This is a genomic window from Streptomyces sp. NPDC060002 (genome assembly GCF_042737245.1).
Lineage (GTDB): Bacteria > Actinomycetota > Actinomycetes > Streptomycetales > Streptomycetaceae > Streptomyces.
On the sequence record NZ_JBHWUW010000039.1, the window covers coordinates 1 to 55806 of the forward strand.

49 protein-coding genes and 8 pseudogenes (1 of these 57 only partly in view) are annotated in these 55806 nt (G+C 71.6%); 22 read left to right on the plus strand and 35 right to left on the minus strand.

All coding sequences use genetic code 11. The features are described 5' to 3' along the window. Nucleotides 1-112: 112 nt before the first annotated feature. From ACFWBD_RS28440 to ACFWBD_RS28450, 3 genes are all read right to left on the minus strand, one after another. Nucleotides 113-1315: an IS110 family transposase gene (locus ACFWBD_RS28440; protein WP_385672622.1), complete on the minus strand. Its 1203-nt coding sequence runs from the start codon at nucleotides 1313-1315 to the stop codon at nucleotides 113-115. Nucleotides 1316-1629: 314 nt separating this feature from the next. Next, complete coding sequence (locus ACFWBD_RS28445; protein ID WP_385672625.1) at nucleotides 1630-2670, minus strand: zinc-binding dehydrogenase; 1041 nt, start codon at nucleotides 2668-2670, stop codon at nucleotides 1630-1632. 125 nt (nucleotides 2671-2795) lie between these two features. Continuing rightward, the gene (locus ACFWBD_RS28450) at nucleotides 2796-3026 is read right to left on the minus strand and encodes a hypothetical protein (protein ID WP_385672628.1); all 231 of its coding nucleotides are present in this window, start codon (nucleotides 3024-3026) and stop codon (nucleotides 2796-2798) included. A 107-nt stretch (nucleotides 3027-3133) separates the two neighbouring features. On the opposite strand from ACFWBD_RS28450, the gene ACFWBD_RS28455 reads away from it, so the two are divergent. From ACFWBD_RS28455 to ACFWBD_RS28470, 4 genes are all read left to right on the plus strand, one after another. Beyond that, nucleotides 3134-3652: a MarR family winged helix-turn-helix transcriptional regulator gene (locus ACFWBD_RS28455; protein WP_385672631.1), complete on the plus strand. Its 519-nt coding sequence runs from the start codon at nucleotides 3134-3136 to the stop codon at nucleotides 3650-3652. Nucleotides 3653-3987: 335 nt separating this feature from the next. Then, nucleotides 3988-4386: a hypothetical protein gene (locus ACFWBD_RS28460; RefSeq protein WP_385672634.1), complete on the plus strand. Its 399-nt coding sequence runs from the start codon at nucleotides 3988-3990 to the stop codon at nucleotides 4384-4386. After that, nucleotides 4383-4850, plus strand: a complete 468-nt coding sequence (locus ACFWBD_RS28465; protein ID WP_385672637.1) for a peroxiredoxin — start codon at nucleotides 4383-4385, stop codon at nucleotides 4848-4850. Before ACFWBD_RS28460 ends, ACFWBD_RS28465 begins: the two co-directional genes overlap by 4 nt. 123 nt (nucleotides 4851-4973) lie before the next feature. Beyond that, nucleotides 4974-7319, plus strand: coding sequence for a SpoIIE family protein phosphatase (locus ACFWBD_RS28470; protein ID WP_385672640.1), 2346 nt, complete (start codon nucleotides 4974-4976; stop codon nucleotides 7317-7319). A gap of 62 nt (nucleotides 7320-7381) precedes the next feature. Here ACFWBD_RS28470 and ACFWBD_RS28475 read toward each other — a convergent pair whose 3' ends face one another. Further along, nucleotides 7382-8212 carry an aldo/keto reductase gene (locus ACFWBD_RS28475; RefSeq protein WP_385672642.1) on the minus strand — a complete coding sequence of 277 codons (831 nt, stop codon included), beginning with the start codon at nucleotides 8210-8212 and terminating at the stop codon, nucleotides 7382-7384. A gap of 202 nt (nucleotides 8213-8414) precedes the next feature. Between ACFWBD_RS28475 and ACFWBD_RS28480 the strand changes: the two genes are divergently transcribed. After that, on the plus strand, nucleotides 8415-9410 hold the full coding sequence (locus ACFWBD_RS28480) for a TauD/TfdA dioxygenase family protein (RefSeq protein ID WP_385672645.1): 996 nt from the start codon (nucleotides 8415-8417) through the stop codon (nucleotides 9408-9410). Between the two features lie 6 nt (nucleotides 9411-9416). On the opposite strand, the gene ACFWBD_RS28485 is transcribed toward ACFWBD_RS28480, so the two are convergent. Both ACFWBD_RS28485 and ACFWBD_RS28490 read right to left on the minus strand, forming a co-directional pair. Continuing rightward, nucleotides 9417-10478 (minus strand): LLM class flavin-dependent oxidoreductase, encoded by a 1062-nt coding sequence (locus tag ACFWBD_RS28485; RefSeq protein ID WP_385672648.1) that lies wholly within the window; start codon nucleotides 10476-10478, stop codon nucleotides 9417-9419. 70 nt (nucleotides 10479-10548) lie between these two features. After that, on the minus strand, nucleotides 10549-12054 hold the full coding sequence (locus tag ACFWBD_RS28490; RefSeq protein ID WP_385672651.1) for a metallophosphoesterase family protein: 1506 nt from the start codon (nucleotides 12052-12054) through the stop codon (nucleotides 10549-10551). Nucleotides 12055-12365: 311 nt separating this feature from the next. Here ACFWBD_RS28490 and ACFWBD_RS28495 point away from each other — a divergent pair, with 311 nt between their 5' ends. Both ACFWBD_RS28495 and ACFWBD_RS28500 read left to right on the plus strand, forming a co-directional pair. Further along, the gene (locus ACFWBD_RS28495) at nucleotides 12366-13475 is read left to right on the plus strand and encodes an LLM class flavin-dependent oxidoreductase (RefSeq protein WP_385672654.1); all 1110 of its coding nucleotides are present in this window, start codon (nucleotides 12366-12368) and stop codon (nucleotides 13473-13475) included. Then, nucleotides 13472-14872: an NtaA/DmoA family FMN-dependent monooxygenase gene (locus tag ACFWBD_RS28500; protein ID WP_385672657.1), complete on the plus strand. Its 1401-nt coding sequence runs from the start codon at nucleotides 13472-13474 to the stop codon at nucleotides 14870-14872. Before ACFWBD_RS28495 ends, ACFWBD_RS28500 begins: the two co-directional genes overlap by 4 nt. Here the strand turns inward: ACFWBD_RS28500 and ACFWBD_RS28505 are convergent. From ACFWBD_RS28505 to ACFWBD_RS28515, 3 genes and pseudogenes are all read right to left on the minus strand, one after another. Next, complete coding sequence (locus ACFWBD_RS28505) at nucleotides 14832-15659, minus strand: MHYT domain-containing protein (protein ID WP_385672661.1); 828 nt, start codon at nucleotides 15657-15659, stop codon at nucleotides 14832-14834. The two genes, ACFWBD_RS28500 and ACFWBD_RS28505, sit on opposite strands and share 41 nt — an antisense overlap. Nucleotides 15660-15801: 142 nt before the next feature. Continuing rightward, complete coding sequence (locus ACFWBD_RS28510; protein WP_385672664.1) at nucleotides 15802-17610, minus strand: protein kinase; 1809 nt, start codon at nucleotides 17608-17610, stop codon at nucleotides 15802-15804. 237 nt (nucleotides 17611-17847) lie between these two features. Beyond that, nucleotides 17848-17982: pseudogene (locus ACFWBD_RS28515) on the minus strand (SAM-dependent methyltransferase); the annotation flags it as partial. Nucleotides 17983-18349: 367 nt separating this feature from the next. Here ACFWBD_RS28515 and ACFWBD_RS28520 point away from each other — a divergent pair. Beyond that, on the plus strand, nucleotides 18350-20755 hold the full coding sequence (locus tag ACFWBD_RS28520; RefSeq protein ID WP_385672667.1) for a M4 family metallopeptidase: 2406 nt from the start codon (nucleotides 18350-18352) through the stop codon (nucleotides 20753-20755). A 98-nt stretch (nucleotides 20756-20853) separates the two neighbouring features. Here ACFWBD_RS28520 and ACFWBD_RS28525 read toward each other — a convergent pair whose 3' ends face one another. From ACFWBD_RS28525 to ACFWBD_RS28535, 3 genes are all read right to left on the minus strand, one after another. After that, nucleotides 20854-22089, minus strand: coding sequence for a glycoside hydrolase family 64 protein (locus ACFWBD_RS28525; RefSeq protein ID WP_385672670.1), 1236 nt, complete (start codon nucleotides 22087-22089; stop codon nucleotides 20854-20856). A 223-nt stretch (nucleotides 22090-22312) separates the two neighbouring features. Continuing rightward, nucleotides 22313-23068: a dienelactone hydrolase family protein gene (locus tag ACFWBD_RS28530; RefSeq protein ID WP_385672673.1), complete on the minus strand. Its 756-nt coding sequence runs from the start codon at nucleotides 23066-23068 to the stop codon at nucleotides 22313-22315. 147 nt (nucleotides 23069-23215) lie between these two features. Further along, entirely contained in the window at nucleotides 23216-23836 is a 621-nt protein-coding gene (locus ACFWBD_RS28535) for an L-threonylcarbamoyladenylate synthase (RefSeq protein WP_385672676.1), read from the minus strand. 318 nt (nucleotides 23837-24154) lie between these two features. On the opposite strand from ACFWBD_RS28535, the pseudogene ACFWBD_RS28540 reads away from it, so the two are divergent. Further along, nucleotides 24155-24472: pseudogene (locus tag ACFWBD_RS28540) on the plus strand (MFS transporter); the annotation flags it as partial. 112 nt (nucleotides 24473-24584) lie between these two features. After that, a pseudogene (locus tag ACFWBD_RS28545) lies at nucleotides 24585-26121 on the plus strand (helix-turn-helix domain-containing protein). Between the two features lie 115 nt (nucleotides 26122-26236). Here ACFWBD_RS28545 and ACFWBD_RS28550 read toward each other — a convergent pair. From ACFWBD_RS28550 to ACFWBD_RS28600, 11 genes and pseudogenes are all read right to left on the minus strand, one after another. After that, entirely contained in the window at nucleotides 26237-27460 is a 1224-nt protein-coding gene (locus tag ACFWBD_RS28550) for a cytochrome P450 (RefSeq protein WP_385672679.1), read from the minus strand. Next, entirely contained in the window at nucleotides 27457-28701 is a 1245-nt protein-coding gene (locus tag ACFWBD_RS28555; protein ID WP_385672682.1) for a cytochrome P450, read from the minus strand. The genes ACFWBD_RS28550 and ACFWBD_RS28555 overlap by 4 nt, the downstream gene beginning before the upstream one ends. Beyond that, on the minus strand, nucleotides 28698-29324 hold the full coding sequence (locus ACFWBD_RS28560; protein WP_385672685.1) for an ATP/GTP-binding protein: 627 nt from the start codon (nucleotides 29322-29324) through the stop codon (nucleotides 28698-28700). The genes ACFWBD_RS28555 and ACFWBD_RS28560 overlap by 4 nt, the downstream gene beginning before the upstream one ends. Continuing rightward, nucleotides 29293-29658 carry a DUF742 domain-containing protein gene (locus tag ACFWBD_RS28565; protein ID WP_385672688.1) on the minus strand — a complete coding sequence of 122 codons (366 nt, stop codon included), beginning with the start codon at nucleotides 29656-29658 and terminating at the stop codon, nucleotides 29293-29295. Before ACFWBD_RS28565 ends, ACFWBD_RS28560 begins: the two co-directional genes overlap by 32 nt. Then, nucleotides 29655-30077: a roadblock/LC7 domain-containing protein gene (locus tag ACFWBD_RS28570; protein WP_028806383.1), complete on the minus strand. Its 423-nt coding sequence runs from the start codon at nucleotides 30075-30077 to the stop codon at nucleotides 29655-29657. The genes ACFWBD_RS28565 and ACFWBD_RS28570 overlap by 4 nt, the downstream gene beginning before the upstream one ends. Beyond that, nucleotides 30074-31522, minus strand: a complete 1449-nt coding sequence (locus ACFWBD_RS28575) for a sensor histidine kinase (RefSeq protein ID WP_385672692.1) — start codon at nucleotides 31520-31522, stop codon at nucleotides 30074-30076. Before ACFWBD_RS28575 ends, ACFWBD_RS28570 begins: the two co-directional genes overlap by 4 nt. Before the next feature lie 202 nt (nucleotides 31523-31724). Further along, nucleotides 31725-31844: pseudogene (locus ACFWBD_RS28580) on the minus strand (SDR family oxidoreductase); the annotation flags it as partial. 18 nt (nucleotides 31845-31862) lie between these two features. After that, the gene (locus tag ACFWBD_RS28585) at nucleotides 31863-32330 is read right to left on the minus strand and encodes a hypothetical protein (RefSeq protein WP_385672695.1); all 468 of its coding nucleotides are present in this window, start codon (nucleotides 32328-32330) and stop codon (nucleotides 31863-31865) included. Nucleotides 32331-32488: 158 nt separating this feature from the next. Then, entirely contained in the window at nucleotides 32489-33748 is a 1260-nt protein-coding gene (locus tag ACFWBD_RS28590) for a DUF3500 domain-containing protein (protein ID WP_385672698.1), read from the minus strand. Nucleotides 33749-33983: 235 nt separating this feature from the next. Beyond that, on the minus strand, nucleotides 33984-34352 hold the full coding sequence (locus ACFWBD_RS28595) for an ArsR/SmtB family transcription factor (RefSeq protein ID WP_385672807.1): 369 nt from the start codon (nucleotides 34350-34352) through the stop codon (nucleotides 33984-33986). A 213-nt stretch (nucleotides 34353-34565) separates the two neighbouring features. After that, nucleotides 34566-34940, minus strand: coding sequence for a hypothetical protein (locus ACFWBD_RS28600; protein ID WP_385672703.1), 375 nt, complete (start codon nucleotides 34938-34940; stop codon nucleotides 34566-34568). Nucleotides 34941-35288: 348 nt separating this feature from the next. Here ACFWBD_RS28600 and ACFWBD_RS28605 point away from each other — a divergent pair, with 348 nt between their 5' ends. After that, nucleotides 35289-36182: an alpha/beta hydrolase gene (locus tag ACFWBD_RS28605; RefSeq protein WP_385672706.1), complete on the plus strand. Its 894-nt coding sequence runs from the start codon at nucleotides 35289-35291 to the stop codon at nucleotides 36180-36182. Nucleotides 36183-36206: 24 nt separating this feature from the next. On the opposite strand, the pseudogene ACFWBD_RS28610 reads toward ACFWBD_RS28605, so the two are convergent. The 4 genes and pseudogenes from ACFWBD_RS28610 to ACFWBD_RS28625 all read right to left on the minus strand — a co-directional run. Continuing rightward, nucleotides 36207-36842, minus strand: a pseudogene (locus ACFWBD_RS28610) (ABC transporter substrate-binding protein); the annotation flags it as partial. Between the two features lie 296 nt (nucleotides 36843-37138). Further along, nucleotides 37139-38299: a LacI family DNA-binding transcriptional regulator gene (locus ACFWBD_RS28615; RefSeq protein WP_385672709.1), complete on the minus strand. Its 1161-nt coding sequence runs from the start codon at nucleotides 38297-38299 to the stop codon at nucleotides 37139-37141. A 159-nt stretch (nucleotides 38300-38458) separates the two neighbouring features. Continuing rightward, complete coding sequence (locus tag ACFWBD_RS28620) at nucleotides 38459-39079, minus strand: hypothetical protein (protein ID WP_385672711.1); 621 nt, start codon at nucleotides 39077-39079, stop codon at nucleotides 38459-38461. Nucleotides 39080-39250: 171 nt separating this feature from the next. After that, complete coding sequence (locus ACFWBD_RS28625) at nucleotides 39251-40093, minus strand: phosphotransferase (protein WP_385672713.1); 843 nt, start codon at nucleotides 40091-40093, stop codon at nucleotides 39251-39253. Between the two features lie 191 nt (nucleotides 40094-40284). On the opposite strand from ACFWBD_RS28625, the pseudogene ACFWBD_RS28630 reads away from it, so the two are divergent. From ACFWBD_RS28630 to ACFWBD_RS28650, 5 genes and pseudogenes are all read left to right on the plus strand, one after another. After that, nucleotides 40285-40551: pseudogene (locus ACFWBD_RS28630) on the plus strand (transposase); the annotation flags it as partial. Nucleotides 40552-40635: 84 nt separating this feature from the next. Then, nucleotides 40636-40833, plus strand: a complete 198-nt coding sequence (locus ACFWBD_RS28635) for a helix-turn-helix domain-containing protein (protein WP_385672810.1) — start codon at nucleotides 40636-40638, stop codon at nucleotides 40831-40833. Between the two features lies 1 nt (nucleotide 40834). Continuing rightward, on the plus strand, nucleotides 40835-42340 hold the full coding sequence (locus ACFWBD_RS28640; protein ID WP_385672716.1) for a S1 RNA-binding domain-containing protein: 1506 nt from the start codon (nucleotides 40835-40837) through the stop codon (nucleotides 42338-42340). Then, nucleotides 42333-42752 (plus strand): hypothetical protein, encoded by a 420-nt coding sequence (locus tag ACFWBD_RS28645; RefSeq protein WP_385672719.1) that lies wholly within the window; start codon nucleotides 42333-42335, stop codon nucleotides 42750-42752. The genes ACFWBD_RS28640 and ACFWBD_RS28645 overlap by 8 nt, the downstream gene beginning before the upstream one ends. Nucleotides 42753-42940: 188 nt before the next feature. Continuing rightward, complete coding sequence (locus ACFWBD_RS28650) at nucleotides 42941-43393, plus strand: flavodoxin family protein (protein ID WP_385672723.1); 453 nt, start codon at nucleotides 42941-42943, stop codon at nucleotides 43391-43393. 21 nt (nucleotides 43394-43414) lie between these two features. On the opposite strand, the gene ACFWBD_RS28655 is transcribed toward ACFWBD_RS28650, so the two are convergent. Then, nucleotides 43415-43978, minus strand: a complete 564-nt coding sequence (locus ACFWBD_RS28655) for a precorrin-3B C(17)-methyltransferase (protein ID WP_385672726.1) — start codon at nucleotides 43976-43978, stop codon at nucleotides 43415-43417. A 75-nt stretch (nucleotides 43979-44053) separates the two neighbouring features. Next, nucleotides 44054-44521: a hypothetical protein gene (locus ACFWBD_RS28660; protein ID WP_385672729.1), complete on the minus strand. Its 468-nt coding sequence runs from the start codon at nucleotides 44519-44521 to the stop codon at nucleotides 44054-44056. A gap of 594 nt (nucleotides 44522-45115) precedes the next feature. Here ACFWBD_RS28660 and ACFWBD_RS28665 point away from each other — a divergent pair. Further along, the gene (locus ACFWBD_RS28665; protein ID WP_385672732.1) at nucleotides 45116-47386 is read left to right on the plus strand and encodes a M4 family metallopeptidase; all 2271 of its coding nucleotides are present in this window, start codon (nucleotides 45116-45118) and stop codon (nucleotides 47384-47386) included. A gap of 333 nt (nucleotides 47387-47719) precedes the next feature. Next, nucleotides 47720-47860 (plus strand): annotated as a pseudogene (locus ACFWBD_RS28670) (cation/H(+) antiporter); the annotation flags it as partial. A 175-nt stretch (nucleotides 47861-48035) separates the two neighbouring features. Here the strand turns inward: ACFWBD_RS28670 and ACFWBD_RS28675 are convergent. Further along, a complete protein-coding gene (locus ACFWBD_RS28675) occupies nucleotides 48036-48740 on the minus strand; it encodes a hypothetical protein (RefSeq protein ID WP_385672735.1) in 705 nt (234 codons plus the stop codon). Between the two features lie 153 nt (nucleotides 48741-48893). On the opposite strand from ACFWBD_RS28675, the gene ACFWBD_RS28680 reads away from it, so the two are divergent. Continuing rightward, nucleotides 48894-49166, plus strand: a complete 273-nt coding sequence (locus tag ACFWBD_RS28680; RefSeq protein ID WP_351767588.1) for a hypothetical protein — start codon at nucleotides 48894-48896, stop codon at nucleotides 49164-49166. A 27-nt stretch (nucleotides 49167-49193) separates the two neighbouring features. Here ACFWBD_RS28680 and ACFWBD_RS28685 read toward each other — a convergent pair. Next, nucleotides 49194-49400: pseudogene (locus ACFWBD_RS28685) on the minus strand (hypothetical protein); the annotation flags it as partial. 119 nt (nucleotides 49401-49519) lie between these two features. Between ACFWBD_RS28685 and ACFWBD_RS28690 the strand changes: the two are divergent. Then, a complete protein-coding gene (locus ACFWBD_RS28690; protein WP_385672738.1) occupies nucleotides 49520-49819 on the plus strand; it encodes a hypothetical protein in 300 nt (99 codons plus the stop codon). Between the two features lie 41 nt (nucleotides 49820-49860). On the opposite strand, the gene ACFWBD_RS28695 is transcribed toward ACFWBD_RS28690, so the two are convergent. Together ACFWBD_RS28695 and ACFWBD_RS28700 are read right to left on the minus strand one after the other, a co-directional pair. Then, nucleotides 49861-50457: an HDIG domain-containing metalloprotein gene (locus ACFWBD_RS28695; RefSeq protein ID WP_385672741.1), complete on the minus strand. Its 597-nt coding sequence runs from the start codon at nucleotides 50455-50457 to the stop codon at nucleotides 49861-49863. A gap of 42 nt (nucleotides 50458-50499) precedes the next feature. Further along, complete coding sequence (locus ACFWBD_RS28700; protein WP_385672744.1) at nucleotides 50500-51600, minus strand: LUD domain-containing protein; 1101 nt, start codon at nucleotides 51598-51600, stop codon at nucleotides 50500-50502. Between the two features lie 150 nt (nucleotides 51601-51750). Between ACFWBD_RS28700 and sigJ the strand changes: the two genes are divergently transcribed. Beyond that, entirely contained in the window at nucleotides 51751-52689 is a 939-nt protein-coding gene (gene sigJ / locus ACFWBD_RS28705; RefSeq protein ID WP_385672747.1) for an RNA polymerase sigma factor SigJ, read from the plus strand. A gap of 97 nt (nucleotides 52690-52786) precedes the next feature. Here sigJ and ACFWBD_RS28710 read toward each other — a convergent pair whose 3' ends face one another. Continuing rightward, nucleotides 52787-53824, minus strand: a complete 1038-nt coding sequence (locus ACFWBD_RS28710; RefSeq protein WP_385672813.1) for a PP2C family protein-serine/threonine phosphatase — start codon at nucleotides 53822-53824, stop codon at nucleotides 52787-52789. 307 nt (nucleotides 53825-54131) lie between these two features. Here ACFWBD_RS28710 and ACFWBD_RS28715 point away from each other — a divergent pair, with 307 nt between their 5' ends. Beyond that, nucleotides 54132-54968 carry a chitosanase gene (locus ACFWBD_RS28715; protein ID WP_385672750.1) on the plus strand — a complete coding sequence of 279 codons (837 nt, stop codon included), beginning with the start codon at nucleotides 54132-54134 and terminating at the stop codon, nucleotides 54966-54968. Here ACFWBD_RS28715 and ACFWBD_RS28720 read toward each other — a convergent pair. Continuing rightward, a protein-coding gene (locus ACFWBD_RS28720; RefSeq protein WP_385672816.1) for an acyltransferase family protein crosses the window boundary here: on the minus strand, nucleotides 54953-55806 show its 3' portion. The gene runs 367 nt beyond the window's last position; the window shows 854 of its 1221 coding nt (coding positions 368-1221); its start codon lies off the right edge, out of view; its stop codon occupies nucleotides 54953-54955. The genes ACFWBD_RS28715 and ACFWBD_RS28720 overlap by 16 nt on opposite strands.

Below are 55806 nucleotides of genomic sequence, written 5' to 3' on the forward strand. Positions count from 1 at the left end.
CCACCCCCCAGGTCATCCGTTCGACAGGGGGACACAGTCATGCCGGGCCCGGAGGCCAGCGGTCCCGTTGCAGGACCGCGGAAAACATAACGGGGTGCCCCTATGGGTTTCGTCAAACTGATGGGGTGGGCTGGGGTTCGTAGAAGGTGCCGTCGCGGAGCATCGCGAAGAGCACGTCGGCTCGGCGTCTCGCGAGGCAGAGGAGGGCCTGGGTGTGGTGCTTTCCCTGGCTGATCTTCTTGTCGTAGTAGGTCCGGGAGACCGGGTCGGCCAGAGCTGCGAACGCGGACAGGAAGAACGCCCGTTTGAGCTGCTTGTTTCCGCGGCGGGACGGTTGTTCGCCGCGGATCGAGGAGCCGGAACTGCGGGTCGTGGGTGCGAGGCCGGCGTAGGCGGCGAGGTGGGCGGCGGTCGGGAACGAACTGCCGTCACCCACGTCGATGAGGATGCGGGCTCCGGTCCTGACGCCGATCCCCGGCATGGACGTCAGGACCTTCGAAAGAGGGTGGTTCTCCAGCAGTTCCTCGATCCGGGTGGCCAGAAGTTTCCGCTGGTCGAGCACTGCTCGGAGCGAGTTGGCGAGGCTGGGGACGATCAGAGCTGCCGCGTCGGTGCCCGGGACGACGACGGTCTGTTCGTCCAGGGCGGTGAAGATGTCGTCGACGAGTCGCTCGGCCATTCGCGGCGCCTTCGGACGTATCAACGTGATGAGCCGTCGGCGTCCGGCTTTGCGGATCTGGGCCGGGGAGCCGAACTGGTCGAGGAGCGTGAGCACGGCCGGGTGCTGGACGCGTGGGCCCAGGACGCGTTCCAGCGACGGGTGGATCTGCGTGAGCAGGCCCCGCAGGCGGTTGCTGATGCGGGTTGCTTCGCCGGCCAGGTCGTCGTCGAAGCCGACGATCATCTCCAGCTCGGCGATGGTCTCGTCCTGGAGGTCGACCGAGCGGAGCGTGTGCGGCATGACGCGGGCCGCGTCGGCGATGACGAACGCGTCGCGGGCATCGGTCTTGGCCTCGCCGGGATAGAGGTCGGCGATCCGCCGCATCGTCAGGCCGGGCAGATAGGCGACCTGGCAGCCCATGTCCCGGGCCACCGCCAGCGGCAGGGCGCCGATGGAGGCCGGCTGGTCGACCACCACGAGCACGGTCCCGTGCTTGGCCTGCAGTTTGCCGAACACTTCGCGGAGTTTCGGCTCGCTGTTGGGCAGCCGCTTGTCGAAGGCCTTCTTCCCGGCCGGGGTGACGGCGGTGGCGTGGTGTTCGCCCTTGCCGACGTCCAGGCCGAGGAAGGCGCCGATGTCACTGACGTCGATCACGTGTGTCCTTCGGTCGTCCTCGCCCGGCCGTCCCACGGCACCGATCGCCACATCCACATTACGAAGAGCCTCCCGGCCTGCGAAGAAGCCGGTGGTCATGCCCCTAATCAGCGGTCTGTCGATGCCTCCGGAGCCGGTGACACCACCCCCCAAGACATGCGATCGACAGGGGGAGAAAGTCATGCCAACTCCGAAGGCCGGGCGCCCCATTGCGGGGCTACCAAAAAGGTAATGGGGGAGGGGGCCGTGGGGAGAAGGACGCGGGCCGCCGGCCGGTGGACGTTCCCGGACGGGCGGTCCCGCGTGCGGAGTTCCTAGTCGTCCAGCGTGACGACGACCTTCTCCGCCGCGCCCGGGGTCAGGGCCAGTTCGAAGGCGCGGCCGGCCTCGGAGAACGGGACGCGGTGGCTGATCAGCTTGGCGAACCGCTCCTGGTGCTCGACCAGTTCCGGGGTCACCTCGAAGATCTCGGTCGGGTAGCCCTGGGAGGCGATGAGGGTGAGCTCGCTGCGGAGCATGCCGCCGAGGTCGATCTCGCCCTTCTTCTGCACGGCCACCATGACCAGTTTCGCGTGCCACTTCGCCGACTGGACCACGGTGTCGAAGACCACCGGGGCGCCGGCCGCGTCGATGAAGATGTCGGTGCCCGGCCGGGGCTGGCCGAGGGCGTTGGCGCTCTGCCCGTGGAGTTCGGTCAGCCGCGCGGCCACGTCCTCCTCGGCCGAGTCGATGACCGCGTCCGCCCCGACGGCCAGTGCCTTCTCCAGCCGGGAGGGGATGACGTCGGCGACCACCACGTGCTCCACACCGCGCAGCTTCAGCCAGATCGCCGCGCCCAGACCGATCGGCCCGGCGCCGAACACGACGACCTTGTCGCCCGGTCCCGCCCCGGAGCGGTTGACGGCGTGCCGGGACACGGCCATCGGCTCGTTGAGCGAGGCCACGTCGAACGGCACGGTGTCGGGGAAGACGGCGACGCTCTTTCCGACCTCGGCGTTCTCGATCAGCAGGTACTCGCTCATTCCGCCGAACTTCCCGCCGCAGCCGATGATGCCGGTGGGCGCGGCCTGCGGGTTGACCACCACGCGGTCGCCCGCCTTCAGGCCGTCCACCTCGGCGCCGACCTCCACGACCTCACCGGCCGGCTCGTGGCCGAGCGCCACCGGGATCAGCTCGCCGCCCAGGTGGGCCCGGGCGGGCATACCGCCCATGTGCAGGAAGGTGACGTCGGTGCCGCAGATGCCGCAGGCGCGGATCCGTACGAGCGCGTCCTGGGGACCGGGCACCGGACGATCGACGTCCACGACGTCGATCGTGCCGACTCCGCCGGTCCGGACGGACTTCATCGTGCTCATGAGGGAGCCTTTCTCGCTGGGGGAACTCGGTTGCTGGAGACAGGTGTTGCCGGGCTCGGGGAACCCTGACGCCGTCCGGGGGGCCGCGTCCGGCCCGGACGACCGGTGTCGGGAGGCCGCCCACGTCAGACGCCGCGGGTCTGGAGCACGGTGTCCGCCACGCCCCGCCGGCCGCGCTCGTTGGGGTGGACGGAGGCGGCCGGGGGAGAAGCGGCCGGGGCGGCCGCGCGTGCGTGGAGGGCGGGATGCGTCCCGGGGCCCGGCGCCGGGCGGGGTGGGTGCCGGCTGCCGGGCCCGGGGACCGCGCCGATCCCCGTCCCCACGGGTTCGGCGGCCGGGAGGCCGCCTCCGCTCAAGGCGGCCTCCCGGATTGCTTGAGTTAGGCAAACACATCTGGATTACTTGAGTCAAGCAAGCGAGGTAATTTACTTGAGTTAGGCAACAAGATGGTAAAGTGGGTCGCATGTCCACCGAACCGCTCCCGTTGCCCTCCGTCGCGACTCCGGAAGTGATCGAGATCGAGCGCGCGCTCACTCGCATCACCTACCTGAGCACCCGCGCCCGCCAGCACGACCGGCTGATGACGCTGGCCGGTGTCCCCCTGGACCGCGCCGCCGTGGCGCTGCTGCGGCAGGTCGCCGACTCCGAGCCGCTGCGGCCGGGGGAGCTGGCGCAGCGGCTGGGCGTGGAGGCCTCCCATGTGACCCGCACGGTGCAGCAGCTCCAGAAGTCCGGGTACGTCACCCGGGTCCCCGACCCCGACGACGGCCGGGCCCAGCGGATCCAGCTCACCGAGGCCGGCCGCGCGGCCGTCGGCCGGGTCCGGGACGCGGGCGCCCGGGGGATGCAGCTGGCGCTGGCCGACTGGGCCCCGGAGGAACTGGGGCAGCTCGCCACGCTCTTCCACCGGATGGTCGACGACTTCCTCTCGTACGCCGTGGACGAGGAGACCGAGCAGCCGGCCGCCGCTCCCCGCGTCTGACCCTCAGCCACGCGGGCCGTCCACGGCCGACGCGGCGGTGGCGGGGGCCGGCTCGCGCAGCCCGCGCAGCAGGAACCAGGCCGCCACCGGCGGTATCAGCGGGGGGGCAGACCCGTCCGCAGGGAGGTGGCGTCCGCGAGCGCGCCCAGGGCCGGCTCTACAGCAGATAGACGGTCATCCCGGCAGGCTGTCTTCGGCCGCCGGCAACCGCGGTGCGCCCCGGCCCAGTTGGGCGGAGCACCGCCCCCGTCCCCGGCTCCCGCCCCGCGACCCCGCCGCCGGACCCCCGCTTACCCTCCAGTAATGTCGGGCGCCAGGTCATCAGAGGAGGAACCGTGTCCCGGTCCGAACGCTCACCCCTGCTCCTGGCGGGCCTGCTGGCAGGCATGGGCGTGGCCCACCTCGCCGTCCCGCGCCCGTTCGACGCGATGGTCCCCCGCACGCTGCCGGGTTCGCCCAGGGCCTGGACGCATGCCAGTGGCGTCGCCGAACTGGTGCTGGCGGCGGGAGTGGCCCTGCCGCGCACCCGGAAGGCGGCCGCGCTGGCCACGGCCGCACTCTTCGTCGGCGTCTTCCCCGCCAACGTCAAGATGGCGTGGGACTGGCGGCACCGCCGCACCCCGCTCAAGGCCGCCGCCGTGGCCCGGCTGCCGTTCCAGGTGCCCCTCGTGCTGTGGGCCCGCAACGTCGCCGACAACGCCGGCCAGGCGAAGATCACGGAGGGACGGTCATGACCAAGGCTCTGGAGACCGGCGACCTCGTCGAGGACTTCGCGCTGCCGGACGAGACCGGCACGGTGCGCAGCCTGACCGACCTGCTCGCCGAAGGGCCGGTGGTCCTCTTCTTCTACCCCGCCGCCCTGACCGCGGGCTGCACCGCCGAGGCCTGCCACTTCCGCGACCTGGCGGCCGAGTTCGCCGCCGTCGGCGCCCGGCCCGTCGGGATCAGCGGGGACTCCGTCGACCGCCAGCAGGAGTTCGCGGGACGGCACTCGCTCGGCATGCCGCTGCTGTCCGACGCCGACGGGTCGGTACGGGAACGGTTCGGCGTGAAGCGCGGCTTCTCCCTCGCCCCCACCAAGCGGGTCACCTTCGTCATAGGGAAGGACCGCACCGTCCTGGAGGTCGTCCGCAGCGAGCTGCGGATGAACACCCACGCCGACCGCGCCCTCGACGCGCTGCGCGCCCACGGCGGCTGAGCGCCGGAGCGGGACGGCCGGGCAGGCCAGGCAGGCCGGGACCGGGGAGCCCGGGGAGCGCCGTGCGCCCCGGTCGGCCCGTCGCGGTTGATGCGTCGGAACAAAGGGACCATTCTGGACGACATGGAGCATGTCGTCGCTGCGGCGGTCATCGATGCTCATGGCATCGTGACGGGCTGGAGCGAGGGTGCCCGTCTGCTGACGGGCCACGCGGCCGAGGAGGCCGTGGGCCGGGCCGCGGCCGACCTGCTCGCCGGGGAACCGCCCCGACGTGCGGCCGGCGAGTGGACCGGCCCCGTCGTCGTGCGCCACCGCGACGGCCGGCCCGTCACCCTCGTCGTGACGGCCTGCCCGGTGCTCGGCGCCGACGCCCGTCCCACCGGGTTCACCCTCACCGCGCAGCTGCCCGCGGCCCCGGAACCGACGCTGGCGGGGCGAGCCTTCCAGCAGGCCTCCATGTCGATGTCCGTCTTCGACCCCGGGCAGCGCTATGTGCGCCTGAACGAGACCGCGTGCAAGGTCATGGGTGTACCGGAGGAGGCCCTGCTCGGCCGGCACTTTCCCGAGACCGTCGAGGACGCCGAGCACAGCCGGGGCTTCGACTGGCATCTGCGCCACGTCGCCGAGACCGGCCGCCCGGTGCGCTACGAGAGCTTCACCGGAGCCCCCTCCCTCAACCGGGAACACGCCTGGAGCATCGAGATGTGGCCCGTCCGCGAGGACTCCGGAGCCGTCACCGGGGTCGCCCTGGCGGCTTTCGACAGCAGCGATCAGTACTGGGCCCGGCAGCGGCTCGCCCTGCTGAACGAGGCGGCGGCCTCCATCGGCACCACCCTGGACGTGGTGGGCACCGCCGAGGAGGTGATCGAGCTCCTCGTGCCGCAGTTCGCCGACTTCGCCAGCGTGGACCTGCTCGAGTGGGTCCTGGGCGCGGACGAACCGCCTCCGGTGCCCGACGGCGAGATCGTGCTGCGCCGCGTCGCCCACGGCTCCGGGCACGTGGGCACCCCCGAGGCCGCGGTCCGCCTCGGGGAGAACGACGCCCATCCGCCCTTCAGTCCGCCCGCCCGCGCCCTGCGGGAGGGGCGTGCCGTCCGCCTCCAGGCGGGCGAGCCCGATTTCATGAGCTGGCTCGCCGAACGCAACGCGCGCGCTCCCGAGGGCCGTCGTTTCCGCAGCGGGGTCCACTCGGTGATCGCGGTGCCCCTGCGGGCCCGCGGCACCACCCTGGGCGTCCTGGTCGGCGTGCGTATCGCCCATCCCGACGACTACGAGGCCGACGACGCCGTCTTCGCCGAGGAACTCGCCAGCCGGGCCGCCGTCTGCATCGACAACGCCCGCCGTTTCGCCCGCGAACGCACCACCGCTCTCGCCCTCCAGCACAGCCTGCTGCCCCGCGGCCTGCCCGGACAGGCCGCCGTCGAGGTCGCCCACCGCTATCTGCCCAGCGGCTCCACGGCCGGCATCGGCGGTGACTGGTTCGACGTCATCCCGCTCTCCGGCAGCCGGGTCGCCCTCGTCGTCGGCGACGTCGTCGGACACGGCATCCCGTCCACGGCGACCATGGGCCGGCTCTGCATGGCCGTACGCACCCTCGCCGACGTGGATCTGCCGCCCGACGAACTGCTCACCCACCTCGACGACCTCGTCACCCACCTCGCGGGCTACCAGGAGAGTGGCGACGACGAGGTCGCGGAACTGGGTGCCACCTGCCTGTACGCCGTCTACGACCCGGTCAGCCGCCGTCTCGCCCTCGCCGCCGCCGGCCATCCCGCGCCGGCCCTCCTGCTGCCCGACGGCCGCGCGGAGCTGGTCCGGATGACGACGGGCCCCCCGCTCGGGGTCGGCGGACTGCCCTTCGAGGCGGTCGAACTCGAGCTGCCCGAAGGCGCGGTCGTCGCCCTCTACACCGACGGCCTGATCGAGGACCGCGACCGCGACGTCGACCGCGTCACCGGCGAGCTGTGCAGTGCCCTGACCGCACCCGCCGCGACCCTCGACGCCCTCTGCGACACCGTGCTCAAGGCGGTCCTGCCGGCAGAGCCCAGCGACGACGTCGCCCTGCTGCTCGCCCGGACCCGGGCGCTCGGCGTGAACCAGGTCGCCACCTGGGACGTCGAGCCGGACCCCGCCCAGGTCGCCGCCACCCGCCAGGCGGCGGCCGAGCAGCTGACCGCGTGGGGCCTGGAGGAGGCCGCCTTCGTCACCGAACTCGTCGTCAGCGAACTCGTCACCAACGCCATCCGCTACGGCGCACCCCCCATCCGGCTCCGCCTGATCCGCGACCGCAGCCTCATCTGCGAGGTTTCCGACGGCAGTTCGACCTCCCCCCACCTGCGCCGCGCCCACGCCTTCGACGAGGGCGGGCGCGGTCTGCTGCTGGTCGCGCAGCTCACCCAGCGCTGGGGCAGCCGGCAGACGGACCGGGGCAAGACGATCTGGGCGGAGCAGTCGCTGGAGCCCGGGTGATCACTCCTGGACCGTGCCGCCCCGGAGAGCGGCGCCGACGGGCCGGACCCTGCCGTCAGCGCTCAGAACTCCTCGTGCACCTCGGGGTCGCCGCCCAGCCGCCGGTGCGGCCGCTCCGCGATCGCCGCCAGCTGCGCCGCACCGAGTTCGAAGCCGAAGACGTCGAGGTTGGCGCGCTGCCGCTCGGGGCTGGACGACTTCGGGATGGGGACCGCGCCGAGCTGGAGATGCCAGCGCAGGACGACCTGGCCGGGCGTCACGCCCAGCGACTCGGCGACGGAGACGACGGCCGGGTCCTCCAGGAGCGCCGAACCGCGGCCCAGCGGACTCCAGCTCTCCGTGCGGACCCCCTTGGCCTCGTGGAAGGCGCGCAGCTCGTCCTGCGGGAAGAGCGGGTGCAGCTCGATCTGGTTGACGGACGGCAGTACGCCCGTCTCCTTCTCCAGCCGCTCGATGTGCGCGGCGGTGAAGTTGGAGACACCGATGGACCGGACCAGGCCGTCCTCGCGGAGCTTGATCATGGCCCGCCAGGAGTCGACGAACCTGTCGACCCGGGGAAGCGGCCAGTGGATCAGGTAGAGGTCCACGTACTCGAGGCCGAGCCGCTGCCGGGACTCCTCGAAGGAGGCGAGGGTCTCCTCGTATCCGTGGTGACGGCCGGGCAGTTTCGTGGCCACCACGAGCTCCTCGCGCGGCACCCCGCCCCGGGCCACGCCCCGCCCGACCCCGCTCTCGTTGCGATAGTTCGTCGCCGTGTCGACGAGCCGGTAGCCCAGCCCGAGCGCCTCGGCGACCGACCGCTCCGCCTCCGCGTCGTCCATCGGCCAGGTGCCCAGCCCCAGGGCCGGGAGCTTCGTACCGTCGTTGAGCGTGTACTCCGGGATGGTGCTCACCAGGGGACCTTTCCTCGACTGTGTCGTCCGTGTCGTCCCACCAGCCTCACCGATGAGGCGGGGATCGATCAACCGGAGGCCGCGGGGCGGGGCGTCCGTAGTCGGCGCAGGGTGTCCGACGCCCTGTCGCCAGGCCGTCGGTTCGCTGTCACGATCTTCCCGGAGCCGTGACGGACGACGAGTGAAGACGAGCGGAGCACGCATGACGACGGACAGCCGGGCCACCCCCTTCGACGACCCGAGGGCCGAGGAGGCCGCGCGGGCGGCCGGGGTGCAGGTGAAGCCGGTCGCCGGACACATCGGCGCCGAGATCGAGGGCGTCGACCTGGCCGCGGGACTCGACGACGCCCAGGTCGCCGTGGTCAGGTCGGCGGTGCTGCGCTGGAAGGTGGTGTTCTTCCGCGGGCAGCGCCTCGACCACGCGGGACATGTGGCGTTCGCGCGACGGTTCGGCGAACCCGTCGTCCTGCGCAGGCGCGGCAGCGCCTCGCCGGCGGACTTCCCGGAGATCGAGACGACCGCCGACCGCCTCGAACTGGGCGGGAAGTTCGACATGGAGCACGAGGAGTGGCTCCGGCGCCGCCGGCACACCCTCCTGCGCGGCTGGCACTGCGACCACGGCGCCCGCGTCGACCCGCCGGCCGCGACGATCCTGCGCGCCGAGACCGTACCGCCCTACGGCGGTGACACCACCTGGTCCAACCTGGCGGCCGCGTACGCCGGACTCTCCGCGCCCCTGCGGGAGTTCCTGGCCGGGCTGCGCGCCGAGCACCGGCTCGGCGTCGGCTACCAGCCCCGCCCCGGCGACGACGCGTACGTCCGCCATCTCCTCGACCACCAGGTCGCCTCGGTCCACCCCCTGGTACGCGTCCACCCCGAGACGGGGGAGCGCGTGCTGTACGTCAACGGCTACTACGTCGAGCAGATCACCGACCTCTCCCGCGCGGAGAGCCGGGCCGTCCTGGACATGCTGCTGCAGGAGGCGACACGTCCCGAGTACACGGTCCGCTTCCGCTGGGAACCGGGCAGCGTGGCCTTCTGGGACAACCGTGCCACCATCCACCTCGCGCCGAGCGACAACGCGCATCTGCGCTTCCCCCGCACGATGCACCGGGTGATGCTCACCGGCGAGGTCCCCGTCGGTGTGGACGGCAGGCCGTCCGAGCCGGTGACGGGAACCGAGCCGGGCCGTTGGTGAGCGCCCTCAGACGCCGGCGCCGGGCCGCCACCCCAGTGCCGGGCCCAGCTTCGTCGCCATGTCGGTGAGGATCTGTACGTAGTCCTCGTGCCCGAAGGTGAACGGCAGGGCGAAGGCGACCTCGTCGACCTCGCGGAACGCGGCGTGGGTGTGCAGGCGTTCGGCGATCTCGTCCGAGGTGCCGACCAGGTCCGGTGCGAACAGCAGCCGGGCCGGGCCCTGCGGCGAGGTCGTACGGGGGAGCCGCTTCGCCGCGAACTCCTCGTACTTCGCGCGCTGTTCGGGTGAGGCGGAGTCGGTGGGGACGACCACGAGCCCCTGGGAGACACGGGCTGCCTCGCCGTCGGGGTGGGCGGCGCGGAAGGCGTGGACGTGGGAGACCTGGATCTCGGCGAAGTCCCTCATGTCGTCCGGGCCTTCGGCTTTGACGACACTGCTGGTGAGGAAGTTCATGCCGTGTTCACCGGCCCACCGTGCCGAACCCAGGCTGCCCCCGCCGTACCACAGACGGCGGCCGAGACCGGGGGAGTGCGGCTGCACCCGGTCGGAGCTGTATTCCGTATGCGCCTGCCGCCGCGTGGCCTCGAAGCCCTCGACCCCGCTGAAGTCGGTGGCGGACTTGCCCCGCACCAGGTCCAGCAGCCGCCGCGCCCGCTCGTAACCGAAGTCCTCAGCCTCAAAGGTGTCCGGGTACAGAGCCTCCTTGACCTGCTCGTAGTGCATCGGCGGGCCGACGCTCACCCCCGGGTTGAGCCGGCCCCCGGAGAGGATGTCGACGGTGGCCAGGTCCTCCGCCAGGCGCAGCGGGTTCTCCCAGCCCAGCGGGATGACCGCCGTGCCGAGTTCGATGCGCCGGGTGCGCTGCGAGGCGGCCGCCAGGACGGCGACAGGGGAGGAGATGCCGTACTGGAGGTGCCGGTGGCGCACCCACGCGCTGTCGAAGCCGAGCCGCTCACCCAGCTCGATGATCTCCAGCGTGGTCTCGTGCCCCCGGCCCGGATCGTCCGCGTCGAACAGCCCGATGGTGAGGAAGCCCAGCTTGCGCAAGGGGCGTGAGGTCGACGGCACGGGGGCTCCTCCATGGTTCGACGGCGGGTACGGCCGTACAGGTGTTCTGCGCCGATCGTCGCAGGCGGCCTCAGACCAGCGGGATCGTGACCTCGTCCTCGACCGGCGGGTTCAGTTCCTGCGCGCGGTTCCCGGTGGCCGCGAAGCAGCGCAGCCGGACCGACTCCGGTGTGACGTCCAGCCGCAGGAAGCACTTGAAGAACGGCGGGCTGTACGTCACCGAGCTCGGCGAGAAGAGCTGGGTGTAGATCTTGCGCACCGGCAGCCGGAACCGCTTACGGCGCTCCGGACGGCTCCCGGTGCCCAGCAGGCCGGCCAGCAGGCGGATCCGCCGCGTCACCCTGACCTCCGGGCCCGGTGTGCGGGTCGGCGGGATGCCCAGCCGCTCGGCGACCACCGCCTGGGCCTCGGTCTCGGTGAGGGCGAAGAAGCGGCGCAGCCGCAGCCGGCGCCCGTAGAGCCGGCTGTAGAAGGCGAGGGAGTCACCGCGCAGCGGATAGCAGCGGAAGTCCTCTTCGGCCACGCCGGCGACGGACACCCGGGGGATGGTGTGCGTGGCGTGCATGAAGGCGCCCCCGCCGCCCGAGACCACGTACTGCAGCGTCCGCCCGTCCGCCAGCCGCACCGGGTAGCGCTGGTAGTTGTGGATGTCGCCGCCTATCGCCGCCACGTAGTGGTGCTCGGACGCGCTGACGATGTCGTCGACGGTGCCACCGCCTTCGATGGGGCACGGATGGTACTCGCCGTCGACGTAGAGGGGCGAGCCGGTGACGAGGATCTTGGGGCGCGGGCCCTGCGACACCGCGCGCAGCCACGCGCCCTGTTCGGCGTCGAGCCTGCCCAGCAGCCCGGTGTCGATGCCGATGACGCGCACCGGACCGGCGTCGATAGCCCAGTACGGCCCGGGCTGCACCGCCCGCTGGCCCGTCGCGGACCTCAACGCGCGTGCCTGGGCGAGGCGTTGACCGTCGTGCGCGCGCGGCCGGTGCCACAGCAGGGAGCGCAGCCGGGCGCGGCTGAGGGGGCGGGGCGCGGGCTCGGCGGGCAGGGGCGGGGCGTCGCCGCAGAAGACCCGCATGAACGCGCCCAGATCCTCGTACCAGTCGTGGTTGCCCGGTATCGCGTATATGGGCGCCGGGTAGTCACGGTACGGGCGGAAGAACTTGGTGCCGTAGTCGTCGGCGCTGCCGACCGGATAGATGACGTCACTGGCGAGCACGGCGAAGGACGTGCCCTGACTTGCCCTCAGAAACCCGGGTACGACGGCGTACTGGGGATCGTCGCCCTCACCTGTGTCGCCGATGACCATGAAGGAGAAGCTGTCCGGGTCCGTGCGCCGGATCACCTTGTCCTCGGGTGCGCCGGCCGCCGCCCGCTGCGCCACCAGGCGGCTGCGGGTACGGCCCGTGGGGTCCCCCAACCACGACGCCAGCACGCCGTTGCGGGCGGCCCACAGCATCCTGGGATCGAGCCACGAGATCTTCTCGGTCCGGTCCGGCATGAGCTGCCGGTAGGCGCCTCGGTCGGCCCCGACCCAGCCGGCGCCTTCGGCGGTATCGCGTGAGGAGTCAGACACCGGTGCACCGTAGCAATGATCCACAGCGCGGCAGGAGTCCACCCGTGCCGACTTCATGCACCGGCATCTAATGCCCTTGACACTTTCCGGGGCCGACCACGTAGGTTGAAGCGATCTGTCACGAAGGGCGGAGGCCCCCGATGCGCGCACCTGGCACGACACCGCACGGTGTCGGCACGGGCGCGCGGCTGATCACCCGACGGCATGTCGACTACTGCCGTACCGCCTCCGCCGTCTGTCCTTCCGCACGCCGCTGACCCCCGCCGGCCCGTCGGGCCGGTCGACTCGTCGTGCCCCGGAAGGAACTCCCTTTGTCCGGTCCCGCCCTGCGGCTCGCCGTCGAACTCGACGGCGACGGCGCACACCCCGTGGCCTGGCGCCGCGCCGCCCACTCGCCCGACCATCTGCTCACCCCACGCCGGGTGGCCCGCGTCGCCGCCGCCGCGGAGAACTCCGGGTTCACCCTGATCACCCTGGAGGACGGCGCGCTGCCGCCCGGCGGCACCCCCGACGTCGTCGGCCGCATCGGGTCGGTGGAGCGGGCCGCGTTCCTCGCCGCGTCGACCAGCGTTGTCGGCATCGCGCCCGTCGTGCCGCTCACGTACGCCGAACCCTTCCACGTCTCCAGCCAGTTGGCGTCCCTCGACCACATCTCGGCCGGGCGCGGCGGCTGGGTGGTGGGCGAGGAGGAACACCCCGAGGCGGCCCGGGTCTGGGGCCGCCCGCTCGTCGACGGCGAGGCCGCCCGTGCCCGGGAGTCCCGCGACGGAGTCGAGGTCGTCCGCGCCCTGTGGGACTCCTGGGAGGACGACGCGGTCGTCCGCTCCGTCGCCACCAGCCGCTACCTCGACCGCGACCGGCTGCACTACGTCGACTTCACCGGCGACACCTACGCGGTGAAGGGCCCGGCCATCGTGCCGCGCCCGCCCCAGGGGCAGCTCGTCGTCCTCGGCCGGACCGACCGCGTGCCCGCCGAGCGGCTCGACGTCGCCCTCGTCGGGGGCCGCGACCTCACCGCGGTCGCCGCGGCCGCCGCCGGCGCCGGAACGCCCCGCACCTTCGCCGAGATCGAGGTCGCCCTCGACACGGCCCACGCCACCGCCGAGGAACGCGTCGCCGACCTCGAACAGCACGCTCCCTGGACCGACCGGGGACGGCTGCGCCACATCGGCTCTGCCTCCGGACTCGCCGTCCTGCTCGGGCGGTTGCGGGGCGTCGTGGACGGAGTGCGCCTGCACCCGCTCGTGCTCGACGAGGATCTGCCGGAGCTGTCCCGGCTCGTCCTGCCCCACCTCTTCGAGCGGCGCCTCGCCGTGCGCCCGCTGCCCGGCGCGTCCCTGCGCACCCACCTGGGCCTGGAACGCCCCGCCAACCACTACGCCGCCGGCCCGGACCACGAGGCCCTTCAGGAGACCCGATGACCCGCACCGACCCCCTCGACGTCCCCCGGCCGGACGCCCAGCTGCACTTCGGCGTCTTCTTCCAGGGTGTCAACCACTGGACCATCTGGTCCGACCCGGCCAGCGGCTCCCAGATCGACCCCGCGAACTTCCGGCGGGTCGCCCAGACCGCCGAGCGGGGCCTGTTCGACGCGTTCTTCCTGGGGGAGGGGCTGCGGCTGCGCGAGGTCGACGGACTGATCCACGAACTCGACGTCGCCGGACGGCCCGACGCCATCACCCAGCTCGCCGCGCTGGCCGCCGTCACCGACCGGATCGGCCTGGTCAGCACCTCCAACACCACCTTCAACGAACCCGCCGACCTCGCCCGCCGGCTCTCCGGCCTCGACCTGCTGTCCGAGGGCCGTGCCGGCTGGAACGTGGTGACCACCGACAACGCCTGGACCGGGGCCAACTTCCGGCGCGGCGGCTATCTCGACCACGCCGACCGCTACCGGCGCGCCGAGGAGTTCCTCACCGTGGCCCGCGCCCTGTGGGACGGCTGGACGGACGGCGCCGTCTCCGGCGCCGCGGGCGCCCCCGCCTGGGCGGCGCCGGGAGCCGTGGGCCGGGTCCGGCACCGGGGAGCGCAGTTCGACGTCGACCTCGTGCCCACCCTGCCCCGCAGCGGCCAGGGCCACCCGGTGATCTTCCAGGCCGGGGACTCCGGCGAGGGGCGCGACTTCGCCGCCCGCAACGCCGACGTCGTCTTCTCCGCGCACGGCAACGACTTCGACGACGCGCTCGCGTTCGCCGAGGACCTCCGGCGGCGGCTGCTCGCCGCCGGCCGGCCCGAGGACGATCTGCGCATCCTCCCCGGCACGGAGATCATCATCGGGGCGACGGAGGCGGAGGCACTGGAGAAGAAGCACTGGATACGCCTCCAACAGGTCACACCGGCAACCGCGTTGGGGGTCGCCGGCCTGCTGTGGGGCCTCGACCTCTCGGACCGGGACGCCGACGGGCCGCTGCCCAAGGAGGACCCGGTCCTCGCCGAGAACGACGGCTCCTTCGGCGCCCGGCGCGTCGCCGACCCGCGCGAGGTGGCCGCGGAATGGCGCGAGAAGGCGGAGGCGCACGGCTGGTCGCTGCGCGAGACCGTCATCGCCCTCGGACCGCAGCGCGGCCACGTAGGAACGCCCGCCGGGCTCGCCGACCGGTTCGCCCACTGGGTACGGCACGGCGCCGTCGACGGCTTCAACGTGACGCCGTACCTCATTCCGGACGGCCTCGACGACATCGTCGACCTGCTCGTCCCGGAACTCCAGGAACGCGGTGTCTACCCCACCGAGTACACGGGCCGGACGCTCCGTGAACACCTGGGCCTGCGCGAGCCCCTCACCCACCGCTCCACGACCGACGGGCGGCAGGCGGGCTGACCGCCTCCTCCGCCGTACCGGCCCGCCCCGCCCGGGCGGCCCGGTTCCACTCGCCGTCGCCGAGCACGAGCAGCGGATCGAACATCACCACCACCCCGGCCATCAACAGGAAGATCACCGGTCCGATCAGCATCGGCAGCAGCAGCGAGGTGGGGCTGTCACCGGCCCACGACGAACTCGCGCCGTGCACATGGACGCTGACCGCGGCCATCGCCGTGTAGTGCATCCCGGACACGGCGACGCCCATCACGAGGCTGGCGCCCAGACTCGTCAGGAACCCGCGGATCGTGACGGCCGCCCACAGGGCGGCGGTCGCGGCCACCACGGCGATCAGCACCGAGAGCGCCACCGTGCGCGGGGCGTACTCGATGTCGCCGTTGAGCTGCAATGCGGCCATGCCCAGATAGTGCATGGCGGCGACCCCGACGCCCGTGACGGCCCCCGCGAGCGACAACGACCCTCGGCCGGCGCCCCGGTAGCCCACGATGAACACGCCGACGCCGACCACCACGACCGCGACCGCGAGACTGAGCACGGTCAGACCGACGTGATAGCCGATCCGTGTCTCCTCCACCTGGAAGCCGATCATGGCGATGAAGTGCATGGTCCAGATGCCGCAGCCGATCGACGCGGCCCCCAGCGCCAGCCAACCCGGCTTCCAGGAACCGCCGTTGAGCAGCGTTCGGACGATGCAGCGCAGCCCCAGAGCACCTCCCAGGCAGGCCATCACAAAGGCCGCCACCGGAGTCACCACCCCGTACCGGAAGCCGTCTATCGTGCCTTCCATCATCAACTTCCCCCAGAGTGACGCCTGTTCGTGGAGGATTGTCTACAAGTAGGGGAGTGCTGAAAGCAAGCGTTTCCTGAGAGTCGGCAGTCGAGTTCGCGTTGAACACCGGCGCGGGAGATCCCGTCACCGTCACGGCGGGTCAGTTCGCCTTCCACAGGGTCAGCGCGAGGACGTAGTCGCGCCCCTTGTAGCCCTCCGCGTCCTCCCGGGCGACGACGTCCCTGATCTCCAGCATCGCCAGATTGTTCTCGCCGGTGACGGTGCACAGCACCGTGCCCTTGGTCAGCTCCTGAACCTGGCTGTCGTCGGCGAGCTCGGCGGGCAGCGCGTTCGTCGCCGCGCCCTCGGCGCACTCCTCGGGGGTGGTGCCCGCGCTCTTTCCCGTGGTCGTCACGAAGCGCAGGGGGTGGGTGGTGCCCCACTCCGCGTACTGGAGCTCGGCTCCCGCGGTCGAGCTGCTCGCGTGCGGGTCGATCTCCGGTGTGTCCAGGTCGACGTTGGTGTACGAGCTGCGACCCGAGGTGAACTGGGCGCGCAGGGTGAGCCCCTGGTCCTCGAAGATCTCCGTGTAGCCGCTCGGCGCCGGGCTCTCGGCGGGCGACCCGGCCGCGGTGTCGGTGGGGGCCTGCGACGTGACGGGGGCCGACGAGGTGGCCTGTCCGCCGCTGCCCTTCGCGTCGGCACCCTTGTCGTCTTCGCGGGTGAAGACCCACGCGGCCGCGGCGACGACCACCAGGGCCAGCGCGGCGGCGCCGACGGTGAGCAGGGTCCGCCTGCGGGCCTGCGCCGCAGCGGGGAGCGTGGCGCCGGGCGAGTTGGGGGGCGGGGTCGTGGGCGGGGCGGAGAAGGACGGTGCCGGTGCTCCATGGGAGGAAGGGGCGGTGGGCGGCTGTGGCGGCTCGGTGGGCCGGGGGACATGGGTCGGCGTGTATCCGCCGGGCGCCGCGGAACCGGGCGGCGGCGTCGCCGCGCCCGCCGCGGTCGTGGAGCCGCTCGCGGGATCGGGTCCGGGCTCGGTCCGGGCCTGCTCACGGGCGAGTCGCTCCCGGTCGGCGATGCCCGTCGCGACCGGGGCGGGCAGCCAGCCGGTGAAGTCCCGCAGCGGGCGTTCGCTCGACTCCTGGCACAGTGCGGCCAGTTCGGGAGGAGTGGGGCGGGCGGCGGGGTCGGCCGTCAGGGTGCGTTCGAGGAGGGCGCGCAGCGGTTCGGGATAAGCCGTCAGATCCGGCGGGCGGAACCCGGTGTTGGCGATCCTGGTGGCCAGGGTGATGGCTCCGAAGTCGCCGTAGGGGTGACGGCCGGTCGCGGCCACGGCGGCGATCAGGCCGAGCGAGAAGACGTCGGTCGCCGGGGTGAGGTCCTGCCCGCCCGCGTGCTCCGGCGACATGAACTGCGGGGTGCCGATGAGCCCGCCACTGCGGGTGAGCTGGGTGGCGTCGGCGGCCCGCGCGATGCCGAAGTCGATGATCCACGGCCCGTCGGAGCCGATGAGGATGTTGCTCGGTTTCAGGTCCCGGTGGATCACACCGGCCTTGTGCACGGCGTGCAGTGCCTCCGCCGCGCAGCCGGTCAGCTGGAACACCGTGGGCAGCGGAAGCGTCCCGTGCCCGGCGAGGATCTGGTCCAGGGCGAGGCCGGGGACGTAGGTGGTGGCCAGCCAGGGCTGGGACCCGGTGGTGTCGTGGTCGACGACGGGGACGATGTGGTAGCCCTGCACGCGCCGGGCGGAGGTCGCCTCCTGCTCGAAGCGGCGGCGGAACTCGGGGTCCTGGGCGTACTCCCGGCGGATCACCTTCAGGGCGACCGGCTGGTTGCCGCGCGTGCGGGAGAGGTAGACGGAACCCATGCCGCCCTCGCCGATCCTGGCGAGCAGCCGGTAACCGGCCACCTCCCGCGGGTCGTCGGGCCCCAGCGGTCTCAACCCGCCACCGATCTCGGCATTGTTCATGAGTCAACCCCCTCGCGAGGGCGTGATCGTACCTGTGCGACCCGGGCAGCGGGAAGCATCCGGGGAGATCAGGGAAAACGGTGAAAGCCGCTGAGAATAAAGGGAGTTGAGCGGAACTCCGCCCGGCTGCGCCGATGGACATGGGAGTGCGCGCGGAGGCCGGGATCTCCTGCCGGCAGCCCGGACGCCCGTCCCGCCCACCGCGGCGGCGCCCGCCGGGCGGGTCTGAGTTCGGTCACGTCCTCGTCCGTCGAGGCGCAGAGCCTCGGCGAGCATGTCCGCCAGCCCCGGGGCGTACGGGAGCCGCCCGCGCCGGTAGTGGGCGGCGGTCCCCGCGAACAACAACTCGTCCCACTCCCACCCGGCCACCACGCCGCCCACCGCTTTCGCAGGGATCCCCTTTGTCTGTTTGCTGATGATCCCACGGCCGGGGCGGCGCACACCGGCCCGACCGGCCCGGCCTCGCCCGCCGGTACAGCTGGCGCACAGCCTTCTCACAGTCAGGCCGGGGGGTGGGGCCCCCGCCCCGCCCGGCACCGAGGGATAACCCTTGAAGCGTCCGGCTTGGGCTGACATGCCACTGTCAACCCTGCCATTCTCCCACCCAACTACCGCGCACCAGCGGCAAGTTGCCTTCCCTTGCTTACGGTCCCGCACAACTCAGCTCGTCCCGGACAGCACACCCGTCTGCCCGGTCTGTCACCGGCCGTTCCCCACGGCCGCCGCAGTAGGAGAACGAGTGAGACCCAACCCCCGCAAGCGGACCACGGTCGGAGCGGCCCTGCTCTCCACCGCCGCACTCGTGGCCCTCGGTGTCCAGACGGTTCCGGCGACCGCGCTGCCCGCAGCCCCCCACCCCAGCCCCGTGCGTGCCGGTGGCCTGCCCGCCGACCTCACACCCGCCCAGCGCACCACGCTGATCAAGAGCGCCGAGGCGAAGTCGACGGACACGGCCGAGTCGCTCGGACTCGGCGCCCAGGAGAAGCTGGTCGTCAAGGACGTCGTCAAGGACAACGACGGCACCCTGCACACGCGTTACGAGCGCACCTACGCCGGTCTGCCCGTCCTCGGCGGCGACCTCGTCGTGCACACGCCCCCGGCCTCGCTGGCCGCCGGCACGGTGAGCACGACCTTCAACAACAACCGCCGTACCGTCTCCGTCAAGTCCACGACCGCCACGTACAGCAAGACGGCCGCCCAGACCAAGGCCCTGACGGCCGCCAAGGCGCTCGACGCGCAGAACCCCGCCGCCCAGAGCGCGCGCAAGGTGATCTGGGCCGGCGAGGGCACGCCCAAGCTCGCCTGGGAGACCGTGGTGAGCGGTCTCCAGGACGACGGCACGCCGAGCAAGCTGCATGTCATCACCGACGCGGCCACCGGCGCGAAGCTGTCCCAGTTCGAGGGCGTCCAGACCGGCACCGGCAACAGCCAGTACAGCGGAACCGTCACCATCGGCACCACGCTGTCCGGCTCGACGTACCAGCTGAACGACACCACGCGCGGCACCCACAAGACGTACAGCCTCAGCAACGGCACGTCCGGCACCGGCACCCTGATGACGGACGCCGACGACACCTGGGGAACGGGCTCCGGCTCCAACACCCAGACCGCCGGCGTCGACGCCCACTACGGCGCCCAGGTGACGTGGGACTTCTACAAGAACACCTTCGGCCGCAGCGGCATCAAGAACGACGGCGTCGCCGCCTACTCCCGCGTCCACTACAGCACGGCGTACGTCAACGCCTTCTGGGACGACGACTGCTTCTGCATGACCTACGGCGACGGCACCAGCAGCACCCACGCGCTGACCTCGCTGGACGTCGCGGGCCACGAGATGAGCCACGGCGTCACCTCCAACACCGCGAACCTGAACTACACCGGGGAGTCGGGCGGCCTGAACGAGGCCACCTCCGACATCTTCGGCACGGGCGTGGAGTTCTACGCGGCCAACTCCTCCGACGTCGGTGACTACCTCATCGGCGAGAAGATCGACATCAACGGCGACGGCACCCCGCTGCGCTACATGGACGAGCCGGACAAGGACGGCGGCTCCGCCGACAGCTGGTACTCCGGCGTCGGCAACCTCGACGTCCACTACTCCTCGGGCCCGGCGAACCACATGTTCTACCTGCTCTCCGAGGGCAGCGGCAGCAAGACCATCAACGGCGTCACCTACAACAGCCCGACCTCGGACGGCGTCGCCGTCGCGGGCATCGGCCGGGCCGCGGCCCTTCAGATCTGGTACAAGGCGCTGACGACGTACATGACGTCCAGCACCACCTACGCGGGCGCCCGCACCGCCGCCCTCAGCGCGGCCACGGCGCTGTACGGCTCCAGCTCCGCCCAGTACGCCGGAGTCGGCAACGCCTTCGCCGGCATCAACGTCGGCAGCCACATCACGGTCCCGTCGACCGGTGTCTCGGTGACCAACCCGGGCAGCCAGTCCGCCACGGTCGGCACCGCGGTGAGCCTGCAGATCTCCGCCAGCAGCACCAACAGCGGCTCGCTCACGTACGCCGCGACCGGTCTGCCCGCCGGCCTGTCGATCAGCAGCTCGACCGGCCTGATCTCCGGCACGCCGACGACGGCCGGCTCCTCCAGCACCACCGTCACGGTGACCGACAGCACCGGCGCGACCGGTACCGCGGCCTTCACCTGGACCGTCAGCTCCTCCGGCGGCGGCGGGTCCTGCACCGCCACGCAGCTGCTGGGCAACGCGGGCTTCGAGTCGGGCAGCACCACCTGGACGGCGACGAGCGGTGTGATCACCAACTCCAGCAGCCAGGCGGCCCGCACCGGCTCCTACAAGGCCTGGCTCGACGGCTACGGGTCGACCCACACCGACACGCTGACGCAGTCGGTGACGATCCCGAGCGGCTGCACCAACACCACGTTCACCTTCTACCTGCACGTCGACACGGCCGAGACCACCACCAGCACCCAGTACGACAAGCTGACGGTCACCGCCGGGACGACCACGCTGGCCACCTACTCCAACCTCAACGCCGCCAGCGGCTACGTCCAGAAGTCCTTCAGCCTCGGGTCCTTCGCGGGCTCCACCGTGGCGCTGAAGTTCTCGGGCGTCGAGGACTCCTCGCTCCAGACCAGCTTCGTCGTGGACGACACCGCCGTCACGACCGGCTGATCACCACGGGCTGATCACCACCGGCTGATCGGCTCCGAACGACGACGTCCCGCACGCGGGCTCCCTCCGCGTGCGGGACGTCGTCGTGTGCGTTCGGTTCAGTTCAGCGGGTCGAGCGTCAGGTACGCCTGGAGCGGCGAGCCGTCGTGGACGAGGGACTCCTGCCGGCCGACGTCGTCGAAGGCGAACGCGTACGCCTTGCCGTCCGCCATCTGCGCGTGAATCTTGCGGGCGTAGTGGTTGGTCACCGTGTCCTGGTAGAAGTTCGCCGTCGTGGTGTCCGGCTGGTTGGGGTTGACCAGGAGCGTGGAGCGGTTGAAGCCCGCGCACAGGGTGCGGGAGATCGGTCCGCGCACCGCGTCGTTCGGCGCGTCCAGCAGTCTGTGGCAGCCGAAGATGCTGGCCGCGTCCGGCTTCTGGAAGCTGGTCACGACCGCGCCGGAGGAGTTGGTGAAGTTCATGACCCCGCCTGAGACCCGGCCGTAGTACTTGGTGCCCGGCCGGTCGGCGAACGGGGTGACGGTCAGCGTGGTCGTCGCGTACTTCTGCCAGACGCGGTTGACGTAGTCGTCCATGACGTTCGCCGGGAGGGCGCCCGTCTCCACCCCGTACAGCGGGGCCAGAGCCCGCAGCACGGTGCCGTCGGACCGGGTCTGGACGAGGTTGGCCCAGCCGCCGGGCTGCCCGCGCAGTGCGTTGAAGAAGCCGGTGTAGCCACCCGCCTTGAGGTGCCCGGCGCTGATGGTGGTTCCGTCGGCGCGCTGCACGCCGACCGCGTACGGCGCGGAGAACATGTCGACCTGAGTGCTGTTCAGCCACAGCCCGGAGTCGTTCAGCGTGTACTCCGACCAGTTGAACAGGATGTTCCGGTTCGGGTCGGTGGGGTTCTGCACGGCCGGCTGCACCAGCCCGCCGGTGGTCAGCCGGAAGTCGAGCTTCTGTCCGTAGGAGAAGTAGACCCGGCCGGAGAACTTGGGGATCCGGATGGTGGCGGACCGTCCGGCGGCCGGGCCCGCGATCGAGGCGTCGGGCGCGGGCGTGGGCGGGTTGCCGCCGGCGGGCCAGGCGTGGAAGGTGCCGTTCGCGTCCGCCCAGCCCTGCCGGCCCGTCGTCAGCTGGGTGCCGAGGTTGTAGACGTACAGGGCTTCGCCGCGCCCCGAGTTGTTGGTGATCTTCAGCGGGATGGTGTCGGGGACGGCCGCCTGGGCCGGGGGGCCGAGGGAGAGCAGCGCGCCGACGAGAGCGGCGGCTCCGGCGATTCTGAGTGCGAGCGTGATCCTTGAGAGCACTCTCCACCTCCGTGCGGGTAGGCCTGTGGGGTTGGTCCGTACCATGTTGAGAGCGCTCTCAAAGTCGCATCGAGGTTGTGCCCATGTCAACAATGTGGACGGAAGCGGAGACAGAAACAGAGGCGGAGACAGAAACAGAGCGGAGACAGAATCAGAGGCGGAGACGGAATGGAAAGGACGCCCTCGGCACGGCTCGTGCCGGGGGCGTCCCGGTGCTCGGTCCCGGCGCCCGGTCTCCGCACGCTGTCCGGGTGTGCGGTCCCGTCGCTCAGAAGGTCCGCTTCAGCAGCTCCAGCAGCGCGGCCCAGTGCCGCTCGGAGCCCTTCTCGTCGTACGCGGCGGTGTCGGCCTGCGTGTAACCGTGCTCGGCGCCGGCGTAGACCTCGCAGGTGTGACGGACGCCCGCTGCCGTGAGGGCGTCCTCGAAGCGCGCGATCTGCTCGGGCGGCAGGGAGTGGTCGTTGTCGGCGTGGCCGAAGTACAGCTCGGCCGTGATGTGCTCGGCCGCCAGGTGGGGACTGTCCGGCGCGTCGGTCGCGAGCCGCCCGCCGTGGAAGCCGGCCGCCGCCGCGACCCGGTCCGGATACCCGCCGGCGGTCCACAGGACGAGCCGGGCGCCCATGCAGTACCCGGTCAGCGCCACCGGGCCGTCCGTGACGAGCGGGCTCTCCTCCAGCCACCGCAGATAGGCGCCCGCGTCCCGCACGGCCGACTCGGAGGTGAGGGACTGGATGAGCGGGCCCAGGGCCGCGAAGATCTCCGGGCGCGCGCCGGGGTCGATGAACTCGGGCAGCTCCACGACGGGTGCGCGCCCGTGCCGGTAGAACACGTTCGGGACCAGCACCGTGTAGCCGGCCTCGGCGAGCCGGTCGGCCATCGCCCGCAGGTGCGGGCGCAGCCCGAAGGCGTCCTGGTAGAGCAGCACACCCGGCCGGGGCGCCCCGTCGCCGGGATGCGCGAGATAGGCGTCGGCGACGCCGTCCTCGGTGGGGATGTCCACGGCTGTTCCCTGTACGGAGGTCATGGGGGGTGCCTCTCTGCGCGGTGCACTACGGCGAGCGAGCGAGCGATCGACCGGCCCGGTGGGACCGGGCGGCGACCATCGTTGCATGCACCATCCACCCGCCCTCCGGGACGCCCCCGTGCCGCGGGCGTCGGGGCGCGGAGCGCGCTACTCGAACCGGGAGGTGTCACCCGCCCCGTGCCGCACGACCGCCGCCTCGCCGTCGGAGAAGTCGATGACCGTGGTCGGCTCGGTGCCGCAGTCCCCGGAGTCCAGCACGCCGTCCACCACGTGGTCGAGCTGGTCCTTGATCTCCCAGCCCTGGGTCATCGGCTCGTCCTCGCCGGGCAGCAGCAGGGTGCTGGACAGCAGCGGTTCACCGAGTTCGGCGAGCAGGGCCTGGGTGACCACATGGTCCGGGATGCGCACGCCCACCGTCTTCTTCTTCGGGTGCTGGAGCATGCGCGGCACCTCCTTGGTCGCCGGGAGGATGAAGGTGTAGCTGCCCGGCGTCGACGCCTTGATCGCGCGGAACACGTCCTTGTCCACTCGTACGAACTGGCCGAGTTGCGCGAAGTCCTGGCACACGAGGGTGAAGTGGTGCTTGTCGTCCAGCTCGCGGATGGCCCGGATCCGGTCGATGCCGTTCTTGCTGCCCAGCCGGCAGCCCAGCGCGTAGCAGGAATCCGTCGGGTACGCGATCAGCGCGTCCGCCCGGATGGCGGCCGCGACCTGGGAGATGGTGCGCGGCTGAGGGTTGTCGGGGTGCACGTCGTAGTACTTCGCCATTGGCCGAGCTTATGCCGTGGCAGGGGGCGGCGACTCCGCAGGACCGCTGTGCGGCTCGCCCGGGAGGAACTCCCAGCTGTCGGCGAGCGGTCCCAGTGCCGTCGCGGGGTCGGTCTCCCAGCCGTGGCGCATCCAGTGCCGGGCGAGCTGGTCGAGCTGGGTCGTTCGACGAGGTCGTCTCCGCCGTCGAGGCGGGGCTCGAACAGGCCGGCCGCTTCGCCCCGGACTCCCGGCGGCTGCGCGTCTTCCTGGCACCCGGCGCGCGGGACGGCCGCGTCAGACTGCCTGCCGGTCGACTGCCATGGAGCCGCTGACCTGCTCGGCGGCGCCCTCGGGAGCTCCGTCCTGGTCTCCGTGATCAGCGCCGGGGCCGGCTCCACCCTCGGTGGCGAACTCACCGACGCCGGTGTGCCCGCCCCGCGGCCGACAGCCTGAAGCAGGCCACGGACGCCGTCGCGATGGGCGTGGCGCCCGTCTCGGACGCCACGCCCGCGCAGCTGCGGGCGGCCGTCGGCGAGGGCAGCGGGCAGGCCTATGAACGGCCTGCACGCCGCCTCCGTGGTCACCGGCCCGCTGTGCGTCGCGGGAGCCGTCCTGGCCGCAGTCGGCATCAGGAAGTCCGCGGCGGCCGGCTGACCTCGCACCCCGGTCCCGAGGGCGGACGTTCCGCCCCCGCGTGAGGTAACGTCCCCGACCGATATGACTGGTTCGGCCCGCAGCGGCCGTGAGGGACGAGGAGAGCGCCGACATGGCCGGCCGGGACGACGGGAACCGCCCCACCGACGCGGCGGACCACGCAGACTCGGCGTGGGCGCAGGAACTCCTCGGACATCTGCGCCCCACCGGCGGCGACCTCCGCAGAGTCCTCGACTGGCTGGCGGACACGCTCGACGCGACCGTCTCCCTGCGCGACGACACCGGCGCCTCGCTCGCCGGACCGCTCACCCCGCTCGACGACAGCCTGGTCGCCGCCGTCATCGGCGGCCGGCTCGCCTCCGCCGCCTGGGAGGGCGAGGGCAGGTTCGTGCGCCTGATCAGGGTCGAACTCCCGCGCCCCGCCTCGCCGGGCGTGCTCGCCGTGACCCGGACGAGCCCCTTCGACCGGCGCGCCTCCGCCATCGTCACGCACACCGTGGGCGTCCTCGAACTCCTGCTGCGCGCGCAGGAGACCGCCGCGACCGGACACCGGCTGGCCCGCGCCACCGCCGACCTGCGCCTGGCCATCCTCCAGCTGCTCATGGTCGAGGACACCGTCGCCGCCCGCCGCGTCGCCGCCGGCCTGTGGCCCGGCCTGCTCGACACCGACACCGCCTGCGTCTACGTGGTCGAGACCAGGCCCGAGGAACGCGACCGTCTCGCGGCGGCCTGCGTGGCGGCGACCCACGACGAGGCCCTCGTCGTGCGCTGCCCCGCCATGGACGGCCACGTCATCGTCGTCGTCCCGGACGACACCGCGGGCGGTGCGCTGCGCGCCCTGTGCGACCGGCACGCCGGCACGTTCCTCGGCGGCAGCGCCCTCCAGAGCCTCGCCCGCACCGCCACCGCCTACGGACAGGCCGTCAGCGCCCTCGCCGTCGCCCGCTTCCGCCCCGACAAGACGGCCGTCTACGCCGAACGCACCCACCCCGAACGCCTGATGGACCCCGAGATCCTGCGCACCTGGACGACCCGGCTGCTGCGCCCTCTCGACACCCTCCCGCACCACACCCGCGCCGAACTCCTCGCCACCACCCGGCTCGGCCTGGAGTTCACCGCCGTCAACGCGGCGAAGGTGCTCGGCGTCAGCCGCAACACCGTCCGCGCCCGCATGGAACGCGTGGAGAACCTGCTGCGCGCCGACTTCTCCGACCTCACCGTCCGGGCCGCGGTCCACCTCGCGCTGCACACCCAGGTCGCCATCGCCGGGCACCTGACGGAGAGCGCGGCGGCCCCGGCCCGGCTCGGCGAGCTGCTCGGCGGCCCCGCCCTGCGCGGCTGGGCGCGGGAACTGCTGGCCCGTCTCGACTCCGACGGCCGGGACCTGCGCGGCACGCTGCGCGCCTGGATCGCCGCCGGCGGCAACGCCGAACGCGCCGCCCAGCTGCTCGGTGTGCACGCGCAGACCGTCCGCGAACACGTCCGCAGCGCCGAACCCGTCCTCGAACGCCAGCTCCTCGCGGCCGGCAGCGACCTGTACGAGGTCGTCCTGGCCCATGTGGCGGCGGGCGACCTGGACCAACCCGACCTGTACGAGTCCGCCCACCGGACGGAATCGGGGCCATCCGGACTCACCTGTGCACAGGTGAGCCCTGCGGCGACCGGAGCGGGCATCGACACGATTCCCACCCGCTCGCCGGGCACGTAGCTTCGAGGAGCGGCGGGGGTACGACCGGAACGGGGGACCGGTCGCACTCCCGCGCTTCAGTCCCGCAGGCGGACCGGGATCTCCCGCCAGCCGCTCGCGATGAACGAGGGCACCTGCCGCAGCTCCGCGGCCCCGGTGTCCAGCCGCAGCGCGGGGAACCGGTCGAACAGCGCGGGCAGCGCCGTCAGCGCCTCCATCCGGGCCAGCGGAGCCCCGATGCACCGGTGCACACCGATCCCGAAGGCCAGCTGGTCGTCCGCGGCGCGTGCCGCGTCGAACACGTCCGCGTCCGCCCCGTAGTGCGCCGGGTCCACGTTCGCCGCCGCGTACGTCGTGATGATGGCGTCCCCGGCCGGGATCGTCACCCCACCCACCGTGAGGTCGTCGACGGCGAACCGCAGCGGCAGCGTGGCGATCGGCGGGTGCAGCCGCAGCGTCTCGTCGACGACCGCGTCCCAGCCGATCTCGCCCCGGCGGACGGCCGCCAGCTGCTCGGGCCGCCGCAGCAGCGCCACCACCGCGTTCCCGATGAGGTTGACGGTCGTCTCGAAACCGGCGCCGATGACCAGCAGCAGCGTGTACAGCAGCTCCTCGTCGCTGAGCCGGTCGCCCTCCTCGTCGCGCACGCGGATCAGCTCGGTCGTCATGTCGTCGCCGGGGTGCTCGCGCTTGTACGCGATCAGCCCGCCCAGCACCGTGCCGATCTGCTCCTGGACGTACGCGGCGTGCTCCGGCGTCGGGTCGGTGGTGTCCATGATGGCCGCGACCAGCCGGACCGTGGCCTCCCGCAGGCCGTCCGGCACCCCGAACAGTTCACAGACGATCTGCATCGGCAGCGGATGCGCGAACGTGGCCTTGAGGTCGACCGCGTCCTCGCCCTTCCCCAGCGTGTCCAGCAGCTCCTCGGTGATCGCCTCCACCCGGGTGCGCAGCGCCTCGGTGCGCCGGCTGGTGAAGCTCGGCGCCACCAGTTTGCGCAGCCGCGCGTGGTCGGTGCCGTACGTGGAGAGCATGTTGATCACGCCGACCCAGCCCAGGATCCAGCCCCAGGACGGGTGCTCGCCGAGTTCCGCCCACTGCCGCCAGTGCCGCCGCGGGTCCTTGCTGACCCGCGGGTCCAGGATCAGCGCCTTCAGGGTGTCGTACCCGGTGGGCGCCCAGGCCGGAATGCCGCCGGGCAGCTCCACGGGCACGATCGGGCCGAGGGCGCGCAGCCGGGCGCTCTCGGCGTGCACATCGGTGCCGAACGGGTCGAGGACGATGCGGTCGGTCACGGTCACGAACGGACTCCTGAGGGTTCGGAAGCGGGGGAGCGGGGGCTGAAGCGGACGGGCAGCGCGGTCAGCGCGCGGTGGAACGGACCGGGCCGCCAGGACAGCCGGTCGCGGGGCACGACGGGATCGAGGTCGGGCAGCCACTGGGTGAGCCGCTCGATCGCCTCGGTGACCAGCAGCAGCGTGTGCTGCTTCACCGGACAGGCATGCGCTCCCGCTCCCCACGACAGGTGTGAGGCGTCGTTCGGATGCCGGCCCTCGGTGACCTCCCGCTCGGCGAGGATCCCGAGCGCCCCGTACGACACCACGACCGGCACCGCCTCGCGCAGCCACACCCCGTGGAAGGCCACGGGCCGGCGGACGTAGTAGATGCCGTAGTTCGCGAGCGGCGTCTCGTGGTGCAGCACCTCGACCACCGCGTCCATGACGGGGCGGGCGCCGTCGGTGAGGGTGGAGTAGTAGAGAGGGTTGCCGAGGATCCTCGACAGCGTGTTGGACAACAGGTTCGCGGTCGGCCCGTAGCCGGCGCCGAGGGTGAGGAACACCTGCCAGGTGACCTCCTCCCGGGTCAGCCCGGCCGGGTGGTCGAGGAGCCGGCTCGGCAGGTCGTCGCCGCGCCGTTGGGTCTTGGCGGCGATGAGGTCCAGTACGTACTGCGCGTACTCCGCCTCGCCCACGGTCGCCCGGTCACCGCCCTCCATCATCTTGCCCAAGCCCGAGTGCAGCCGGTCGCCCTGGCTCTCCGGCAGACCGAACAGGTCGTTGAACACCAGCGCCATCAGCGGCTCGGCGAAGTCGCCTACCAGGTCGGCCTCGCCCCTCGGCCCGATCCGGCCCACCAGCAGCCGCACCGCCCGGTGCACCCGCCCTCGCAGGTCGTGCGGTTCCACCAGGTCGAAGACGTCGATGAGGGTGGTGCGGTAGCGGACGTGCGCGGCCCCGTCGGCGAACAGGGCGTTGGGCCGCCAGCGCATCATGCCGAGCACCGGAGAGTCGTCGGGAACGGTCGACTCCCACGCGCGCGGGTCGTGCGAGAACGTCTCCTCGTCGTGCAGCACGTCCAGTGCGGCGCGCCGGTCGGTGACCACGTACGCCGGCACTCCGGGCGCCAACTCGCCCCAGCCGACCGGTCCTTGGTTGCGCAGCGCCTGGTAGTGGCGGTGCGGGTCGGCGGCGAAGCTCTCGTCCCACAGCCGCACCGGCGCGGAGCGCGCGAAGTCGCGCCGGTCGGGGGGATGGATGGTCACCGGGCCTCCACGGGGTCATGTCCGATCAGATGGTCGACGAGCGCCAGGAGCGCGTCGATCGAGGAGTCGGGGTCCCGCGCGTCGCAGGTCACCATCGGTGTCCCGGGCTCCAGGTCCAGCGCCTGGCGCAGCCGCTCGGGACCGTAGTGGCGGGGCGCGTCGGGAAACGCGTTGAAGGCCACCGCGTACGGCAGCCCGCTCTCCTCCACCAGGCCCAGCACGTCGAAGGACGCGTCGAGGCGGCGGCTGTCGACGAGGACGAGCGCGCCCAGCGCTCCGTAGGCGATGTCGTCCCACAGCGCGCGGAAGCGCTCCTGACCGGGCGTGCCGAACAGGTACAGCACGACGTCACCGGGCAGGCTGATCCGGCCGAAGTCGATGGCCACGGTCGTCGTCGACTTCTCGCGCACCCCGGCCAGGTCGTCCACGTCGGCGGACGCCTCGGAGAGGTGTTCCTCGGTGTGCAGCGGGCGGATCTCGGACACCGAGTCGATCAGGGTCGTCTTGCCCACCCCGAACGGCCCCGCGACCAGGATCTTCACCAGTTCGCGGGCGGTGTCGGGGCGGTGGACGGCACCGGGCGCGCCGGCGCTAGGGGTGGTGTTTGAGGGCGCGGAGGCCATCGGCCACTCTCTTCAGCAGGTCGGGGTCGAACCGTTCGGCGGGCGGGATCGGCGCGCGGGCGAGAACGAGGTCCCGGTCGACCAGGCCGGCCGCCAGCACCCGTACCGCGGAGACCGGCAGCCTGAGCAGCGCGGCCGCCTCCACCACCGCGAGCGAGCCGCCCTCCAGGGTGTCCAGCAGGGCCAGTTCGGCGGCCGGCAGGCCGACCGGCAGCGGCTCCTCGGTGCGGGCGAGCACCGACAACCGCTCCAGGTGGGGCCGGCTGGGCCGGGCGACTCCGCCGGTCGACAGGTACGCGGGGACGAGCGGCCGGCCGGCCGGGCGGCGGGTCATGCCGGCGCGTTGTCGTCGGCTCCTCGGGGCGCGGCCGCCATGGCCTTCTCGCCCAGTCGCGCCACCTGGGAGTGGACCCGGTGTGCCAGCAGGTCCAGCCGCGTTTCGCCGTCGCCGTACGCGGCCACGCAGGTGCCGTGGTCGGTCGGCACGATCAGCACATAGCCGTGGTCGGACTCGATGACGATCTGGCGTACTTCGGCCCGCTCCCGGTCGGCGAACGCGGCCGCCGCCGTCCGGCAGGCCCCCTGCACGGTGCTGGTGATGGCGGCCACCCGCTCGGCCGACGGCTGCGACAGGGCGTCGGTGTATCCCGTCACCAGTCCGTCCCGGGTCAGCATGACGGCGGCCAGCACGTGCGGCACCTGCAGGATCGGTTCCAGCACCCATGCCGTGTCGCCCGTATTACGGCTGGTCATCTCGCCGCTTCCCCCTCGATGTCGGTGTGGTCGGTGTGGTCGGTGTGGTCGGTGTGGTCCGTGTGGTCGGTCTCGCCGGTCCGGTCGGCCGGGGTGCTCCCGGGGCCGGCTCCGGCGTTCTCGGCGGCCGCGCGGGCCGCCGCCGTGCCGGACTGGAGCGCGCCGAGCGCGGCCGCTGCCTCCTCCGGTCTCCGCGCGGCTCCTTGCGCGGGTCTGTGCGCAGGGCTCTCCTCGGGTGCGGCGGCCCTGGTGCGGCGACGGCGCTGCGGCAGGCCGTCGGCGTCCGTCGGTTCGTGGTGCCCCGGCGCCGGCTCGGGGGCGCCGGTCTCCGTGCCGTACGCATGGGAGGGCGCGGGCCGGTCGGCCGCGGCCTTCCGCGTCGTGCGCGGCGCGCTCGCGGCAGGCGGCCGGTCGGCCGGGTCGAGACGGCTGAGGAGATGGCTGTCGACCCGCAGCACCGCGCGCACGCCGCCGTACGGGGAGGCCGAGGAGACATCGACGCCCAGGTCGAACTGCCGGGTGAGACGGCCGATGGCGGCCAGCCCCATGCGCGGCGGATCGCCCAGGTCGGTCAGCAGGATGAGGTCGTCGCCGGCCACCAGCCGCTGGGCGCGGTCGCGTTCGTCCCGCGTCATGCCGAGACCGGCGTCGTCGATGGTGACGCACACGCCGTGGTGGACGTGCTCCAGGCTCACCACGACGTCGGTGTCCGGGGCGGAGTGCCTGAGCGCGTTGTCGAGCAGCTCGGCGACGATGATGGCCACCGGCTCGACGGCGTGCGAGACCAGGGCCGTACCGGTCTCGAGGTGGTTGTGGACCTGGACCCGGTGGTAGCCCGCGAGCCGGGCCTGACCACCGGTCACCGCGTCCACCAGGTGCGACTCCTCGCGCGCCAGCCCCACCCACGCCCCGCACACCACGGCGGTGACCTGCGCGCGGCGCAGCGACTGCTCGTTCTCGTGGTCGAGCCGGAACAGGGTCTGCGCCAACTCCGGGTCGTCGTAGCGTTGCTGGAGTCCGCGCAGCGCGTCCTGGAGCCGGTACAGGGCCGCCTGGATCTCCCGGGTGGCGCCCCGCATCCCGGCCTGCGCGGCCGCGTCGACCCGGGTGCGCTGGGCGGCCACCTCGGACTGGAGCGCCAGCACCACGTTCTCCAGGGCGATGCCCAGTGGGGTGCCGGTGGTCAGCGGCTGGAGCGGGCCCGGTTCGGGCACGTGCGGATGGGCCACCTGGCGGGCGGCCGCGGGCACCCGCCGGCCGGCCAGATGCTCGACCTCGGCCGTGAACGCCCTCAGGGACCCGTCGAGTTGGGTGCGCAACGCGGCGATCTCGGCCCGCTGCCGGGCCTGTTGCCGCCGTAGGCGCAGCAGTCCGCCGCCGAGGGCGAGCGCGGACAGTGTGCCGGCGGCCAGGCCGCCGGCCACCAGGTCCGGTAGTTCGATCATCGATTCGGTTCCAGGGAGGGTCGGGCGTCGTGTCGGTGCTCAGGGCGGGGGTGGGTCCGATGGGCTCGGACCGGGCACTCGCAGCACAGTACACACCGTCATCGATCGATCCCGCACGGTTGAGCGAGACTTGCCTCCCAAAGAGCCCGGTATCTGTTCACTTCTGCGTCGACTGTCTGAATTGCCGTACGCGGTCAGCGAGTTAGACGGCCGTGTAGCCGCCGTCGACGAGGTGGTAGCTGCCGGCCACGAACGAGGCCCGGTCCGACAGCAGGAAGACGATCAGCTCGGCCACCTCGGCGGGTCCGCCGAGCCGGCCGGCCACAGGGACATCACCCGGCTACCGGCCGCCCATCGGGGTCAGCACGGCCAGCGTGCCGTTGGCCTGGCGCAGGGCCAGCTCCAGCGTGACGGGCGCGTGCAGCATGCCGGTCCCGTCCGGCGGGACCAGCCACTCCAGGAACCGTGCGGCCCGGTAGGGCGGGGGGACCGCCACCCAGGAGCCCCGGCCCGCGTGTCTCAGCCCCGCGCCGATCCACCGGGTGCCGGGGTCCGGCGGGAGGAAGAATCCGACCCGGTGCGCCGCGGTGTCCACGAGTGTGGGTCCCGGGACGGGGCGGGACGTCTGCCACAGCAGGTCAAGGGTGAGCAGGCCCAGCCGGTCCGGCACGCTGAGGACGTCCCAGTAACGGCCCGCCTCCAGCAGGGCGATCCCGTCGCCCTGGTCCCATTCCCGCTTGCACAGCCGCGGGTCCGTCGCGGCGGCGGCGAGCCACTCCACGCCGCGCGTCCACATCGCATCGCTCATGTCGGCTCCGTGTGACGTCCGCCCCCGGCCGCATGCCGGGCGGGCGTATGCATGCTGGTAGATATTTCTACATGGCGGAAGGGGTGGCGAACCGTGGCGTTTCGGTGTGTTTCGTTCGATTCCCGAACTGCTGTTCGGACCGCGACGTCGGCCGGACCCTAGTGGTCGTTCTCCAGGTGCAGCTTGAGCAGGTCCACGCCGTAGTCGCCGCCGTTGGGGGTGCGGATGATGGTGTGGATGTGCTGCTGGGTCGGGGTTCCGCCCGGTCCGCCCATGCCGCCGCCACCGTTGCTGTCCTTGTTGCCGTAGGCGAGCGGCGACTGGGCGTCGTACTCGATGAGGACGACCGGGCTGTGCACGCGGTAGTAGAAGGCCGAGGAGTCCTTGGTCTCGCCGATCCAGTAGAAGTACGTGTCGTCGAGGTGCTCCTCCACCTCCTTCATCTTCACCTCGGCGTGCCCGTCGTCCATGTTGCCGACGTAGACGCGCACCAGGTCCAGCAGACTGCTCTTCTGCGCGGCGGTGAACCCGGAGGCGACGAGGCCCTGGTAGGCGAGCTTGAGGTTGTCCTGGCCGGCGCCCGCCTTCAGGTTGTCCCCGGCCTTGGTCTCCGAGGAGATGGCCTTCTTCCGCTGGGCGTCCGTGAGGGACCGCAGCAGGGTGAGGCCGGCCGTCGTCTCCTTCTTGAAGAGGGTGATCTTCTCGCCGTCGTAGGTGGCCGAGGTCGGCTCGGAACCCATGAAGGTGGGCGTCATGACCACCTGGTCGCCGAGCACGAAGTAGTTGATGGCCACGTGGTGGCCCTCGTACTGGAAGCCCCACGGCTCGCTGGTCGACGGGGTGCCCATGAAGGTGAAGAAGTAGGCGCCCTCGGTGAGCGTGTCCCGGTTGCCACCGCTGTAGTCGCCCAGGAACGCGTTGAGCTTCATGATGTTGCGGGTCTGGGTGAGCCCCTCGGCGGACAGCGCGACCCCGAGCAGCGCGTAACCGAGGTCGCGCTGCTTGTCGGTCAGGTCGCCCATCCGGGCGCCCTCACGCTGATAGCCGTCGACGTTGCTCCAGGCGAGCCACTCGTCGTCGTCCACTTCGAAGACGGAGGCCTTGCGCTCCTTGGTGGTCAGTCCGTCCAGGAACGCCTGGGCGGCCTTGACGACCTTGTCGGTGGAGACGTCCGTAGCGTGGACCGAGTACAGGTCGTCCGCGACCTTGCCGTCGGTGGTGACGCCGACGAAGTCCGCGTACTTGACCTCGCTCGCTCCGGGGCCCATTCCGCCCGCGCCGCCGCCGGGTCCCCCGGAGGGCATCCCGCCCGGGCCGCCGTAGGACGAGGCGGCGCCCGCGGTGTCGGAGGAGCCGGAGGAGCAGCCGGTCATGGTCGCCATCGCGGCGACACCGCCGGCGAGCAGCGCCTTGTTCATGAACCAGCGACGGCTGCGTTCGGATGCGGGGGTACGTGGTCGGTGTCCGTGCATGGGCCCCAAACTTCAGGAGGTACCTGAAGGAAACCTGAAACCGGTCCGGTCGTTCCTTCTGCCTCTGCCTCTGCCTCTGCCTCTGCCTCTGCCTCTGCCTCTGCCTCTGCCTCTGCCTCTGCCTCTGCCTCTGCCCCTATCCCAGTTCTCGTTCCCGTCCCCCTTCCCGTCCCCGTACCCGTCACGTCCGGCCGGTGCCGCCCTGCGGTACCGGCAGCGGCAGATCGGCCTGGCGCAGTTCCGCCAGCAACTCGTTCTGTCCGGCGAGGAGTTCGGTGAGGATGCGGCGGGCGGCCCGCAGCAGCTCGGCCACGTCGCCGCCCGCGAGAGCGTAGCTGACCGTCGAACCCTCCCGGATCGACACCACGATCCCGGCGCGGCGCAACACCGCCAGTTGCTGGGACAGGCTGGACGGTTCGATCTCGATCTCGGTGAGCAGGTCCCGCACGGCGACGGGGCCGCCCTGGAGCAGTTCGAGGACCCTGATGCGGACCGGGTGCCCGAGCATGCGGAAGAACTCGGCCTTGGCCTGGTAGAGGGGAACCTGCATGGTCTCTCGCTCGCTCCCTGCCGCGTACGGGTGCGTGATGCGCGACGGCGCGGCGGCCCGCCCGGCCGCCCGTGCGCCGCCGCGCGCCACGTGCTGCGTCACGATCCTGGTGGCTGCGGACTCCGCACACCCGTGTGATGCGCTGATCTGGATGTGTCGAGATGAAGAAATCTTCAATTCCAGGGTGTGCGAAGCCGCGAGCCGTTTGCTCGTCTACACCTCGAGCTCGGCCTCGATCCGCTTGAGCTGGTGGCGGGCCATGGCCAGGTTGGACCGGCCGCGGTCCAGGACGAGATAGATGAACAGCCCGCTCCCACCGCGGCCCTTGAGCAGCCGGATGAGGTGGTACTGGCTCGCGAGCGTGATCAGGATGTCCTCGATCTCACCCTTCAGGCCCAGGTGTTCCATAGTGCGGACCTTGGCGCGGATCACATCGGTGTTGCCGGCCGCGGCCACGTTCAGATCGAGTTCCTTGCTTCCGCCGAGCGTGCCGAGTGCCATGCCGCTCGTGTAGTCCACGACAGCGACTCCCACCGCCCCCTCCACCGCGGTCATCGTCTCCTTCATAGAGATCTCCAGATTCGCCACGGCGCTTCTCCTGCCGGTTGCGCGGGCCGGGCTGCTCCGGCCCCGCTGGTTCCTCGAACGTACGGAGCCCGTCCCCCGACGGGGTGACGCGCTTCGGGACTGGCCCGAGGAACTTCGGAACAGGAAGGCCCCTGCCACCTTTTGAGCGTGCTGGTACGGGAGTTGACCGGATCGATGACGTGTGCGGGAGCGCGTGATCCTGTCCCGTCGTTCCCGCGTGTTCCCGGGTTCGAATTCCGGCGGGGTGAGATGGCACGCAGGGAGTGGCGCGCTCGGCCCCTCGCGGTGCAGGATGACCTCCACTATCAGGAATCCTGTTGATTCCGCGTCGCGAGAACGGGACCGACCATGCCCCTCACCACCAGATTCCAGGCCAGGGCCGTCCAGCTGCTGCTCGGCGGCATGATGGCCCGCGTGCACAAGGACCTACGGTTCACCGACGTCCCGGGGCACGCCGAGACCCTCCAGGTGGAGACCGGCGCCGGGCCGGTGACCTGCACCGTCTACCGCCCGTCCGGCACCGGAGGCACGCCCGCCCCCGTCTACGTCAACTTCCACGGCGGAGGGTTCATCGTCGGGCGCCCCGAGCAGGACGACCACCTGTGCCGCTACATAGCCGCCACGGCCGGCTGCGTCGTGGTCAACGTGGACTACGCCGTCGCCCCGCAGCGGCCCTTCCCCGCCGCCGTCACCCAGGCCTACGACGTCACCGCGTGGATCGCCGGGAACGGCGACGCGGGCGGCTGGGACGGCTCCCGGCTCGCCGTCGGCGGACACAGCGCGGGCGCCAACCTGACGGCCGCGGTGTGCCGTACGGCCCGGGACCGCGGCACCTTCTCACCGCGCCTCCAGATCCTCGACTCCGCCCCCCTCGACATGGTCACCGACCCCGCCGCCAAGCTCTCCCGCATCGCCAAGCCGCTGCTCACCCCTTCCCTCATGCGGATCTTCACCGGCGTCTACGTCGCGGACCCGGCCGGGCGCGCCGATCCGCTCGTCTCGCCCGGGCTCGCCGACGACCTCGCCGGGCTGCCGCCCGCCCTGGTCATCACCGCGGAGAACGACCGCCTGCGCGACGAGGGCGACGCCTACGCCAAGGCCCTTCAGGCCGCGGGGGTCCCGGTCACACACCGCGTCTTCGAGGGCGTCGACCACTACTTCACCCACGTCGGCCCGGTGCCGGCCGGGAAGGAGGCCATCGCACTGATGGCCACCACCCTGCGCACGGCCCTCGCCGCCTGACACCCCCTACGGGACGAGCTCCCAGTCGGGATCGGCCTTGTGCAGCTTGCGGGCCGCGGCGGCGAACTCGTCCCAGGTCCCCGGCACTTCGATACCGTGCCGGTCGAAGATGTCCTGCCGGTACAGCATGCCCATCGGCCCGGTGTCCTGGGGGATCGCCCATATCTCGCCGTCGCCGCCGCTGACCTGACTCCAGGTCCAGTCCACGAAGGTGGACTTGAGCGCGGCGGCGCCGTACGGCCGCAGGTCCAGGAGGCTGTCGGTGATGGTGAACGTCGGAATGGCCTGGTACTCGATCTGCACCATGTCCGGGGCGCCGCTGCCGGCCTTCAGTGCCGTCCGCAGCTTGGTGTACTGGGGGGTGCCCTGGCCGGCGTTGACCACCTCGACCTTGATGGCCGGGTACCGCTTCTCGAAGAGCGCGACCTCCTTGTCGATGTCAGGGACCCAGGTCCAGAAGGTCAGCTCGGTCGGCGTCTTCATCGCCTTGTCGATGTCGGCCTGCGCGACCGGGTTGCCGGAGCCGGCGGAACCGCCGGAGTCGTTCCCGCCGCAGGCGGTGAGCGCGGCGCCGAGCGACAGGGCGCCCGTCGTGGTGAGGAACAGCCGGCGGCTCATCGAGGAGGGGCCGGACATGGATGTGGACGTGTTCTGGGGCATGGTGAATTCCCGCCGGAGGCGATGGTCACGGCACGCCTGGCGAGGGCGTGCGCAGGCATGGTGGAGGAAGGTGCGGGCGCGACGACCGGGGCTGACACACCGATGCGGTCGAGGCTGGGGAGGGGAAGGCGGAGGCTGCGAAGGTCGCAGACCTGGATCGGGGTCCGCCGCGATCAGCGGCGGGCCCGGTGCGGCTCCGGCAACGGGCCGGTGGCGAAGGGCGCGGACGGTGCAGCGGCTCGGCTTCGGGTCACGCGCGCGGCCAGGAGGGTGGTCGGCCGGTCGGTTCGTGCTGCTCAGTGCGGTGTCGAGGGGCCTCCGTTCGCCGGTCGCGAAGGGGGCGCGGCCGCGCGCGAAGGGGCGTCGGTGCGCGAAGGGGCGGCGGTGCGTCGCCCGCGAGCCGGGGTCGTCCGGTTCGGCGGGGGCGCGGTCGAGGACCGGACGACGAGGTCGACCGGTGGGTCGCTCGCCGGCAGGGGATCCGCTTCCGGGTTCTCGATGGTGTGCACCAGGCGCTTGAGTCCCTCCTGCGCCACGGCGTCGAAGGGCTGCGGCACCGTGGTCAGCGGAGGAGTCACATAGGCGGCGACCGGAACGTCGTCGAAGCCGACGACGCTCACGTCCTGGGGCACCCGCCGTCCCGCCTCCGTCAGCGCGCGGATCAGACCGATCGCCATGTCGTCGTTGGCGGCGAAGACGGCGGTGACGGCGGTGTCCGCGGCCAGCTCCCGCCCGGCGGTGTATCCGGACGCGGCCGACCAGTCGCCCTCGACGACCGGAGGCACGTCCCTGCCGTGGGCGGCCAGCGTGGTCCGCCAGCCCTCCAGCCGGTCCCGGGCGGCGTACCAGCGCTGCGGTCCGGCGAGGTGGTGGACCGTCGTGTGCCCGAGGTCCAGAAGGTGTTCGGTGGCGGCGCGGGCCATCAGGTCGGCTCCGTCGCCCGCGGTCAGGACCGTGGGAGCGCCGACGGGGGACGGCGCGCCGAGGACGAGGACCGGTACGTCGACGCGGAGGGAAACCTCACCGTCGGCTCCCCGTTCGTCGATCGGCTCGGAGATGACGATGCCGTCCACCCCCTGGTCGAGGAGCGAGTCCACGGCGCCGGCGATGCCCGCCGGGTCACCCTCCATGGTGTTGACCACGCGGAGCGCGTACCCCGTGTCCCGGAGGGCCCGCTCGACTCCCATGAGCAGTGAGGCGGGGCCGTACAGGGCGGTGCCCAGCGTCACCACACCGATGGAGCGGGTCCGCCCGGAGGCCAGTGCCCGGGCGGCGTTGTTGCGCCGGTAGCCCAGCTCATCGGCGGCTTCGAGGACGCGTCGGCGCACATCGGCGGAGACGTACTGCTCGTCGTTGAAAACCCGGGAAACCGTCTTCTGCGAGACGCCGGCCAGACGGGCCACGTCCACGCTGCGCGGTGCCGCGACGGCTTTGCCCCGCCCTGTTCCTCGCGTCATGGTGTCTCCCGGTGGCCGCACGTGCGAACGATGATGCCAGACGTCGTCCGCCTGACTGCGCTGTCATGTCTGCGCTGTCATGTCTACGCAGTCATAAGACGGCCGTCAAGAGTCGGGAACGCATCTGTCACACACGCCGGGGTCTCGGCCCGCTCGCGATCAGTTCGTGGGCAGCCACTTCTCCAGGGCGCCGATGAGACGGTCGAGCGCGGGCTCGTCGGCGGAGCGGTCCGTCATGACCGTACGGCCGTCGAACTGCAGCGTGTACTGGAACTTGTCGGCCGACCCCATGTCGATCGCGAAGGCGGGGACATCGGCGAGCGCCGGATCCCCCAGCAGTGTCCGCAACGTCGTGAACTGGGCCGTCGTGGTGCGGCGCACCGCGGACTCGCCGCTGTCGGTGGTCCGGACCGTGCCGTCGCCCCGGAGGATCACCTCACGGTTCACCCCGGCGAAGCCACCGCTGACGGTCATGGTCACCAGCTTCTGGTCAGGACCGGTGACGGGCACCGGCGTCGGGCTCGCCGACGCCGGAACCGACGCGGAGGGGGAGGCGGAGGCGCCGGAGGAGGACGAGGACGGAGACAGGGAGGGCGCGGCGGGCGACGGCGGGGTGCCGGAGACGGTCGCCGTGACGACGGTCTCGTCCGTCGGCTCCGACGCCTTGCCGTCGTCCCCGGACGAGCAGCCGGCCAGCGCCAGCGCCGCGGCCGCGCACACCATCACCGAACTCCGAGTGAGCACCTTCGTCTCCCTGCCTGCGATGTCTTCGTGTGTCATGTCCCTGAGTACCTGCCCCTGAGTACCCGTCATGTCAGGGTGCCATGCCGCGGGTTCCCCTGCCGGGATACGCCCGGCCTCTCTCCGTGGGCTCCCTCTTCAACCCCGTACGGTGTCGGATGCCGCACAGGGCGCAGCGGATCCGGACCCAGTAGCCCCTCTGTCTCCAGTTCAGCCCAGTCCGCAGCGATCGAGTGCAGCACGAACCTGGTTGAGCCCCTCGACTCTCCAGTGGCCCCGGTCAGGCATTTGGTCGTCTCGGCGCCAGCGCCAGGCCGAGAACATCGCCCAGTTCAGGGCGCGGCACTGGTGAATCAGGCCGTGGTCGGCCTTTGCGTAGAGCTTTCCCACTTCTTCGGGCGCATGGGCGAGGTCGAACTCGATCGGCCCACGGCAGCACGTGGCGAGGTCTACGAAAAGCGGCCCTCTCCTCGTGTTCAGGAGGTTGCCCGGATGAGGCTCGCCGTGCAACAGCTGGTCGCCGGCTTTGTGGATACTGATCGCGGCGCTCAGTTCACCGAGCGTGTCGCTGAGGAGTTTCCGGTCGGAATCGGGTAGCTCGGGGGACTGCTTCCGGTCGTTCACCTCTCTCAGTGCCACAGCGACTCGATCAGTGAAATGCGGGGCATCCAGATCGATCTGGCGCAGGGCGGCATGGTGCCGCAGGAACGCGTCTGCGTAGTCGGCCGGAGCGATCTCCGATCCCACCGGTTCGTAGTAGGTCCAGAGCGAGATGGCGAAGGCATCACGCGAACAGACTCGGGGCTCGACCCGAGGCTCGAGCTCGGCCACCGGAGCGTCGACGTAGGCGAGACGGCGAGCAACCTCTGCTTCGAACTCGGAATCAGCGAGATGCGCCAACGGTGCGACCCGAGCCAGAACATCGCAAGGGACCAGGCGCAGCGCGACGCGGTCCGAGTTGTGGATGACGATCGCGTCATCGACCTGAAGGCCCAGCTCCGAAGCGGTCGCCCGTCCTGCCTCAACTGCGCGGCGGAGTTCTACTGGCTCCATACCGTTCCCCCTCTTTGTCGAGCAAACATACACATCTGGGGACAACGGCGACGCCCCCGATGTATTCGTGAACAGCATTCGACGGCCGGACCCGGACCGGCGACAAGCATCGCAAAGCACGACCTGCGCAGGCCCTGGGATTTATTCAGCCGATCATGTGACCAGTCCTCGTCCGGGTTGTTGACGTGGACATGGGGCGAGGGAGTCTGGCGGATGCCGAGTGGGCACGGCTGCGGCCGTCTCTACCGGTCAGCGACGGCCGTTGTGGCCGGTGGCGGGATCATCGGCAGGTGATCGACGGGATCCTGCACCGAGTGCGGACCGGCGTGCGGTGGCGTGACCCGCCCGAACGCTTCCGTCCGTGGAAGACCGTCTATGGACGCCACCGGTGGTGGTCCGCGGACGGAACGTGGGAGCGGCTGCTCCAGCAGATCCAGGCCGCCGCCGACGAGGCGGGTGAGGATCGACCTGCGCTGACGGCGTCTCAATCAGGGGGTCCGGTGATCTGTACGCTGAGCGGGTGCTCACCGTACGCTCCGGGCATGAGTCAACGCGCCGGCTACGCGAGACGCAGTCTCCAGAAACAGGACCTCACCGCCCAGCGCGAGACCCTGCACCAGTCCGGCGAGCACACCATCGCCGGCCTCGCCGAGCTCTTCTCCGTCAGCCGCGCCACCGTCTACCGCGTCCTCGAACGCCATCAGAAAGCACCCGCGCCTTCGACCTCCGGCGGGCAGTGACGTGCTGCCCTACGTCTACCAGGTCACCAAGTACGACACCGCCGACCGCGACGAGCACGGCCACTACACCGGCGCCGAGCCCGCGACCAGCGACCACGGACCGGTCGAGGCCGCCTACCTGCAGGCCGTTGCCGCCCTCGCCGAGGAAGCCGGCATCGACCAGCTGGCCATCCGCGAGCCGCAGATCGGAGGCTTCGTCCACTTCGGCCTGGAGCCACCGGCCGACGGCCACGGTCTGGCCGGCCTGTTCCCTGCCGGCGTCGCCGGGTTCCACGACGGTGCGCTGGTGCCGATCGCCGTCGGCCTGGAACTCGTCCGGGCCATGCTCCGCGACAACGGCGCCTGGTGCCGTCTGGAGGCGGAGGGAGCATTCGCGGTGCACGTCGGCCGGGACCAGTACCTCTACGTGGGCAGCAGCCGGCCCTGCGAAGCGGCGCTGGCCCGCACCCGCTCCCTCGGGCTGTTCCCGGAACGCCTGGAGGCATCGCCGTACGACTTCGCCCCCGACGACCCACAGCACGTACAGCGCCCGGCCGACGCCGACTTCTGGGCCCGCCTGTACTGGACGGTCAGCGCCCACCGCGCCACTTACCTGGAGGAGACCTATGCCGCCAACGCCTCCCGGTGGCACCGCCTGACCCGCGACAACATCGAGACCGTGCGCTCCCAGCTGGCCCCACGCGCACAGCTGGAAGTCTGGCCGGACCTGCTCACCGACGTCGACAAGGCCGTGGCCGCGCTGCCCGACGAAGGCCTGGTGGAGATCGTCTGGGAGGACGAGGACGGGCAGATCACGAGCACGGTCGTGGACGAGACCCAGTTCGAGGCAGTGACCTCCCAGCTCGCCAGCGCGCGTGCTGCCGGCGTCGTATCCATGTATGCCGGTGAAGATCTCCCGCTGTTCACCGCTGTGCTGCCCGACAGCGACGGCGTTCTGCGCGCTCGCTGGCAGACCGAGCCGACGCCCAGCGACCGTGACTGGGCCTTCCTGAAGACCCTGCGGCGCGGCCAGGTCGTCACCGGCACGGTGCAAACCATCGCCGGCTTCGGCGTCACCTTCGTGGACATCGGAGGCTTCACCGCGATGATCAATATTCCGGAGCTGTCCTGGCGTCCGTTCAACCACCCGTCCGACGTCGTCGGCGTCGGCCAGGAGATCACCGCCGAAGTCCTCGACGTCGACATGATCCGGGAACGGGTGCCGCTGTCGCTCCGAGCAGTGCAGGAAGACCCGTGGCCGCAGGTAGCGCGGCGAATCGGGCAGGTGGTCACCGGGCCGGTCACCAAGATCGTGCCATTCGGCGCCTTCGTGCGCATCGAAGACCGACAGGACGGTTTCGAGGGGCTGGTGCACACCAGCGAGCTGGATGAATCGCCCGTAGACGCCATCGAGGTCGGTGACACCCTCACCGTGAAGATCATCGATGTCGATCTCGCGCGCCGTCGTATCGCCCTGTCGCGTGTCCAGGCCCTTGCCTCCACCGCAGAGGACCAGCCGCATGCCTGACGACGAGACGAATCCGACGCAGGCCGAGTTGAACGAGGCGCTCGCGCAGCGCGACGCGATTCGGCGCGAGCTTCGCGATCTGCGCGCGTGGCTCTGTACAGAGCTTGGACTCCTGCGCCGGGAACCGGGGCCCGATGGGCAGACCGTCCTGAGCGTCGTGTCCGACGAGGAGATCGTCGCCGCAGTTACTCAGCTGCGAGCCGAGATCGATGCTCTCAAGCAACCCAGCGACGGCACGGACCAACGCTGGTCGAAGATCGACTACCTGATCTTGGAGGGGCGCAGGATTCAAGCCCTGCAGAGGATTCGTGACGAGTTCGGCGGCGGTATTCCTGACGCGCTCGATCTGCTGAACCACCGCTGCCTCCGCCTGCGGCAAGACCGCCCGGAAGACTTCACCACGGGCGACTGAGCGCGATTCGGGAGCATGGCTGACTCGGCCGCGGCGCCGGCACCGTTCAGGGGCCGCCTCAAGGGGCAAGACGCGGCGACGCCCTGCCGGCCCCCACGGGCCCGTCCCGTCGCGGCCGCCTCCACCCGCTGTCCGACCGCGCGGCGTCGCTTGCGGCCGGGCCGGGGGGGCGGGCAGGGTCTTGTGCCGTGGCCACTTTGCTGATCGTCCATCACACCCCCTCGCCCCACTGCCAGGCGCTCTTCGAAGCCGTCGTCTCGGGCGCGACAGCGCCGGAGATCGAGGGCGTTCGCGTCGAACGCCGGGCCGCGCTCGCCGCGACCGCCTCCGACGTCCTGGCCGCCGATGCCTACCTGCTGGGCACGCCGGCCAACCTCGGCTACATGTCCGGCGCGCTCAAGCACTTCTTCGACCAGGTGTACTACCCCTGCCTCGACACCACCCGCGGCCGGCCGTTCGGCTACTACGTGCACGGTGGGAACGACGTCACCGGCGCGGTGCGCGGCATCGAGACCGTCACCACGGGCCTGGGCTGGCGGCGCGCGGCCGAGCCGGTCACCGTCACCGGGGAACCCGACAAGGCGGACGTGGCGGCCTGCTGGGAACTGGGCGCGACCGTCGCGGCCGGCCTGATGGACTGACGGACCCCGGTCCGCCGTATGTCAGTGCCCGCCCAGCCCGGGCAGACACGTCCCCTCGACGGTACGCCCGACGACCTCCGCGCTCGCGCGACCGCTGATGCCGACGGTCCCGTTGACGCACACCCGGCCCTCGCCACCCCCTACGAGCATGTCGTGCAGGGGGACCAGGAAGTCGCCCTGGACCTCGATCTGCCGCGCCTCCAGGCCGAGCGCCTGGGCGGCGGCCGTCCGCAGTCCGTCCAGGGTGGTCCCCTTGGCCGAGAGTTCCTGGAGAGCCGCGGCCAGCGCCGTCGCCCGGGGCTGCGCTTCCTGCCGTTGCTCGGCGGTGATGGGCTGGGCCTCACGGTACGCGTGGTTCTCGGCGACCCGCTGGTCCCAGCCGTAACTGATGCACGGAGACGGCGACGCCAGGGTGTCCTCGGGCGGCGGGCAGAAGCCCTTCGCCTGTGCCGAGTCGGAGGGTGAGGCGGACGCCGGGCCCGCCGCCCGGGGGTCGCTCGACGGATCGGCGCATCCGGCGGTGAGGAAGAGCAGGGCGAGCAGAACCGGGGCGCCGAGCCCGTACCGTGGCCGAGTGGGTGTCATGCCTCGATCATGGCAGGCGGGTAGGACCGTGGGGAACCGGCGCGAGACGGCGGGACACAGGGGCCTGCAACAGGCTCAGTTCCAGAGCGGGTACGTCACCACCCGCCCGAACTGCTCCGGCCTGTCGCCGAGGTAGGTGAGGGTGATCCGGCTGTAGTGCTGCACCTGCGGGTTCTTCTTCCAGGGCTGCGGCCGGTCCAGCTTCACGACGACGGCGTACGGGTGGAAGGCGCCCGCCGCGCAGTACGGATCGCAGTCGTTGACGACGTTGACCCCGGTGGCCCGCGCCGAGTTCGAGCCCCAGCTGTCCCAGTGCAGCGAGACGAGACGGCTGTTGCCGTCGCCGCACGCGAGGATGAAGTCGCCGGGCCGCACCTTGGCGTGCCAGAGGCAGTCCACCAGGACGGGCGGCGAGGTCTGCCGCACCGCGGCCGCGCGCGCCGTGGGCGGCGACGCGGCCGGTACGGCCGAGGCCGAGCCGACGGCCGCCGTGAGGCCCAGCGCCGCACAGAGCATGACCGCTGTTCTCGTCGTGTGTCGCATGTCCGCTCCCGCCCGACCGGACCGGGAGCTGTCTGTGTCCGCGCCCGGATGAAGTTCACTACCGACGCTACGACGGTGAGCGGAAGGGGACCACTCGAACGGCCCAGCGCCCCGATGCGCGGCGAAGACCGGCGCCGACCCGCCAGGAGACGTCCGCCCGCGCCACATGGCTCCCTCCCGCTCCACTGGCGCGGCCCTCGGCCGCGCCGTCCGTCACGACCACGAGGTCGCCACCTGAACTCTCAGAGTGCTGCCCGGCGTGCCGCGACATGGCGTGGGGGTCCCCGTATTCACCCTTTCGGGAAGGGGGTCGCTCCCGCGGCTGAAAACGTGCGCGGAGCAGGGCGGATCCCCAGTCCGGCATGGTCATTTCCAGCCGTTGTTTTGGCATTCCCATGACAAACCTGTGCACGCAGTGCCACGCTGCTGCCGAAGTTCACCCTTCCTTCACACCCGCATCATGCGGGGCATCCCACTCACCCCCACCTCCTTCCACCCCCCTGCCGTGCAGCGCTCCGGACCGGCCCCCTCCCGCCGGTCCGCCCCCACTTCGGCCCCCACCACGGGCCGACCGTCGCACAGAAGGAGAACCCGTTGCCCCGGCGACACCACCCCATTCCCCGGCGCAGACGCGCCACCGTCCTCGCACTGACGGCCATCGGGACCCTGCTCGCCCTCGGAGCCCCCGCCGGTACCGCCGGCGCGGCGCCCGCCGACCCCGGCCCCGCCAAGATCACCGCCACGCCTCGCGCCGGTGCGGCGGCGACGGCCCTGTCTCCGGCCCGCCGCGCCTCGCTGATCAGGAGCGCGCAGACCGCGGCCGGCGCCACGGCCCAGCGGCTCGCCCTCGGCGCGCAGGAGAAGCTCGTCGTCAGGGACGTCGTCCAGGACGCCGACGGCACCACGCACACCCGTTACGAGCGCACCTACGCCGGACTGCCCGTCCTCGGCGGTGACCTGGTCGTCCACCTCAAGAGCGGCCGGACCACCGTGTCCAGGGCGAGCGGGGCGACGCTCACGCTGCCTTCCCTCAGCCCGAAGCTCTCCGCGGCCGGCGCCGACGGTAAGGCTCTCGCGGCCGCCAAGAGCGCGGACGTCACCGGCACCGCGACCGAGCGAGCGCCCCGCCTCGTCGTCTGGGCCGGCACCGGCAAGCCCGTCCTCGCCTGGGAGACCTTCGTCGAAGGCGTCCAGCAGGACGGCACGCCCAGCGAACTCCAGGTGGTCACCGACGCGACCACGGGCAAGGAGATCCTCGCCGCCGAGAAGGTGCACACCGGCACCGGCACCGGCCAGTACGTCGGCACGGTTCCCGTCGGCAGCACGCTGTCGGGATCGACGTACCAGCTCACCGACGGCGACCGCGCCGGGCACAAGACGTACGACCTGAACCAGGGCACCTCCGGGACGGGCACCCTCTTCACGGACGACAACGATGTCTGGGGCACCGGCCTGCCGTCCAACCGTCAGACCGCCGGTGTCGACGTGGCCTTCGGCGCCGCCGCCACCTGGGACTACTACAAGGACGCGTACGGCCGCAACGGCATCCGCAACGACGGTGTCGCCGCCTACAGCCGGGCCCACTACGGCAGCAGCTACGTCAACGCCTTCTGGCAGGACAGCTGCTTCTGCATGACCTACGGCGACGGCTCGGGCAACACCCACCCGCTGACCTCCCTCGACGTGGCCGCCCACGAGATGAGCCACGGCGTCACCGCCGCCACCGCCAACCTGACCTACTCCGGCGAGTCCGGCGGTCTCAACGAGGCCACCTCCGACATCTTCGCCGCCGCCGTCGAGTTCCACTCGGACCTCGCCGCCGACCCCGGCGACTACCTCGTCGGCGAGAAGATCGACATCAACGGCAACGGCACCCCGCTGCGTTACATGGACAAGCCCTCCAGGGACGGCTCCTCCCGCGACAGCTGGAGCTCCACCCTGGGCAGCATCGACGTCCACTACTCCTCGGGCCCGGCGAACCACTTCTTCTACCTGCTCTCCGAGGGCAGCGGCGCCAAGACCGTCAACGGCGTCGCCTACGACAGCCCGACCTCCGACGGCCAGGCCGTCACCGGCATCGGCATCGAGAACGCCGCCGCCGTCTGGTACCGGGCGCTGACGACGTACATGACCTCGTCGACCAACTACGCGGGCGCCCGCACCGCCACCCTCCAGGCGTCGGCCGACCTGTTCGGCGCCTACAGTCCCACCTACCTCGCCGTCGCCGACGCCTGGGCCGCCATCGACGTCGGCAGCCGCATAGCCCTCGGCGTCAACGTCGCCCCGGTCGCCGACCAGACCAGCGGCGTCGGCCAGGCGGTCAGCCTCCAGGTGGACGCGTACACCACCAACTCCGGTGCGGGCCTGACCTATGAGGCCACCGGCCTGCCCGACGGTCTGACCCTCGGCGCGAGCGGCCTGATCTCCGGGACGCCGACCACCCTCGGCACCAGCGACGTCGCCGTCACGGTCACCGACAGCACGGGCGCGTCCGTCACGGACACCTTCACCTGGCGGATCGCGTACATCTACGCCACCGCCACCCGCGTCGACATCCCCGACAACGGCGCCGCCGTGGAGTCCCCGATCACCATCGCGGGCCGCGACGGCAACGCCTCCGCCACCACCTCGGTCTACGTCAACATCGTCCACACCTACCGCGGTGACCTGACCGTCGACCTCGTCGGCCCCAACGGCACCGTCTACTCGCTCCTCAACCGCACCGGTGGCTCCGCCGACAACGTCGACCAGACCTTCACGATCGACGCCTCGGCCCAGCCCCTCACCGGCACATGGAAGCTGCGGGTCCAGGACCGCGCCTCGATCGACGTGGGGTACATCCAGCGCTGGCAGCTCACCCCCTGACCGAGTCGCTCTCCGACCGGTTCGCTTCCTGACCGGTTCACCCGCTTACCGCAGACCGCTCGACACCGCCGCCCGGGTCTCCCCAGACCCGGGCGGCGGTGCGTGCGGGCGGGGGCATCCGCTCGGGGACGAATGGGTGTTGACCCCGATGGCGCCGACCCCCACCGGCACGCGATCGTGGAGGAGGCCCGGAACACCGGGCAGCGCCGAGGCCGGCCGGCCGAGCACTGCGGCGCATCCGTCCCCCGGTGACCACCCGTGAAGGAGACCCGCCCATCCACTCATGTGCCGTGCAACGAGCCCGACTCCCCCTCCCCGGAAGGGAGGTGACGCATGGGACACGCTGACACCCTGCCGGCCATGGGCGGCGCCTTCCCCGCCGCGGCCTTCCTCGCCCGCCTCGGCAATCGCATCGGCCTGCCGACCACCCCCCTGTTCACCCTCGCCGGCATGCTGCTCGGCCCGCACAGACCGGTGACCGCAGGCCGCACACCGACCGCGCCCACGCGTCCCACGCCCGCCGCCGAAGCCGAGCCGGGCCCGCCCGACGAACGGGCCCCCTCGGCGACCCCCACACACCACTCCACCGGGCCGGAGCGAGGCGCCCGAGAGGAGCGACCGCCCGGCACGGCCGAGCGGCGAACAGGGGTCACGCAGGCCGGGGAGAGGGGGCGATCCCGCCCGCGAGCTGGGTCAAGTGGGTTCCGTGGGCCCACAGTTGAAGACGAGGGCCGTCGATCAGGTACGTGTGGGGCTCGCGTGAGGCCCACACCTCGTCCCGGTGGGTGAACGTGCCCCGGTGCACGACGAGCCGCAGCGGGGGCCCGGCCCGCGCCCGTACCCGCAGCCGCGTCCGGCAGGAACAGGCCGACTCCTCGTCGGGCAGCGGCTCGGCCACGGGACGGAACGCCACGTCGAGCAGCCGTCCGCGGCTGTCGCGGGCAGCGAGATGGTGGGTGTCGTGCCGAGGGGGCGGCAGCACCCGCCAGCCGTCCCGACGGAGCATCCGGGCCACGGCGAGGACCAGCTCGGGCATGTCCAGGTCCGCCAGCTCCTGGGCGGTGTAGTACCCGCCCCGCCGCCGGGCGGGCCGCCGGGACCGACGGCTCAGGACGGCGGCGACCACCACGAGCGGCGCGAGCGACAGCGCGCAGGCCGGGCCGCCGGACGCGCGGTAGACCAGCGCGAGCCCCCCGAGCGCGGCGCCCACGACGACGACCGAGACGGCGAGGGCGGGCAGCACCTCGCGCAGCCTCGGTCCGTAGCGGCCCGACGCGCGCAGCTCGCGCACGGTCCGTCGACGCCGGGCCCGCGCCGACTCGCCGGTCCGCGCCCGTTCCCGCCTGCGTGCCATCAGGGCCGGCCCCCCACCCCATACACAACGATGCGTAGGGGGTGGATACCCGGCCGGGTCGGGAATCGCGCCCGGATGCCGGTTTTCCGCCATGGCCTTGGCCGAAGAGTGCTCACCGGGCCGTTGTCAGTGGTGGATGACAAGCTGCTGGTCATGGACGAGGCTGAGTTCTTGCGGGGCCGGGTGTACGGCGCCGATCACGACGACGCGGGACCCCGCCCGGAGCGCGCGTACGCGCAACTCGTGGGCGGCCCGTTGGACGGGCTGTTGCTGGACGTCACGGACCGGAACGGGCACGAGCTGCGCGAGGTGGCGCTGATCACGGAGATAGGCCGTTACGGGCCCGGCGGCCGCGCCCTGTACGGACGACGTGCCGGCGACGACCGCCGTTTCGACTGGCGGGGCGACGCGCCGGGCGCCCCCTGAACCAGCCCTGGTCCCGCAGCGGTGCCACTTCAGACAGGGCCCGCCGGCGCCGGTCTTCCCGGGCCCGTCCAGTACGTACGCCCGCATATTGCCCTGGCCGGGGGCGGTCACCGGCAGGGTGCCGTTCGAGACGCCCTTCACGTCACCCGTGACGGCGTCCGTGTAGGTGCCGTTCGGGATGCCGGTGAAGGCCACCCCGCCGGTGACCGTCACCGGCGCGAAGCTGTCCGTGCCTCGCGGAGAGAGGGAAGGGGCGGGGCACCTGGGCCTGGGCGATCGGAACGATCGCTTCCATCTCGGGAAGGTGATCAAATGTGCGAATGTCTACAGGATCCGCACCCGCCCCTCGGGTGATGACCGCTGCGCCGACGGTCCGTCATGGCTGGCACAAGCTGCTGATCGGCCTTGTCGTGCTGGGGCGTGTCACGCGCGTCCCGGCCGCCATGGACGCCACCACGGGGGCGACCCCTTCGAGCTGGTGGCACGTGGTGTGGGAGGTGCTCGCCCTGGTGCTGGCCGCCTTCGCGGTGAGCGAGTGGGAGATCCTCAAGGCGGCGTCCTGGCGCATGTCCGTGCCGCAGTGGATCTGCCTGGTCCTCTTCCACGTCGGCCTGCTCGGCTTCCTGGCCTCCCAGGTGCTCCAACTGCTCTAGTTCTCGGCCGTTCCCGTGCGAGTTCGGCTACGGGGGCGGCCTCAAGCCTGCCCGTGGCCGTATCGCGCCCTGTCCGAGGTCAGGTCGGGTTCGCCGAACCGGGCGCGCAGCAGGCCGAACGCGTGGACCTTGTCCGAGCCGAACCTCTCCACGCGCGTGGCGTAGGAGTCGGCGGTGAGGAACGTAGGGGGAGTCGTCTTGCTGTGGAACTTGTCCGCATACATGACCAGTTGCTCTTCGACGGTCTCGGCCAGATAGTCCGCCTCGGGTATGGCGAGCCCCTGATGGCGGATGTCGTGCCGGGTGAGACCGACTCCCGTGTGGCAGGAGCAGAAGCGGCGCAGGCGCTCCGGGAACCCCTCCTCGCGCAGGATCTCGTGGCCGAGCACGCCATGGCGGATGTAGTTGCGGTGATCGAGCCGGCCGCACTGGTCGTAGAGCCGGTAGACGCCGATGTCGTGGAGCAGGGCGCCGACACGGACGAGGTCGGCGTCGAGGGGGAGGTCTGTCCGTGCCACAAGCTGCTCGGCGATGCCGCTGACGATCTCGCAGTGGGTGAGGACGAGGTCCAGGGCCTCATGCGACGGCGCGTACCGCTCGTGCAGCGCGCGTACCTCGTTGACCGTCGGAAGGATCACTTCGGCAGCGTACCTTCCCACCCGACACGCCCCTGGGCCTGGTCAGTATCCGATGGCCTCGCGCAGAAGGAGCACGGTGCAACGCCCTGGGCGGGGTTCGGCGTTGACGATGAGCAGGCGGTTGACGGCACTGGGCATCCCGTACACAGCCTGGGCGCGGGCGTTCTCCAACGGGAGGGCGTGCTCCTCGACGCGGCGCAGCGCGGTGCTCAGGTCGGGCACGACCTTCTGCGCGCCGACGATCCAGACGACATGGGCGGCGCCTCCCGCGTTGGCGGGGAACTGGCTGCCGCTGCCCGAGGCGAGAACGAGCGAGCCGGTCTCGGTGACCGCTGCGACGCTGTTGACGACGAAGTCGGGACTGGCGACCAGCCTTCGGATCTCGTCGGCGCCGGTGGCACGGTCGATGTCCAGGACGCGCGGCCTGATGGCGTCGTACCGGTCGCCGGTGTTGATGTCCTCGTCGATGCCGGACAGTCGCAGGGTCTCGCTGGCCCCGGTGAACACGCCGGCGCCCTCGGGGATCAGGTCCTTGACGCGGACGCGCGCGGCGGCGGCGTCGTCGAGGATCTCGGCGGCGAAGCCGTTGGCACGCAGCGCGGCGGCCACCCGGTCCAGTTGCTCGGCCGATGCCGGGTCGGCGAAGGACGCGGCCGGAGCCGGGGTGGCCGTGGCGTCTGCCCGGTCGGTCCCGGCGCCCTGTGCCGCGTGGGGCGCCGTGCCCGCCAGCGGGGAGGTGTCGAGGTACCTGACCTCGTACACCCGCTCGGCGAACTTCCAGCCCTCCGCGGTGCGCTGATAGCGGTCGTGGTAGATGGCGTAGTTCAGACCCTGATATCCGTCGAGGGTGCGCACGAGTTCCTGGATGTAGGCGCGGCCGGTCGCGGTGTCGCCGTCGAGCAGGATCGTGCCGGGGTGTGTGGTCTGTACGAAGAAGTCCCACTGTTTCTGCAGCCGCTCGCCCCCGGCGCGGATCTCCTCGCGGCCGACCTGCTCTGCGGGGATGTCGGGCATGCGCAGGGCGCCGTCCGGTGTGAACAGTGACGCCAGGCGGGGTCGGTCGCGCATCATCACCGCGTCGGCGAACTCGCCGCGCAGTGCCTCGATCTCGACGCGGTCCGCGGTGGCCTGGAAGTCGTTCATCCGAGTTCCCTCTCCGTCGTGTGGTCGTCCTCACCGGTAAGACAACGCGGCCCTTCGGAATGTGAGGCGGCGCGTCAACCTCACAGTCCGGTGCGCTGTTCTGTCGTAACGGGTAGAGGCACAGCAGCGAGCGAGGGAGACGGGCAGACCATGACCACCGGAGCCGAGCCCGGCGACGACCAGAGCGATCCGGACCTCAGCGTGATCATGAGCGAGCGGCGTCGGCTGATCAACCTCGCCTATCGACTTCTCGGGTCCCTTGCCGACGCCGAGGACGTCGTGCAGGAGACCTACGCCCGCTGGTACGCCATGTCCGCACGGGAGCAGCAGGCCATCGAGTCGCCCGGCGCCTGGCTGGTGACGGTCGCCAGCCGCATCTGCCTGAACCTGTTCGGCTCGGCGCGGGCCAGGCGGGAGACGTACGTGGGCGACTGGATCCCGGAACCGCTGCCCGAGCCCACGGAGTGGATCACCGGGGGCTCCGGCGTCGGCGGGACCGACCCGGCCGATCGGGTCACCCTCGACGAGTCGGTGACGATGGCCTTCCTGGTCGTCCTCGATGCGATGACCCCGGCCGAGCGCGTCGCGTTCGTCCTGCACGATGTCTTCCGCTACCCGTTCGGCGAGGTCGCCGAGATCGTCGGCCGCACCCCGGCGGCGTGCCGCCAACTGGCCTCGTCGGCCCGCCGTCGCCTCCGCACCGCTCAGACCCCGGCGGGCCCGAGTGCGGGGCAGGCCGGCATCGTCAGGCGGTTCAGAACTGCGTGGGAGGCCAAGGACATCGACGCCCTGATCGGCCTGCTCGACCCCGACGCCACCGCGACCGCCGACGGCGGCGGGCTGGCCGTCACCCATCTGCATCCGATCGTGGGCGGTGAGCAGATCGCACATGCCTACGCCGAGATCTCCCGGGTGGCGGGCGACCGCACGACGTTCCTGGAGTGCACGGTCAACGGCCTGCCCGGCTTGGTGGCGCAGCAGGACGGCGACATTGCGACCGTGTTCGCGTTCGAGATCGCGGGGGACCGGATCAGGCACATCTGGGCGGTGCGCAACCCCGAGAAGCTCCGTCCCTGGCGGATCGGCTGAGAAGCGGTCCGGAACACCGCAGTGCGGGCCTGCCCGGGGCTGTCAGTCAGCGGCACACCCTGCGCGGCCGGAAGTCCAGGATGTGCGAATGCGACGGCTAGGGCTCCTGAGCCGAGACGTGTCGGCAGCGTACGGCGAGGGCCGCGATGTCGTCGTCGAGCCGGCCGCCGGCGTAGCGGAGCAAGTCCCGGTGAAGCTGGTTGAGCAGTTCACGGGGAGGGGCCGCGCGGTGCCGGCGCATCCAGTCGGGCAGCGGGAAGAATGTGCCGTCGCGATCGCGGGTTTCCGTTACGCCGTCGGTGTAGAGCAGCATCTGATCGCCGGGGACGAAGGCGACGGTGTCCACGTGGTAGTGGTCTCCGAGGAGCGCCGCGAGGTTGAGGGGTGTGGAGGGCCGGGTGGGCTCCAGAACGTGGATCTCGCCGCGCTGCACGAACACCGGTGGCGGGTGCCCGCAGTTGAGGACCTTGACGTGCCTGCCGCCGTAGGGGATCTCGGTGATCAGAGCGGTGGCGAAGTGCTCCTGTTGATCGTCGGCGGGGATCGCGGCGCTGTAGCGGGTCATGGTGATCTGCAGGCGATGGATCAGGCCCTTCAGGTCGGGCTGGTCGTACGCGTTCTCCCTGAAGCAGTTGATCACCGCCGCGGCCGCCCCCACCGCTGACAGGCCCTTGCCGCGTACGTCGCCGATGAGCAGGCGGACTCCGTACGGCGTGTCGGCCGCCTCGTAGAAGTCGCCCCCGATCCGGGCCTGCTCCTGGGCCGCCCGGTACAGCGACTCGATCTCGATGCCCTGGATGCGGTGCGGCAGCGGGCGCAGCAGCACCTTCTGGGCTGCGTCGGCGACCAGTCGGACCTGGAAGAGCGTCTCCTCGCGCTGGAGTCGGAGGTGGCTCGCGTATGCGGCCGCGAAGGTGACCGCGGCGATCGCGGCAGCCGTGTACGGCGTTCCCAGATCGGAGTGGAAGAAGCTGATGCCGATCATGACCAGAAGGCAGAACGCCCCCAGCAGGACCGTCGGGAGCACGGGCCACACCGCGGCCGCGAGGGCGGGCGCCGCGGGCAGGAGGCGGCTGAAGGCGACCTCTCTCGGAGTGGCGAAGGCCAGGCCGGCGATGAGGACGGTGACGAACACCGGTGACAGCCGTACGGCCTGCCGCTGACCGCCGGAGGGGCGGTGGCGGCGCGGGAGCCGTGCTGGTCTGATCACAATTCAGAGCTTATCGGGATGATGCGGATGACGAATGGGTCTGCCGCTCTCCGATCAGCGGTGGGGGTTCGGTAGGCGGCAACGGTGGGTGTGATCCGCGAGGCGGCCGTTCGTTCGATCGTACGAACATGGCTTCGATGGGTTACTTCTGTCGCCCAGCGCTGATAGGAAACTTTCCTGTCAGTTGCAGTGCGGCAGTCACCCCACCCCCCACTCCCCACCTGGAGCCACTGTGGTGCACATATCCCGGCCGGTCGACGGCCTCACCCCCACCTCCCGCCGCCTCTTCCTCGCCCTCACCGGCGCCCTGGCGGCCGCGCCGCTCCTCGCCGCCCGGCAGGCGACCGCCGCGCCCGCGGCGAAGGGCCTCGACGACCCGGCGAAGAAGGAGATCGCCATGAAACTGGTGTCGAGCGCGGAGAACTCCTCGCTCGACTGGAAGGCCCAGTACCAGTACATCGAGGACATCGGCGACGGCCGCGGCTACACCGCCGGCATCATCGGCTTCTGCTCCGGCACCCACGACATGCTCGACCTCGTGCAGCTCTACAGCGACCGCAAGCCAGGCAACGTCCTCGCCGAGTATTTGCCCGCCCTGCGCGAGGTCGACGGCACCGACTCGCATTCCGGTCTCGACCCGAACTACCCGAAGGGCTGGCGCAAGGCCGCCCAGGACACGGCGTTCCAGCAGGCCCAGAACGACGAGCGCGACCGCGTCTACTTCAACCCCGCCGTCCGGCAGGGCAAGACGGACGGCCTGCGGGCCCTCGGTCAGTTCGCCTACTACGACGCCATCGTCATGCACGGCGACGGAACCGACCCCACCAGCTTCCGCAACATTCGCAAGCGCGCGCTGACCAAGGCGAAGCCTCCGGCCCGGGGCGGCGACGAGACGACGTATCTGAACGCCTTCCTCGACGCCCGGGTCCGGGCCATGAAGCAGGAGGAGGCGCACAGCGACACCAGCCGGGTAGACACCGCCCAGCGCGTCTTCCTGCGCAACGGCAACCTCGACCTCGACCCGCCCCTGGACTGGAAGGTGTACGGCGACAGCTACCACATCGGCTGACCGCCTCCGCGTGATCCCGGCTGGACGCGGCGCGCCAGTCTGCGGCCCCACGCCTGACCCGGTATCTCGACGTACCGGTAGGTCAGTGCGCACAGCGGCAGCAGCACGGCGAGGAACGCCGCCTCCAGCGCGGGAACGTCGTGCCGCCACCGGCCGACCGTGCCGTCGGTCACCGTCAGCAGCACAGGGTGCACCAGGTAGACCGAGTAGCTGATCGTTCCCAGTGCGGTCAGCGGGCGCGGTACACGCCGGTGGCGCGCCGCCAGTCCGGCGCCGAAGGTGAGCGCGGCCAGCAGGAACGCCAGGATCCAGCCGCGCCGGGTGGAGTGGGCGCCGTCGCCGTACCGGTACGCGCTCCCCACGGCGCAGGCGACCACCACGGCGGCCGTGCCGGCCACGCGGCGCCGGCCGCTCGCACCGTTCTCGGCCCGGTGGACCGCGGTGCCGAGGAACATCACGGCCAGGATCACCAGGCCCTCCCACATCGCGACGGTGCCGTTGAAAGCGACCAGGACGAGCGCCGACACCCCGCCCAGCACGCCGCCGGCCACTCGGAGCGCGGGTGTCCCGGCGCTCGCACAGCAGATGGCGAGCGTCAGGGCGATCGTGGCGAGCCCGACCAGCGGGCCGGTGCCGACCGCGCGGGAGAGCGCGGAGGCGGGCAGCGTGCCCCCCACTGCCGCGCTCACGGCGGCGAGCACGGCGAGGGTGACGGCGGCCGCCGCCGATCGACGGTGCAGACGGACCGTGAAGAGCGCGACGACCAGCAGGTAGAAGGCCATCTCGTAGGAGAGGGTCCACAGGACGAGCAGGAGACTGGGCGTCCCCAGCAGCTCCT

Excerpts from the sequence above, each read along its gene's own strand:
- ACFWBD_RS28465 (WP_385672637.1), top strand. The coding sequence starts at position 4,383 with ATGACCAAGGCTCTGGAGACCGGCGACCTCGTCGAGGACTTCGCGCTG.
- ACFWBD_RS28480 (WP_385672645.1), top strand. The coding sequence starts at position 8,415 with ATGACGACGGACAGCCGGGCCACCCCCTTCGACGACCCGAGGGCCGAG.
- ACFWBD_RS28675 (WP_385672735.1), bottom strand. The coding sequence starts at position 48,740 with ATGGCACGCAGGCGGGAACGGGCGCGGACCGGCGAGTCGGCGCGGGCC.
- ACFWBD_RS28655 (WP_385672726.1), bottom strand. The coding sequence starts at position 43,978 with ATGACACCCACTCGGCCACGGTACGGGCTCGGCGCCCCGGTTCTGCTC.
- ACFWBD_RS28585 (WP_385672695.1), bottom strand. The coding sequence starts at position 32,330 with ATGAGCGATGCGATGTGGACGCGCGGCGTGGAGTGGCTCGCCGCCGCC.
- ACFWBD_RS28605 (WP_385672706.1), top strand. The coding sequence starts at position 35,289 with ATGCCCCTCACCACCAGATTCCAGGCCAGGGCCGTCCAGCTGCTGCTC.
- ACFWBD_RS28660 (WP_385672729.1), bottom strand. The coding sequence starts at position 44,521 with ATGCGACACACGACGAGAACAGCGGTCATGCTCTGTGCGGCGCTGGGC.
- ACFWBD_RS28595 (WP_385672807.1), bottom strand. The coding sequence starts at position 34,352 with ATGCAGGTTCCCCTCTACCAGGCCAAGGCCGAGTTCTTCCGCATGCTC.
- ACFWBD_RS28560 (WP_385672685.1), bottom strand. The coding sequence starts at position 29,324 with ATGGCCTCCGCGCCCTCAAACACCACCCCTAGCGCCGGCGCGCCCGGT.
- sigJ (WP_385672747.1), top strand. The coding sequence starts at position 51,751 with ATGACCACCGGAGCCGAGCCCGGCGACGACCAGAGCGATCCGGACCTC.
- ACFWBD_RS28620 (WP_385672711.1), bottom strand. The coding sequence starts at position 39,079 with ATGACACACGAAGACATCGCAGGCAGGGAGACGAAGGTGCTCACTCGG.
- ACFWBD_RS28530 (WP_385672673.1), bottom strand. The coding sequence starts at position 23,068 with ATGACCTCCGTACAGGGAACAGCCGTGGACATCCCCACCGAGGACGGC.
- ACFWBD_RS28510 (WP_385672664.1), bottom strand. The coding sequence starts at position 17,610 with ATGAACAATGCCGAGATCGGTGGCGGGTTGAGACCGCTGGGGCCCGAC.
- ACFWBD_RS28690 (WP_385672738.1), top strand. The coding sequence starts at position 49,520 with ATGACCGCTGCGCCGACGGTCCGTCATGGCTGGCACAAGCTGCTGATC.
- ACFWBD_RS28575 (WP_385672692.1), bottom strand. The coding sequence starts at position 31,522 with ATGATCGAACTACCGGACCTGGTGGCCGGCGGCCTGGCCGCCGGCACA.
- ACFWBD_RS28525 (WP_385672670.1), bottom strand. The coding sequence starts at position 22,089 with ATGGTACGGACCAACCCCACAGGCCTACCCGCACGGAGGTGGAGAGTG.
- ACFWBD_RS28505 (WP_385672661.1), bottom strand. The coding sequence starts at position 15,659 with ATGGAAGGCACGATAGACGGCTTCCGGTACGGGGTGGTGACTCCGGTG.
- ACFWBD_RS28535 (WP_385672676.1), bottom strand. The coding sequence starts at position 23,836 with ATGGCGAAGTACTACGACGTGCACCCCGACAACCCTCAGCCGCGCACC.
- ACFWBD_RS28455 (WP_385672631.1), top strand. The coding sequence starts at position 3,134 with ATGTCCACCGAACCGCTCCCGTTGCCCTCCGTCGCGACTCCGGAAGTG.
- ACFWBD_RS28565 (WP_385672688.1), bottom strand. The coding sequence starts at position 29,658 with ATGACCCGCCGCCCGGCCGGCCGGCCGCTCGTCCCCGCGTACCTGTCG.
- ACFWBD_RS28625 (WP_385672713.1), bottom strand. The coding sequence starts at position 40,093 with ATGGAGCCAGTAGAACTCCGCCGCGCAGTTGAGGCAGGACGGGCGACC.
- ACFWBD_RS28500 (WP_385672657.1), top strand. The coding sequence starts at position 13,472 with ATGACCCGCACCGACCCCCTCGACGTCCCCCGGCCGGACGCCCAGCTG.
- ACFWBD_RS28470 (WP_385672640.1), top strand. The coding sequence starts at position 4,974 with ATGGAGCATGTCGTCGCTGCGGCGGTCATCGATGCTCATGGCATCGTG.
- ACFWBD_RS28645 (WP_385672719.1), top strand. The coding sequence starts at position 42,333 with ATGCCTGACGACGAGACGAATCCGACGCAGGCCGAGTTGAACGAGGCG.
- ACFWBD_RS28570 (WP_028806383.1), bottom strand. The coding sequence starts at position 30,077 with ATGACCAGCCGTAATACGGGCGACACGGCATGGGTGCTGGAACCGATC.
- ACFWBD_RS28700 (WP_385672744.1), bottom strand. The coding sequence starts at position 51,600 with ATGAACGACTTCCAGGCCACCGCGGACCGCGTCGAGATCGAGGCACTG.
- ACFWBD_RS28680 (WP_351767588.1), top strand. The coding sequence starts at position 48,894 with ATGGACGAGGCTGAGTTCTTGCGGGGCCGGGTGTACGGCGCCGATCAC.
- ACFWBD_RS28590 (WP_385672698.1), bottom strand. The coding sequence starts at position 33,748 with ATGAACAAGGCGCTGCTCGCCGGCGGTGTCGCCGCGATGGCGACCATG.
- ACFWBD_RS28635 (WP_385672810.1), top strand. The coding sequence starts at position 40,636 with ATGAGTCAACGCGCCGGCTACGCGAGACGCAGTCTCCAGAAACAGGAC.
- ACFWBD_RS28445 (WP_385672625.1), bottom strand. The coding sequence starts at position 2,670 with ATGAGCACGATGAAGTCCGTCCGGACCGGCGGAGTCGGCACGATCGAC.
- ACFWBD_RS28615 (WP_385672709.1), bottom strand. The coding sequence starts at position 38,299 with ATGACGCGAGGAACAGGGCGGGGCAAAGCCGTCGCGGCACCGCGCAGC.